The sequence below is a fragment of the Mesorhizobium sp. M0909 genome, from assembly GCF_040319515.1.
Lineage (GTDB): Bacteria > Pseudomonadota > Alphaproteobacteria > Rhizobiales > Rhizobiaceae > Mesorhizobium.
On sequence record NZ_JAMYOA010000004.1, the window covers coordinates 1 to 56,371 of the forward strand.

Sequence of the window (56,371 nt, forward strand, 5' to 3'; positions counted from 1 at the left end):
TTTTGTGTTTCCTCGCCTCGCCCAATTTGTCTCGTCCGTTCTACCCTGTGATTCCGGCCCCCACTTCATTTGTGTTTTTTTTAAAAATTTTGCCTATAAAAAGGGGGGGGCCCCTCCCCCCCCCCCCCACCAGGCTTGGGAGGCTTAGCGAGCTGCGGTCCAGCCCTTGTAATCCTTCAAATTGTCGGCCGTGATCAACTTCGGGTCGAGCAGTACCGTCGGCTCGGCCGGCTTCTTGCCGGCAAGCAGGTCAGCCGCCATCGTCAGCGACTGGCCGGCCATCACATAGGGATCCTGCGAGGCCGAGGCTTTGATCATCGACGTGCCGGAAGCGAGTTCCTTCTCGATATCGGGCGCGCCGTCGACCGCGGTGAAGATGAACTCCGAGCGGTTGAGCTGCTTGGCCGCAAGCTGGGCGCCGATCGCCGTCGGATCGTTGATGGCGAAGACCGCGTCGATCTTGTCGAAACGGGTCAGCAGCGACTGGAACACTTTCAGGCCGCCGTCACGCGAGCCTTCGGCGTTCTGGTCGTCGGAAAGGATCTTGATGTCGGGGTGTTTTGCCAGCACGTCCTTGCAGCCCTTGACCCGCTCCAGGATCGATGACGAGGCCGGGCCGTTGAGGATGACGTAGTCGCCCTTGCCGCCGGTATGATCGACCAGATACTGGCACGCCTCTTCGCCGGCCTTGACGTTGTTGGTCATCACGGTGACGTCGGCGCCCGGCGCCGAAACGTCGAAGGCGGCAACGACGATGCCGGCCGCCTGTGCCTTCTTGACCGCCGGCGCGATCGCCTTGGCATCGACTGCGTTGAGCATGATGACGTCCACACCGGCGGCGATGAAGGAATCGACCTGCGAAACCTGCTTGTTGAGGTCGTAGTCGGCCGATACCGAGGTCACCTGCACGTTCGGATTGATCTTCTTGGCCGCGTCCTCGATGCCCTTGATGGTGGCGACGAAGAACGGGTTGCCGAGCAGGCCGACCGAGATGCCGACCTTGTTCAGGTCCTTGGCCGATGCCGGCGCGATGACGGCGGCCGCAAAGGCTACGCCGCAGAGCAGTTTAGCGATGGTCTTCATTGTTTTATTTTCCTCCTGATGCCCCGCGCCTCTCACGGTGCGTTACACATGAAACCGGCTCGTTGGATGCCGGCGACTAAGGGCCATCACGTTCTTGCTCCTGCCTGGAGCCGGTAACGGTCGAGGGCGACCGCCACGATGATGACCAATCCCTTGATGATGTACTGCCAGATGTCCGAAACACCGGCGAGGATGAGCCCGTTGGACAGCACGGCGATGATCAGGCCGCCGATCAGCGTGCCCCAGATCGAGCCGACGCCGCCGACGAAACTGGTGCCGCCAAGGATGACCGCGGCAATGGCGTCGAGTTCGTAGGACTGGCCGAGCTGCAGCCCGTTGGCGGCATAGAGCCGGGCCGCCGACATAGCGCCGCCAAGCCCGGCCAGGAGGCCGGAAACGCCATAGACGAAGAGCAGCACCAGCGGCACCTTGATGCCGGTCAGCCTGGCGGCCTCGGCGTTACCGCCGACGGCGTAGATCCAGGTGCCGAGCACGGTGCGCTTGAGCACCAGCCAGGACAGCACCACGACCGCCAGCGCGATGATTACCAGCCACGGAATGCCGAACAGCGAACCGTTGCCGATGAAGTCGAACGGCAGGTCCGCGTTGAACACCGTAGTGTCCTGGCCAAGCAGGCGGGCGACGCCGCGCACGGCGGTCAGCGATCCCAGCGTGACGATGAAGGGCGGCAGCTTGATGTAGGCGATCAGCAGCCCGTTGATGACGCCGAAGCCGAGCCCGACGAGAATGGCCGCCGGCACGCCCAGCAGTCCCCAATCGGGCACCAGCGACACCATCACCGCCACCATCGCCGAGGCGGCAAGGATCGAGCCGACGGACAGGTCGATGCCGCCGGTCAGGATGACGAAGGTCATGCCGGCCGCCAGCACGATGTTGATCGACGATTGCTGCATGACGATCAGCAGATTGGTCTGGGTGAAAAAGCGCGGGTTGATGAACTGGAAGCCGACCGCCAGCAGAATCAGGATCGGCAGCATGCCGAGTGCGGCGATGGCGGTGCGCCATCTCGTACTTCTGCCGATCGCCCGGTCGTCCGCTTTCATCGTGTCGGCCACCTTGTCGGTCATCGCTGAGCCGCTCCCGTTGCAAGTTCCATGATCGCTTCCTGCCGCAGCGGCTCGCCCTCCGACGCCGTCACCTCGCCGGCAATGGTGCCGTCGCGCATCACCAGCACGCGGTCGGCGATGCCGATCACCTCCGGCAGTTCGCTGGAGATCATCAGGATGGCGATGCCTTTCTTGGCCAGGTTGTCGATCAGCCGGTAGATTTCCGACTTCGCCCCGACATCGACGCCGCGGGTCGGCTCGTCGAGGATGACGACCTGCGGCTCGGTTTCCAGCAGGCGGGCGAGCAGCACCTTCTGCTGGTTGCCGCCCGACAGCGAACCCGCATTGGCCTGCACCGAGCTGGTGCGGATGGAGAGGTCTGACACCGCCTTGGCGGCGCGCTTTTCGGCAGCCGCGAAGTCGCGCAGACCGCCGGCCTTCGCGTCCTTTGCCAGCACGCCCATGCTGATGTTGTCGGAGATCGACATGTCGAGAAACAGGCCAAGTTGCTTGCGGTCCTCGGTCAGGTAGGCGATGCCGGCATCGAGCGCCTCGCTCGGCGAACCGATGGATATCGGTTTGCCGCCGAGCTCCAGCGTGCCCGATATGTGCCTGTCGGCGCCGAAGATCAGCCGTGCCAGTTCGGTCCGGCCCGAGCCGACCAGGCCGGCCAGTGCCAGCACCTCGCCTTTGTGGAGGTCGAAGGAACAATTCTTTATGAGATTGCCGTCCGACATGCCGCGCACCGACAGCGCGACGGCGCGCTTGCTGTCCGGCGGGCGGTGATCCTTCTTGTAGAAGGTCGACAGATCGCGCCCGACCATCATCGATACCAGGCGCGAGGCGTTCAGGTCGGCGCGGTCGAGCGTGCCGACATAGCCGCTGTCGCGCAGCACGCTGACGCGGTCGGCGAGCTGGTAAACCTCTTCCATGCGGTGGCTGATGTAGATGATGGCGATGCCTTGCGACTTCAGCGTCGCGATCACCTCGAACAGCCGGTCGGTCTCACGCGAGGTCAGCGACGTGGTCGGCTCGTCCATGACGATGATGCGCGCATTGGTCGACAGCGCCCGGGCGATTTCCACCAGTTGGCGCTCGCCGAGCGACAGGCTGGTGACCGGGGTGCGCGCCGAAAAGGCCACACCGAGCCGCGCGATGATCTCGCTGGCGCGCCGGTTGCACTGCTCGCGGTCGACGATGCCGAACCGTCTTGGCTCGTTGCCGAGGAAGATGTTCTGCGCCACCGACAGATTGGGCGCCAGCGACAACTCCTGATAGATGACCGCAATGCCGGCGGCGCGCGCCTTGATCGGGTCGCCGGTGGCGGCAGGCATCCCGTCGATCAGGATTTCGCCGCCGGGGTCCGGCCGGTAGGCGCCGGACAGCACCTTCATCAGCGTCGACTTGCCGGCACCGTTCTCGCCCATCAACGCGTGCAGCTCGCCGGCGTGAACGGTCAGCGACACATCATGCAAGGCGCGGATCGCCCCGAACGTCTTCGAGATGTGGCGCATCTCCAGCACCGGCTGGCGCACCGTCTCGATCCGGGCGGCGGCGCTCATCGTGCACCTCCCGAGGCTGCCCTGGCCACGCCCCGGTCGGCGGCAAGGCCGCGCCAGTCGTTGCGGTAGCCGGCAAGGCCGCTGAAGCTTGCCGCGTGCACCGCCTCCGGCGCCTCGGTGGCAAACTCGCGTCCGACGCTTTCAAAGGCAAGTGCGGCGGCACCGGTGGCGCTGCCCTCCAGCGTTGCGCCCTGCAGGAAGGCCTGCCCGGGCCGCAATTGCGCCAGCAGCGCGGCAAGCAGCCCGCCATTGTTCAGGCCGCCATCGACGATCACCGTATTGTCCGAATGGATCAGCTCGAGACATAGATCGAGCATCAGCGCGACGTAGAGCAGCGCCACGGCCGCGCGTTCCTCGGCATTGGGCGTACGCCCGACCAGTTCGCCTCGGCGGTGCGGCATCGGGCCGCCGGGCGCGAAGCTCGGCAGCGCCATGATGCCGGCGTCGATCACCCGTTGTACCGATGACGGCGCGATTGCGCCCTGCCAGCCGGCGCTGATCGTGGCGAATTCGCGGCCGCCCATGAAGCGGATGGTCGGCACCGGGCCGCCGTCGACATCGACATTGACCAGCATGTCGCGCTCGCCATCGAGTGCATCGAGCGGACAGTCCGGATTGAGCACGACCACCCAGGTGCCGGTCGAGACCACGGTCACCGGCCCGAGCTGCTGTCGGCGGTAGGCATGGAGCGCAGCATTGCTGTCATGGACGCCGTTGTGGACGGCGACCGGCTTGGCGGCCCGGCTGAAGCGCTGCTCGCCGATCACCGCGCCGGCACGCTCGAAGGCGGGCATCTGGCCGCGCCAGCCCTCGGCATCGACCAGCGAGCTGAAATCGCGTTTGCGCGGCGCCCATAGATGCGAATGGCAGCCTAGATAGGAGACCTCCGACACCGGCCGGCCGCCAAATCGCCAGCTCCAATATTGGGGGTAGCCGAGGATCGACGTCGCTGTGGCGAAGGCACCGGGCTCCACCTCCTTCAGCCACAACATGTGGCGGCCGTAGTTGAAGCCAAGCGGCAGGCGCGGCGAAAAGGTCTCGGCAAAATCCGGAATGCGGCGGTCGATCTGCGCGGCGATTTCAGCTGGCGGTTCCTGCTCGTAATCGAGGATCGGATGCGTCAGCGCGGCTTCGTCGACCAACGCGAAGGTGCAGCCATGGCCGGATACCATCAGCCCTTCCACGCCATGCGTGTCGACGGCGTCATCAATGGCGCGAGCCGACCAGTCGTGCAGCGTTGCCTCGTCGAGCACGCTGAAGCCGCCTTTGCGGATCCAGCTCGGCTGGGTGCGGCGCTCGTCTAGGATCTGTCCGTCCTGGCCGAAGACGAACAGCTTCGAATTGGTCTTGCCGAAATCGAGGACCGCGATGTTCACTGGGCGCCTCCCGAGGAAGCGGCGATCCGCACCATGACGCCGGCATCTTCGAGCATGCGGGCATCTGTCTCGGACAGGCCGTCATCGGTGACCAGCGTGCCGATCCGCGACAGCGGCAGCGCCACATTGCGCGCGTGGATCGACAGTTTTCGGCTGTCGGCCAGCACGACGATCTGGTCGGCGCAGAGGCTGAGCTCGACGATCGAGCGGACCAGCAGCGGGTGTGATTCCAGAAGGCCTTCCTGGCCGATGCCTTGCGCGCCGAGAAAAAACTTCGAGGCGTAGAACGGCACCGTCTGCGTCAGCGAATGGATGATGCCCGGCTCGCGGTAAAGGTCGCCGCCGGCAACGGTCAGACTGCAATGGCCGTGATCGCTGAGATAGGCCGCGAGCGGCATCGAGTTGGTGTAAAGCCGGATATTGCGGTCGGCGAGCTTGACGCCGAGATGGAAGCAGGTCGAACCGCCATGCACGATGACCGCGTCGCCGTCGCGCACCATGGTGGCGGCGAGAGCGGCGATCTGCCGCTTGGCCTCGACGGCGAGGTCGCGGTTCTCGTCATAGGGCCTGGCATAGGCGACGCCGGCTTGCGAAGCGCCATCGAGCGCCGAGATGCCGCCATAGACCTTGCGCGCTTCGCCGGCCTCATCGATCTTGTCGATGTCGCGCCGCACCGTCGCCGCCGACACGCCAAGCCGCTCCTGCAGCTCGCGCACCGATGCGAAAGGCCGGTCCCGCAAAAGCTCGACGATCTGACGCTGGCGGCCGGAGTCGCTCAACCCTTACCTCCCAATGCGCTTGCCTCCCAAGCCATTGCACGGCATTGCCATTTTGCACGGCAATTGGTGCAACTTACTCAACGGCCCTCGGATTGCAAGTCTGATTTGACGCGATAACATCACTGTTGACGTAACTTACTCGCATCTGCGATACCAGCGTCGGTCTTCGTCCCGGCAACAGGGCGTCCAAAGCCGTGGCCACGCGGCCGGTTTGTGGAGGAATTTCGATGACGATCAGTGCGGATGCGCAGGAATTGGCAGCGCTGCGGTCGCTTTCCGCCGAGATCGGCAGCGACGCGCATCTGACCCAGGCCGCCGGCGGCAACACCTCGCTAAAAGCCGGTGACACGCTCTGGATCAAGGCCTCCGGCACCTGGCTGAAGGACGCGCTCACCGCCGACATCATGGTGCCGGTCAGCATCCCGCCATTGCTCGACGCCATCGAACGACGCGACCCGACCGCCGAACAGCCACAGGCCTTCACTGTCGGCGCCCTCAATCCGCGCGGCCTGCGCCCCTCGATCGAGACCACCGTACATGCGCTGATGCCGCAGCGCATCGTTCTGCATGTCCACTGCGTCGAGACCATTTCGCTGGCCGTACAGGCCGACTGCGAGGCCGAGGCCGCCAGGCGGCTCGACGGCCACCAATGGGCGTATGTTCCCTATCGCCGGCCGGGACTGCCGCTCGCCCAGGGCATCGCCGAGCGCCTTCGGCCAGGCGTGGATATCCTGATCCTCGGCAATCACGGCCTGGTCGTTGCAGCCGACACCGTCGCTGAGGCAGGCATGCTGCTGCGCCGCGTAACCCGGCTGTTGGCACGGCCGCCGCGCCAGGTGGCTGAGCCGGACACCGCGACATTGATGGTGCGCGCCGGCGACAGCGACTACAGATTGCCGGCGGATGTCGAGGCGCACGCGGTGGCGATCGACCCCGAAAGCTGCCACATGGCTTCGGGTGGCAGCCTCTACCCCGACCACGTCATCTTTCTCGGCGAAGGCTCGGTCGTGGCGAGACCGGGCGAGGATGTGAAGCGCGTCATCGAGCGCCGCGGCGCCGCACCCGTGGCGATCCTGTTTCCCGGCCTCGGCGTGTTGATGCGCGGCGACGCGGGCGCCGGTGCCGACGCCATGCAGCGCTGCCTCGCCGACGTGACAGCGCGGGTCGATGTCGCGGCGAAGCTGAATTATCTGACAGCGGCAGAGAATGACGAACTGATCAACTGGGACGCCGAAAAATATCGCCAGAAACTCAATGCCGGAGGCAGCTGACATGCCGCGTTCGTCTGGCCCGCTTGCCATCGGCATCGACATCGGTACATCCGGCGCGCGCGCCGTCGCCATGCGCCCGGACTTTTCCATTGCCGCGCATTCCGCTATTGCCCTCGAGCGATTTGGGCCGAACGGGCGCGACCCCGCCATCTGGTGGGAGGCCGTCGGCGCGACGTTGGCGGAACTGCTCAAATGTATCGATCGCGCGGCAGTGCGCTCGATCGCCGTCGACGGTACGTCGGGCACGCTGCTGCCGGTCGACGGCGCCGGGCGGCCGCTGGCAGAACCGCTGATGTACAACGACAAGGTCGCTGACGACACTATTCTGGGTGAAATAGCCGGCGCGGCACCGGCAACGAGCGCTGCACTTGGGGCGACCTCCGGTCTCGCCAAGGCGCTGTCTTTCCAGCACCTGCCCGGCGTCGCCGCTGTGCTGCACCAGGCCGACTGGATCGCCGGACAGTTCTCCGGCCGCTTCGATGGCAGCGACGAAAACAATGCATTGAAAACCGGCTACGATGTCGAAACCCGCCGCTGGCCGGACTGGATCGCGGCCACCGGAATGCGCATGGAATTGCTGCCTGGCGTCGTGCGGCCGGGCGATGTCACGGGTACGCTCACCGCCAGCGCCGCGAAAATGTTCGGCCTGCCGCGTGACGTGGTCGTGGTCGCCGGCACCACCGATGGCTGTGCGTCGTTCCTGGCAACCGGCGCGACGGCGGCGGGCGACGGCGTCACTGCACTCGGCTCATCGCTGACCATCAAGATTCTCTCCGACCGGCCGATCTCGGCGCCGCAATTCGGCATCTACAGCCATCGGCTGGGTGACACCTACCTGGCGGGCGGCGCCTCGAACTCCGGCGGCAAGGTTCTGGCCCAGCATTTCCCCGTCGCCCGCATTGTCGAACTCAGCAAAAAAATCGACCCGGCGACCGAGACCGGTCTCGACTATTACCCACTGCCAGCGCCGGGCGAACGCTTCCCCATAGCCGATCCGGCTTTGCCGCCGCGCCTCGAGCCGCGGCCCGCCGACGACGCCGATTATCTGAAAGCGATGCTCGAGGGTATTGCGGCGATCGAAGCGCTCGGCTATCGCCGGCTTGCCGAACTCGGTGCACCTCGGCTGACATCGGTCAGGAGCGTCGGCGGCGGAGCGGCCAATCCGGCCTGGACGGCAATCCGGCAGCGCAAGCTTGGCGTCGCTCTCGTGCCGGCTCTTTCGGAGGAGGCCGCCGCCGGCACGGCGCGGCTGGCGCTGATGGGCGCTAGCGCAGCGGGGCTTTTATGACGGCCAAGGCAATTCAACACCTCGACGGCATCGCCGCGCTGGCCGAGCGCTATCAGGTATTCCTGCTCGACCAATTTGGTGTGCTGCACGACGGCACCAGCGCCTATCCAGGCGCTGTCGAGGCCTTGTCGGCACTCAAGCACGCCGGCAAGACCATCGTGCTGATCTCGAATTCCGGCAAGCGGGCGCAACCCAATGAGCGCCGCCTGCTGAAGCTCGGCTTCGAACCGGGAAGCTGGGATCACTTTGTCTCCTCCGGCGAGGTGGCGTGGCGCTCCTTCCATCAAATGGCGGCATCCGGAGCCCTGCGCCCGCAGACAAAATGCCTGCTGATCCGCCGCGACAATGACCGTTCGGCTGTCGACGGCCTGCCCTTCGTCCTGGCCAAGGACGGCGACGATGCAGAACTGGTGCTGATTTCCGCCAGCGAGGGCGATCGCTACGACCTCGACCATTATCGCCGGCTTCTTGGTCCGGCGGCCGCGCGCCGGGTGCCATGCTTCTGCACCAATCCCGACAAGATCATGCTGACTGCCGTCGGCCCTCGCTTCGGCGCCGGCCGGCTCGCCGATCTCTATGAGAGCCTCGGCGGCAGCGTGGCGCGCATCGGCAAGCCCAATCCGCAGATATTCGAGGCAGCGCTGGCACTGGCGGGTCACCCGGAGCGCGACAGCGTGGTCTGCGTCGGCGACAGCGTCGAGCACGACATCGCCGGCGGCAACGGCGTCGGCGTCGCGACGACGCTGGTCCTGTCGGGCATATTGGCGGGGGCTCCAGACCTGGACGACGTTTTCGCCGCGCTCAACGCCCGTCCCGACTACATCGCGGATAGCTTCAGGTTTCGTTGAGTTGTTAAGGCGAGACAAAGCTAATCGAGGTTGAAACGCCCGATCACCGGCACGTGGTCCGAGGGCCGTTCCCAGCCGCGTGCCAGCCGCAGGATTTCGTAGCCGGCAAAATGCGGCACCAGGTTGGGCGACGACCAGATATGGTCGAGGCGGCGGCCACGATTTGAGGCCTGCCAATCCTGGGCGCGATAGCTCCACCAGGTGTAGAGTTTCTCCTCATAGGGCACATTGAGCCGCATCAGGTCGACCCAGTCGCCGGAGAGCCGCATCGCCTCGAAATTTTCCGTCTCGACCGGCGTATGGCTGACGACATTGAGGAGCTGCTTGTGCGACCAGACATCGTGCTCGAGCGGCGCGATGTTGAGGTCGCCGACCAGGATCGAGCCGGAATGCTCGTCATGCTCGGCCCGCACGGCGTTCATCTCGGCAACGAAATCGAGCTTGTGCTTGAACTTTCGGTTGACGGCCGGGTCGGGCTCATCGCCGCCGGCCGGAACGTAGAAATTGTGCAGCAGGATCGTTTTGCCGCCGGCCTTGACGGTGACCGACAGATGCCGGCTGTCGTCGATCTCGCAGAAGCGGCGCTTTTCGACCACCTCGATCGGACGGCGCGCTATGGTCGCAACGCCGTGATAGCCCTTCTGGCCATGGAAGGCGATGTGCTCGTAGCCGAGCTTGCGGAACGCCTTCTCCGGAAACAATTCGTCCGGAACCTTGGTTTCCTGCAGGCAGAGCACGTCCGGCGCCTGCTCGACCAGCAGGCGCTCGACGATCGGCATGCGCAGCCGAACGGAGTTGATGTTCCAGGTACCGACGGAAAACGGCATGTGGGGTTCCGGACAACGCAAGATCCGCCGGATGGCTCCGACGGAAGTCAATCGCGGAAACTACTGCCAGCCGCGCACCGCAAAAACAAGCCGCCCGCACCAACGCGCAAAAGCCATCCCGCAGCAGTAGAAAGTTACCGCGTCTTGGTGTTCAGCTCGCGGTTCGCCGTATAATCGATGGCGAAGGTGTCGGGGGCGAAGCTGACGCCCTCCTTGGTGTTGAAGATCATCACCGTTGTGTCCTTGCCTTGCGCATCGGTGATGGTCCACTGCCGCAATTCATAGGATTTCGGATCGAACATCATGGTGATCTTCGAATTGCCGAACACTGATTTGTCGGCAAGCTGGATAGTGGTGAGATCGTTTTCTTCCTTGACGCTTCTGACGCGTCCGCCCGAGAGATCGATCTTGTCGTCGAGCAGCAGCTTCAGCGGCGTCTTCGACAGCGGGTAGAGGTCGGAGGTCCGCAGTTTCTTGTTGAGGATGACCACCGACTTGCCGTCGGAAATCACCCTGAAATTCGAGGCGCCGTCATAATTGAAGCGGATCTTGCCCGGCCGTTCCAAAAAGAACTTGCCGCCGGTCTGCTCGCCCTTGGGCCCGAACTGCACGAACTCGCCGCTCATCGATTTGACCGAGGAGAAATGATCGGCGATCTTCTGCGCCGTCGCCGGAACCGCTGCTTGCGCCGACGCCAGCAGCTGGAAGCCGGGCACGACATTGGCGGCCGCCGCACCGGCCAGGACCAGACCGAGGCCGAGCACCTGCCGGCGGGTTGGGGCGAAATCCCTTTTTGGGGCGAGAGTTGCGTTTTTCATGCCGGTCACCATCATCTGATTGCTTGCTCGTTATATTGGTCTGGCCCCCCAGTTGGGCTTAAGTTTGGCGGGCCGCACGGCGCTCATCGTTGCAACGCGCCAAAAGGTTCAAAGTTGCCGGCGCGGATGCGCTCTAGAACTTGTCGTCCTCCGTCGGCACCAGGATTTCGCGTTTTCCGGCATGGTTGGCCGGGCCGACAATGCCTTCCTTCTCCATCTTCTCGATGATCGAGGCGGCGCGGTTGTAGCCGATGCCGAGCCGGCGCTGGATGTAGCTGGTCGAGGCCTTGCCGTCGCGCAGCACCACCGCAACCGCCTGGTCGTAGGGATCGTCGGAATCCTCGAAATTACCGCCGTCGCCGCCGCCACTGCCTTTGCCCGTCGGCTCGTCGTCATCCTTGTCGTCGTCCTCGGTGATGGCGTCGAGATATTCCGGCACGCCCTGCAGCTTCAGATGCGCGACGATCTTCTCCACCTCGTCGTCGGAGACGAAGGGACCGTGCACGCGCTGGATGCGGCCGCCGCCGGCCATATAGAGCATATCGCCCATGCCGAGCAGCTGTTCGGCGCCCTGCTCGCCCAGGATGGTGCGGCTGTCGATCTTCGATGTCACCTGGAACGAGATGCGGGTCGGGAAATTCGCCTTGATGGTGCCGGTGATGACGTCGACCGACGGCCGCTGCGTTGCCATAATGACATGGATGCCGGCGGCGCGCGCCATCTGCGCCAGGCGCTGCACCGCGCCTTCGATGTCCTTGCCGGCGACCATCATCAAATCGGCCATCTCGTCGATGATGACGACGATGTAGGGCATCGGCTCGAGGTCGAGGTTCTCCGTCTCGTAGATCGCTTCGCCGGTCTGGCGGTCGAAGCCGGTCTGCACGGTGCGGGAAATCCTTTCGCCCTTTTTCTCGGCCTGCTGCACGCGCGCGTTGAAACCGTCGATGTTGCGAACGCCGACCTTCGACATCTTGCGGTAGCGGTCCTCCATCTCGCGCACGGTCCATTTCAGCGCCACCACCGCCTTCTTCGGATCGGTGACCACCGGCGTCAGAAGATGCGGGATGCCGTCATAGACCGAGAGTTCCAGCATCTTTGGATCGATCATGATCAACCGGCAGTCCTGCGGCGTCAGCCGGTAGAGCAGCGACAGGATCATGGTATTGATGGCGACGGACTTGCCCGAGCCGGTGGTACCGGCAACCAGCACGTGCGGCATTTTGGCGATATCGACGATCACCGCCTCGCCATTGATGGTCTTGCCCAGCGCCAGCGCCAACTTGGCCTTGGTGGTCTCGAAATCGCGGCTGGCCATGATCTCGCGCAAATAGACGGTCTCGCGCCTGGCGTTCGGCAATTCGATGCCGATGGCATTGCGGCCCGGCACCACGGCGACACGGCAGGCGATGGCGCTCATCGAGCGGGCGATGTCGTCGGACAGGCCGATGACCCTCGACGATTTGATGCCCGGCGCGGGTTCCAACTCGTAGAGCGTGACGACCGGACCCGGACGCACATGGATGATTTCGCCTTTGACGCCGAAATCCTCCAGCACGCCCTCGAGCAGGCGGGCGTTCTGCTCCAGCGCGTCCTTGGACAGGCTTGCGTCGCGCACCACGTTCTTCGGTTCCGACAGGAAATGCAGCGACGGCATCTCGAATTTCTCCGAGCCGATCAGCGACGTCTGCGCCTCGCGCTGGACGCGGGCGCCTGGTGCCGGCCGCGGCGCCGGCGCCTCGACGCGCGTCGCCGCGTCGGAGCGGAAGTTCTGCACCTTTGCCGTCGGCGCGGCGCGGCGCTGGCCGGCCGGCTCGGGCGCGAAATCCATGTCGTCATTGTCGTCGTTGTCGAAGACGTCGGCATCGTCGGGGTCGATCGAGGCACTGCGGTCGTTGACCATGGCGGCGAAGAATTCCGGCTCGACGCGGGCGCGCCCGCCCGGGCTCATCCGCGCCTCGGCGAACTCGGCCGATTCGACTCGTTCGGCCGCCCGCCGCCAGGCGCTGGGGCGCGGTTCCATCTCCGGTTCGAAATCGTCGCGCTCGCGCCGACGCGCGGCGCGGCGGCGCAGATAGGCCCGCAGCGACAGCCACCAGTGGGTGATGGCGCCAAGCGCCAATATGCCTTCGTCGCCCTCATCCTCGTCATTGTCGAAAAGCAGGTCGTCCTGCGGATCGGGCACGGCAGGCTGTTCGAGGACGGCAAAGCCGTTCTTGCGCGAAATCAGCGCCGAGCCATACAAGAATACCCACAGCGCCGGCGCTGCCAGGAGCAAGGCGAGCACGCTGGCGACGAGGCCGGTCGGATAGCCGCCGATGATGAGGCCCGGGATATTGAGCACCATATCGCCGAATACGCCGCCGAGGCCGGTCGGCAGCGGCCAGGTCTTGGGCGGCACCACGCAGCCGGCGATTGCCGCGCCAAGCAGCGAAAACCCGAACCAGGCGAGCGCCCGTTTCGGCAGCCTGTCGACGCCGCGCGCGGTAAACAGCAGAAACCCCCAGATCACCGCCGGCACCAGCGCCGCAACCGCGGCAAGTCCGAAGAACTGCATGGCGATGTCGGAAAATACGGCGCCCGCATACCCCATTGCATTGGTGACGACGTTGTCGGTGGCATGCGAAAAGCTCGGATCGGCGACGTTCCAGGTGGCAAGGGCGGCGACGCCGAAGCCAACCAGAGCAAACAGGCCGGCACCGACCAGCCGGCCGACCTGGCGCCTCGCGAACGCCCGGATGCCGTGCCCCGTATCGGCCAGCGCAAGCGGTGCTGAAGCCCCTGAACGCATGCTCTTCCTCGTCTGTCGTTGCCCGGCCGGGCGCGGACGCGCAACACGGCAGATTCGGCTGTCAGACTAGCGGCGGGAAGGTTAAGGGCGCATTAACCATGGGCAATCTGCGTCTCAGGGACGGGCGCAAGATGTCATGCCTGACGTCCCATTCGAACATGACGACCGCCACCACAGTTCGGAGCCGCCGCAGCCGATGTTTCACGCCGCCGGCGGATCGAGCACCTTGATCAAGCGACCGCGATCGAGCCATCACGGCCATCCGCGCGCAAAAAAGAGGCCCGGAAGGTTTCCGGGCCTCAAGGCGTGAGTGCTTTCGGGAGCGTCACGACGGGATCTTCCCGGCACCGGCAAAACGCCGATGCCGGCCAATGCCTTTACGCCACCACTTCGCCGTGCTGGCTGATGTCGAGGCCTTCGACCTCTTCCTGGGTGGAAGGACGCAGGCCGACCAGCGCCTTGACGATGTAGAGGATCACGAAGCTCGCGATCGCCGTCCACAGGATGGTGAAGACGATACCGTAGAGCTGCTTGCCGACGGAGGCGCCTGAGCCGAGGCTGTTGATCGCCGGATCGGCGAGCACGCCGGTCAGCAATGCGCCGATGATGCCGCCGATGCCGTGCACGCCGAATGCATCGAGCGAGTCGTCATAGCCGAACGCGTGCTTGAGCTTGACGGCCGAGACGTAGCACAGCACGCCGGCGACGATGCCGACGATGAAGGCGCCGGTCGGATTGACGAAGCCGGAAGCCGGCGTCACCGCGACCAGGCCAGCGACGGCGCCCGAGATGATGCCGAGAACGCTCGGCTTCTTGGCGACGATCCATTCGGCGAACATCCAGGCGAGCGCCGCAGCGGCAGCGGCAACCTGGGTGTTCAGCATCGCGGCACCGGCAAGGCCGTCGGCGGCCAGTTCCGAACCGGCGTTGAAGCCGAACCAGCCGACCCACAGCAGCGAAGCACCGATTACGGAGTAGACCAGGTTGTGCGGCGCCATGTTGGTGGTGCCGTAGCCTTCACGCTTGCCGAGAACCAGCGCGCAGACCAGGCCGGCAACACCGGCATTGATGTGAACGACCGTGCCGCCGGCGAAATCGAGAACGCCGGCTGTGCCGAGGAAGCCGCCGCCCCACACCCAGTGCGCGATCGGGGCATAGACCACCAGCAGCCACGCCCCCATGAAGATGAGCAGCGCCGAGAACTTCATGCGTTCGGCGAAGGCGCCGGCAATCAGCGCCGGCGTGATGATGGCGAAGGTCATCTGGAACATCGAGAAGACGAACTCAGGGATGTTCGCCACGCCCGGCAGCCACAGCGACGAGGTGGTGATGCCGTTGTGGAAGAACTTGGAGAAGCCGCCGAGATAGGCATTCATGCCGCCGCCATCCGAGAAAGCCAGCGAATAGCCGAACATGAACCACAGCACCGTCACCAGGCAGGTGATGGCAAAGCTCTGCATGATCGTGGCGAGCACGTTCTTCTTGCGCACCATGCCGCCATAAAACAGCGCCAGGCCCGGTATGGTCATCATCAGCACCAGCGCCGTCGAGGTCAGCATCCAGGCGGTGTTGCCGGTGTCGAGCGCGGGCGCAGGGGCAGCCGGTGCTGCCGGTGCCGCTTCCTGCGCGAACGCAGCAACCGTGCCCAGTGCAGCGAGAGCGAGCGAGCCCAAAACGGCCGCGCGTCCCGTTATCTTCAAGGTGGAAGGAATATTCATTGAACTCTCCATTGGAATACGTATCCGCGGCTCAAAGCGCGTCGGTGTCTGTTTCGCCGGTGCGAATACGCACCGCCTGGTCGATGCCGAAAACGAAGATCTTGCCGTCGCCGATCTGGCCGGTCTTGGCCGCCGCGGTGATGGCTTCGACCGCCTTGTCGACCATGTCGACAGCGACCGCGACTTCGATCTTGATCTTCGGCAGGAAGCTGACCGCGTATTCCGCCCCGCGATAGATTTCCGTGTGCCCCTTCTGGCGTCCGTAGCCTTTTACTTCGGTGACGGTCAGGCCCTGGATGCCGACCGCGGTGAGCGCCTCGCGCACCTCGTCGAGCTTGAACGGCTTTATGATTGCCATCACGATCTTCATAAGGTTTCACCCTTTGCTGTTGCGGGTCCCCGCGTTTGCACGACTTCGCCGATCCCCATGAGAGCCGGAGAGTGCCCGCTAGGATTCAAGCTCCGTGCCAATTGCCGAAGCAGGGCGTTAAGCTGTTGTTAAACAACGAAATCGGGAAGGTTTGCCGACTGCCTGTTCACAGTCGCGGCAGTGCATATGATTAAAAAATAGGCAAATTTCGAAAAATGCCTACTCCGCAGGCGGTCGCTTCAGCCGGATGAGTCCTTCTTGGGCAACCGAGGCGATCAAGGTGCCGTCGCGGGCAAACAGCGAGCCGCGGGTAAAACCGCGCGATCCTTGCGTCGACGGGCTGTCTTGCGTGTACAGCATCCAGTCGTCGAGCGGGTGGCTGCGGTGGAACCACATGGCATGGTCGAGGCTGGCTGCCTGGATATCGCGATCGAAAATGGCGCGGCCATGGGCAAAGGTCGAGGTGTCGAGCAGAGTCATGTCGGAGAGGTAAGCGAGCACGGCCGCCTGCGTGGCGCGGTCGGCCGGCACCGGGCCGGTGGTGCGGATCCAGATGTTCTGCTTCGGCTCGAGCTTTTCCCGGCTGGTATAATGCTTCAGCATTACCGGCTTCATCTCGATCGGCCGGTCGCGCTCCCAATAGCGCTTGATGCCCTCGGGCACCGCTTCGCCGAACTTGCCCAGCAACTCGCGTTGCGACAGCAACGTGTCGGGCGCCGGCACGTCCTGAGGCATCGGCACCTGATGTTCCAGGCCGACCTCATCCTGCTGGAACGAGGCTTCCAGCGAAAAGATCGCCTGGCCGTGCTGGATCGCGACGACGCGGCGCGTGGTGAAGGAGCCGCCGTCGCGGATGCGGTCGACCTCGTAAATGATCGGCACCTTGGTGTCGCCCGGCCGCATGAAATAGCCATGCAGCGAGTGCACATGGCGCTCGGGCTCGACCGTTCGCTGCGCGGCGACCAGCGCCTGGGCGATGGTCTGGCCGCCGAAGATGCGCTGCCAGTCGAGCTTGGGGCTGCGACCACGATACAGGTTGTGTTCCAGCTGCTCGAGGTCGAGAATGCCGAGAAGCTCGTCCATGGCTGCCGTCATCTTGACCTCGCCGCAAAATTACCATGGCGGTTTCCGACAGGAGCAGCGGGCAGTCAAGGGCGGAAAGTCCGGCGACGGTCAGGCTGCGAAAGGAATTGCGATGGTGGACAGCAAGAATTCGCTCGACGTTCTTGTCGCCGGCGCCGGTTATGTCGGCCTGGCCGCCGCCGTATCGCTGAAGCAGGCGCGGCCGAGCCTTGCCGTTGCCGTCGTCGATGCAGCACCCGCCGGGGTCTGGCGGAAGGACGGCCGCGCCTCGGCGATTGCCGCCGCCGCGTGCCGCATGCTCGACCAGCTCGGCGTCTGGAACGAGATCGCGCCGGAGGCGCAGGCGATCACCGAAATGATCGTCACTGATTCGCGCACATCCGATCCGGTCCGCCCGGTGTTCCTCACTTTCGATGGCGAGGTCGCGCCCGGCGAACCCTTTGCGCACATGGTCGCCAACAAGGATTTGAACGGCGCCTTGCGCCGGCGCGCCGAACAACTCGGCATCGGCATCATCGAAGGCGTCGCCGTCAGCGCCTTCGACATCAACGGCGCCGGCATAACCGTGCATCTTGCCGACGGCGCGACGCTGAAGGCGCGGCTGCTGGTTGCCGCCGACGGCGTCAATTCGAAGCTGCGCGACATGGCCGGCATCAAGACGGTGAAATGGGAGTATGGCCAGTCCGGTATCGTCTGCACGGTGGCGCATGAGCGGCCGCACAACGGCCGCGCCGAAGAGCATTTCCTTCCCGCAGGCCCGTTTGCCACGCTGCCGCTCAAGCCGGGCAAGGACGGCACCAACCGCTCGTCGATCGTCTGGGTCGAACGGTCGCAGGATGCCGACAAGCTGGTCAGTGGCGACACCCTGGTCCTGGAATATGAGCTCGAGCAGCGCTTTGGCCTGAAACTCGGCGAAATCCATATCGCCGACAAGCCGCGTGCCTGGCCGCTTGGGCTGATCATTGCGCGCGCCTTCGTCGCGCCGCGCATCGCCTTGGCCGGCGACGCCGCCCACGGCATCCACCCGATCGCCGGCCAGGGTCTGAATCTCGGCTTCAAGGACGTGGCGGCGCTGGCCGAAGTGGTGGTCGAGGCCGACCGGCTCGGCCAGGACATCGGCGCGCTGGACGTGCTTGAGCGCTACCAGCAATGGCGGCGTTTCGACACGGTGCAGATGGGCATCACCACCGATGTGCTGAACCGGCTGTTTTCCAACGATTTCGGCCCGCTGCGCACTTTGCGCGACATCGGCCTCGGCCTTGTCGAGCGCATGCCGCGGCTGAAGGGGTTCTTCATCCGCCAGGCGTCGGGTCTGTCCGGCGACACGCCGAAACTGTTGAAGGGCGAGGCGATCTAGGCCCGGCAAGCGCGCGCGTTTTACTAGCGTTCGGTCAGTTGACCTCAAAGCCTAGCTTCTGGCGCAGCCGGAGCATGCGCTGGTCGGGAATCGGCAGGTTTTGTCCACCAGCTTCCGCCGCACGGCTGACCATTCGCAGCAGATCGTTCCTTTCAGCTGCGTCGAGCCGTTCGCGCAGGAACGGTGCCAGCTTGTCGATGACGACCGTGGCGTCGTCGATTTGCGATGCCGCCCATTTGGCGTAGATCACGGCTTCATCGGTCTGCTTTTTGTCGGCGATCTCCGAGATCACCGATCGAATGGCGGCTTCGCGTTGCGGCAGCACCGGACCATGCTCGGAAACAATCGCGGTGATCAGGGTCGCGGCGGCGACGACCGGATCGTCGATCGCCGTCAGCGGCGAGAGCGCCGCCTGCTTGCGCAGCTTCTTGCGGCGGATATTGCCCTAGACGCGGCCAACGACGTCGGCAACCTCACGCGCCGCGTCGTTCATGATCTTCAGCCGGTACCACCAGAACGCCGCTGCCCCCAGCAGGCCGATTGCAGCAATCAATATATGCATACCCCAAGATCCCCAATCTCGGGCGACGATAGGAGAAGTATTGCTTCGCTTCAACACGCAACAGTTGCATCGATCGAAGAAAACGAAAGCCTGCGCCAGTCATCGGCCGCCATCACTTTGCCAAGGATCTTATCGGGACACCCCTACGACCCCGGCACGTTGTAGATCGCCCGCACCTCGATCGTGCCGATTTCGGCTAGCGGAATGCCGCCGGCAATCTCCAGCGCCTCGTCGAGATCCCCGGCCTCGATCATGACGAAACCGAGCAGCTGCTCCTTGGTCTCGGCGAAGGGGCCGTCAGTGACCAGCCGCTTGCCCTGGCGCCGGCGCACGGTCTTCGATGTCTTCACCGATTGCAGCGCCTGCGCGATGATCAGGCGGCCGCTTTGCGCCACCGACCTGTCATAGGCCAGCGAATCGGCATCGAGCTTGGCCAGCCTCGCAGGCGTCATTGTGTAGAGATCTTTTTCTTCACCGTAGACCAGGCAAACGTATTTCATCTTTACCTCCATTCCTGGGTTGGACCGTAGGACGAGGCTACGGAAACATTGGCCGGGCCTTTGGCCGCTGCATAATCGAGAAAGGACACCGCAATGCAGATAATGGCAATCGCCGCAAGCAGCCGGCCGAAGCCGGAGGGCGGCAGGCGCGACCAGTCGGCTTGTTGTTCACCGGCCATGTGGCTGGTGCTTGTCCAGTGAGCAGAAAACAGATTGTTCATGTGGTCCTCCATCCGGCCACCAATTACATGGCCGCCCGCAGGACGGCCGGGACAGATGGAAGTCGACATTTTTGCACGCGTATTTTTTCGAATTTTTTTCGCTCGAACATGGTGTGTCACGCTGCCGCCGATACGAAAGCGTGGGTGGCCTTCGCTCCGGCGCGCGCTATAGTCGACCGGAAGCCGACTACGGGCTCAATCACGACAATCAAGGAGGAATTGATGGACCGCACCGCCAACGCCGTTTGGAAAGGCAGTTTCAAGGAAGGCAAAGGCACGCTCGATACCCAGAGCGGGACGCTGAAAGGCACGCCCTATTCTGCCAAGATGCGTTTCGAGGACGAGAGCGGCAAATCCGGCACCAACCCGGAAGAGCTGATCGCCGCCGCCCATGCCGGCTGCTTTGCCATGCAACTTGCGCATCTTCTTGCCGAGAACGGCACTCCGGCTACCGAGCTCGACGCCAAGGCCGTGGTGACACTGGTCCCCGGCACCGGCATCACCGGCAGCGCGATCACGCTGGTCGGCAAGGTACCGGGCATCGATGCCGCCAAATTCCAGGAACTAGCCGAAAAAGCCAAGGGCGGATGCCCGGTCTCGAAGGCGCTCGGCGCCATCAAGGTATCGCTCGACGCCAGACTCGGGTGACGGGCGAGGTTCGGGGCAATCGCTTCAGACAGATGGACCCAATTGTCTTGGACGCCAATTGTTGAAGCGGACGCTGGCCCTCATTGCCCTGCCGGGCATTTCTCCCCGTATAGTTACGGGGAGAAAGAAGCTGGCCGCAGCCGCGGCACCCTTCTTGCAACGCTAACTATTGGGCGAAACCATCGATGAGAGCGTCCTCTCCCCGTCACCATCCGGGGAGAGATCGCCGGTAGGGGCAGCGCTAGCCGATCGGCAACGAACATGTCACCTTGGGGGCGCTGTCCGCCAACGTCTCGAAAATCCTTATCGCCCATCGCCGGTCAGCGCATCCAGGCGGGCGCGCAATGCCGCGACCTCCTCCTCGAGGGCCTGTACGCGCGTCTCCAGATCCGAGGCCGGCGAGGACGATTGCAGGGGCGCTGCTGCAGTCGACAGCTGCACCGGCCCGCTGAGCAGATGGACATAGCGATCCTCGCGCTGGCCTGGGCCGCGATCGATCTGCTGCACCAGCGGCGGCCTTCGGCCGATCAGCAGATCGAGATTGCCGCGAAGCTCGTCGATCGACGGCAGCCGCGCCAGGCGCTCGCTTCGCGCCAGCAATTCATAGGCCGTCTGCGGGCCGCGCAGCAACAACAGGCCGAGCAGCGCGATCTGCGCCGAGGTCAGGGAAAAGCGCTGTGCCACGACATGCTCATAGCGCTCGACGCGCGACGCGAACACCTGCCTGACGAGGCCCTTCTGCTCGAGCTGGCCAAGCGCCCGTCTGACCTCGGCAAGCTCGACCGACATTACCGGCTCGCGCGCCGTTTTCTGGTTGGTCGCCGCATGTGCCGCATTGAGCGTCAGCGGATAGACGTCCGGCGTCAGTTCCTTCTTCTCGATCAGGCAGCCGAGGACGCGCGCTTCGACGGGGGAGAGGATGGGAAGGTCGGAGTCGGTCATTGGATCGGCTATCCTTCTGAGGCCGGAGGGACAGCACCCCCTCTGTCCTGCCGGACATCTCCCCCGCAAGGGGGGAGATCGGCAGCTTCAACGCTGTGCGTCCATTCTTGCAATGGTGGAGATTAGCGAAAGCCAAGATGACGGCCAATCTCCCCCCTTGCGGGGAGATGTCCGGCAGGATAGAGGGGGGCGCGAAGGATCGCTACGGACAACACGATCGGCAAAGCCGCCCGCCCCCTTATACCCGTCGCTCCACCATCATCTTCTTGATCTCGGCGATCGCCTTGGCCGGATTGAGCCCCTTGGGGCAGGTCTGGGCGCAGTTCATGATCGTGTGGCAGCGATAGAGCCGGAACGGGTCTTCGAGATTGTCGAGCCGCTCGCCCGTCGCCTCGTCCCTGGAATCGATCAGCCAGCGATAGGCCTGCAGCAGCGTCGCCGGGCCGAGATAGCGATCGCCGTTCCACCAGTAGCTCGGGCAGGAGGTCGAGCAGCAGGCGCACAATATGCACTCGTAGAGCCCGTCGAGCTTTTCGCGGTCCTCATGGCTTTGCAGCCATTCCTTGGCCGGCTCGGGCGACACCGTCTTCAGCCACGGCTCGATCGAGGCGTGTTGGGCGTAGAAATTGGTGAGGTCGGGCACCAGGTCCTTGACCACTTGCATGTGCGGCAGCGGATAGACCTTGACCGCGCCGGAAATGTCGTCGCAGCCCTTGGTGCAGGCGAGCGTGTTCGACCCGTCGATGTTCATGGCGCAGGACCCGCAAATGCCTTCGCGGCAGGAGCGGCGCAGCGTCAGCGTCGGGTCGATCTTGTTCTTGATCCAGAGCAGCGCGTCGAGCACCATCGGCCCGCAATCGTCCATGTCGACGAAATATGTATCCATGCGCGGGTTCTCGTCATCGTCCGGCGACCAGCGGTAGATGCGGTATTCGCGCAGATTGGTGGCACCCTCCGGCTTCGGCCAGGTTTTTCCGGCCATGATCTTCGAGTTTTTCGGAAGCGTCAGTTCGACCATTACCTCAGGTCCTTTCGGATGACGAGCTTCAGCCCGGACCAGATCTCGTTCACGGCGGCGACCTTGACGTCGACGAGGTCGAGCTTCAGCGCCTCGGCGCGGATAACGTCCTCGGTGACGTCGGTCGGCACTTTCGACGCCTTTTTCGGCCAAGACACCCAGACCATGCCGTCGCGCTTGATCGCCGCTTCGACATCGGCGAGACGGTCCTCGATCTCTGCACGCTGTCTGGTGAAGGCGTGAACGGCATCGTATTTCAATGCAGCATTTGAAATCTTCGACCAGTCGGCCAGCCGGTCGACATGGGCGAAATCGACGGCCTCGGCCAGATCGTCGAGTTCAGGCGGCAAGGCGATGAAGGCGGCAATCATCCCGTCCTTCAGGCCGAGCTTGGCCGGAAGGGGCGTGCCGGAATATCCTGCAACCGCCAGCGCCACCATCAATACACCCTGGCCTTCGGCGCAATCTTGGCCGGATTGATGCCGCCATCTGCCTCCTTGAGCAGCGTCTCGGTGTGCACCGGCCGGTAGCTGAGCGCCACCTCGCCGGCCTCGTTGAGCCGGGCCAGCGTATGCTTGCGCCAGTTGGCGTCGTCGCGGGCCGAAAAGTCCTCCCGCGCGTGCGCGCCGCGGCTTTCCTTGCGCGCCTCGGCGCCGTAGACGGTGGTGATGGCGTTGGCCATCAGATTTTCCAGCTCCAGCGTCTCGACCAGGTCGGAGTTCCAGATCATCGAGCGGTCAAACACCTTGACGTCCTTGAGCTCGCCCCAAAGCTGCGAAATGCGCCTGCAGCCGCTTTCCAGCGATTCCTGGGTGCGGAACACCGCCGCGTCCTCCTGCATCGCCTTCTGCATTTTTTCGCGCAAAACCGCTGTCGGCGTCGAGCCGTTGGCGTGACGCAGCCGGTCGAAGCGGTCCATGATCTTTTCGACGGCGGCCTCGTTGGGCGAAGGGATCGCCGATGTCCGGTCGATCACCTGGCCGGCCCGGATTGCCGCCGCACGGCCGAACACCACCAGGTCGATCAGCGAGTTCGAGCCCAGCCGGTTGGCGCCGTGCACCGAGGCGCAGCCGGCCTCGCCGACCGCCATCAGCCCGGGCGACACCTGGTCCGGGTTCAAGGCAGTAGGGTTGAGCACTTCGCCCCAGTAATTGGTCGGCACGCCGCCCATATTGTAATGGACCGTCGGCAGCACCGGGATCGGCTCCTTGGTCAGGTCGACGCCGGCAAAGATCTTTGCCGATTCCGAAATACCCGGGAGCCTCTCGTGCAGAACGGCCGGGTCGAGATGGTCGAGGTGCAGGAAGATATGATCCTTCTTCGGGCCGACGCCGCGGCCCTCCCTGATCTCCAGCGTCATACAGCGCGAGACCACGTCGCGCGAAGCCAGATCCTTGGCTGACGGCGCGTAGCGTTCCATGAAGCGCTCGCCCTCGGAATTGACGAGATAGCCGCCCTCACCGCGCGCGCCCTCGGTGATCAGGCAGCCGGCGCCGTAGATGCCCGTCGGGTGGAACTGCACGAATTCCATGTCCTGCAGCGGCAGCCCTGCGCGTGCGGCCATGCCGCCGCCATCGCCGGTGCAGGTATGCGCCGAGGTGGCCGAGAAATAAGCGCGGCCATAGCCGCCGGTCGCCAGCACCACCATTTTCGCCGAAAAGCGGTGGATGGTGCCGTCGTCGAGGTTCCAGGCGACGACGCCGGTGCAGGTGCCGTCCGGCTCCATGATCAGGTCGAGCGCGAAATACTCGATGAAGAACTGCGCATTGTGCTTCAGCGACTGGCCGTAGAGCGTGTGCAGCATGGCGTGGCCGGTGCGGTCGGCGGCCGCGCAGGTGCGCTGCACCGGCGGCCCCTCGCCGAAATTCATCATCATGCCGCCGAACGGCCGCTGGTAGATTTTCCCGTCCTCGGTGCGGCTGAAGGGAACGCCGTAATGCTCGAGCTCGTAGACTGCCGCCGGCGCTTCGCGCACCATGTATTCCTGCGCGTCGGTGTCGCCCAGCCAATCCGAGCCTTTGACGGTATCGAAGAGATGCCACTGCCAGTTGTCGGGACCCATATTGGCGAGCGAGGCGGCAATGCCGCCCTGCGCCGCAACCGTATGCGAGCGCGTCGGGAACACCTTGGTGATGCAGGCGGTGCGCAGGCCCTGCTCGGCCATGCCAAGCGTGGCCCGCAGGCCGGCGCCGCCGGCGCCGACGACCACGACGTCGAATTTGTGGTCGACATAGCTATAGGCGGAAGCCGTGTTGGCGTTCTTCGCGTCCTTGGCCAAAACTCAGCCTCCAAATGCCAGTTTAAGCAGGGCGAAGACCGAAGCGACGCCGACGACTACGGGAAAGAATGTGTTGAGGGCGAGCAGCGCCAGCCTGGCGCCTTCGCCATGCACATAGTCTTCGATGATTGCCTGCATGCCGAGCCGCATGTGGTAGAGCACCGACAGCAGCACCAGCGCCAGCACCAGTGCCACGAACGGATTGGCAAGTGCGGCGCGCACCTCGATATAGCTGGCGCCGTTGAGTGCGATCAGGAAGCCGACGAAGAACAGGACCAGCGGGATGTTGGAGATCGCCGTCAGCCGCTGGCGCCAGAAATGGCCGGTGCCCTCGCGGGCGGAACCGAGGCCGCGGACCTTGGCCAGCGGCGTGCGCATGTCGGTGTTTTTGCCGCTCATGTCAGGCTCCCCGCGCCATGTAGCCGGCGATCCAGATCAGCAGCGTCAGCGTGACCGAGCCGGCCAGCGTCGCCCAGGCGATCCTCGACGCGGTATGCTTTTCCAGCCCTGCCCCAGTGTCCCAGATCAGATGGCGCACACCGCCCAGCATGTGGTGCATCAGCGCCCAGCTGTAGCCCAACAGCACCAGCCGTCCCAGCCACGAGCCGAAGGCCCAGTTGACGGCATTGAAGGTCGCCTCCGAACTCGCCGCCGCCATCAGCCACAGCGCGACCAGCAGCGTGCCGAAATAGAGCGCCCCGCCGGTGATGCGGTGGACGATCGACATCGTCATGGTGATCGGCGGCCGATAGACGGTCAGGTGCGGCGAAAGCGGCCGTTCACGTCTGGCAAATTCGCGGGTGGCTGGTGATTTGCTCATGGCTCCCCCAGTTCGGCGTCTCTGGAGCCTCAGGTGGGAATGCGGCATTGCCGCTTCCGGTTGCGACTTCGGACAGCCGGTTTCTAATGCTCTTTTTGCACCGCGTCAAAGCCGGAAAACCGTTTCGAAAACGTAATTTAGTCTGATGAAAGCGGCGTTTTCAGCTTCAATCGATTAGGACTATCGCCTTGAGCCGGCACAATGTCGCTGCACTGCAAAATATGGCTGCCACAAAGGGGCGGATCAGCGCTTGCAGGCCAGCGGTGAGGCACCGCCCTTCATCACCAGCGCGTCACGCCCGTCGATCACGATTGCGTCATGCGCCTCGCCGTAACGGCTGGTCTGATTGGCCGGTGAGGCCGGCAGCTCGGCACTGGTGCCGTCCTGGCCGAGCACGCGCACCGACGTGCCAAGGTTCTCGATGGTCATCACGCTACCGTCGGCGCAGTTGTAAGTAGCAATGCGCGGCTGCGGTGCCGTCGGTTCGCTGGCGGCGGGAGCAAGCGACACGGAAGCGGCGGCCGTATTGCCAAGCTTGGGCGCGCTGGTCTGCGGCGCGCAGGCGGCGGCCGCCAGTAGCGGCGGAATGGCCAGCGCCACCGGAAACCTGCGGTGTAATCTCATGCTGCTTTCCCCCGCGCATCGAGCCCCCCGGATTTTCATGTTTTTTGAGTCGCGCCCGATGCCGGCGATCGTGGGAACAAGGCATGGCCGAATGATGGCCGGCGGGCGATCGGGTATTAACCATATTTTCCGAGACCTCGCCCCGACTGCGGTTGCCCTCTTAACAAAGGTTAATAAAAGGTTAATTTCTGATTCGAGGAGGCTTGCCTCTCAGCAATGGAGCAGCACGCCATGCATTCGAATTCAGCAGGATCGCGCCTTCCCTGGTTCCTATTGGCGGCGCTCGCCGTCGGCGTCGTCGCACCGGCATTCGCCGGGACGCGCCATCATGACCGCGTCTATGCCGATTCCTTCGGCAATCTGGTCATCGACAGCGCCGCCGGCTACAAGCGTATCCTCGTCGGTGAAGGCAAGCTGGCCAAGGAATTGTCCGACTACACCGGCGCCGGCCAGCCCGACGTGATCTACGAAAACGAATCGGACGATGTCCGCGGCGGCGACTGCTACAGGCCACCGGTTTTCGTCAAGGGCCGCAGCTATATGTACGGCCTCTCCGACGGCGAGATGCCGGAGCTCAGCCCCTGCCGCTGACGGCCACGCCGCCCTTGGTTGACGGCGCCGGCAGGGCAACAGCCGGCCCCACCGAGACACGCACGCAATCGCGGCCGCTGCCCTTCGCCTGATAGAGCGCTTTGTCGGCGCGCCGCAGCAGGTCGGAAAAGCTTTCGCCCGGACCAAGCTCGGCAACGCCGAAGCTGGCGCTGCAGCGGTGATTCGCGGGCAGGCAGTCGATCGGCGTGGCACCGAAGGCGCTGCGCGTGCCCTCGGCAAAGAGCCGGGCGGCGGCTAGATTGGTCCCCGGCAGAAAAATAGCGAATTCCTCGCCGCCGATGCGTCCGGCGACATGATGGTCGGCCGCGGCATCGCGGAGAAAACCGGCAAAGGCCTCGATGACCCGATCGCCCGACGCGTGGCCGTAAGTATCGTTGATGCGCTTGAAATGGTCGAGATCGGCAATGACCAGTGCCGCTGGAACGGCGCGCCGCATGGCGTCACGCAGTGCGATCTCGGCATGGCGCTCGAAGCCGCCACGGTTGAGCAGCCGCGAAAGCGTGTCGGTTTCCGATTTCGACGTCGCCTCGGCGAGCACGTCGCGGACCAGGATAGCCAATGTCATCAGCGCAAGCGCCAGGCCGAACACGGTGCCGACAGACTGCGACACCAACGCATAGCTGGTCTGCGCATAAGATTGCGGGTTGGCGCCCCAGCCCCCAAGCGCATGGGCGATGAAAGGTTTGCTGGCGAATTGCAAGGTGCTGGCCGCCAGGACAGCCATCAGCATATAGTCGAGCCGCTCGCGTCTTTGCCTGGACGACAAGACGATCGCCAGCCCGGTGAATTGCATGGCCGCATAGGGAAGCTGGTAGGCCGCCATTCGCACAAAGGATTGGCGTGGCAGGTCCTGCACGAAGTAGACCGCGAGGGTGGCGAAGACCAGGAAGAGCAGCATCGGCGGCCAAGGCGGCGAAACGCGGTATTTATGGGCAAGCCCGCCATTGAAGGCGATGGTAGCAGCAAGGAAAGCGGCAAAGGCGGTAACAACTACGGGGCGCGCATTGTCGAAGGCAGGAATGCTGAACTCGATCGCGAAATAAGCCATGCCGAGCACATAGCCCAACGCTAGCCAGCGCGCCGACACCCGGCCGGCGTCATAGACCGCGATCGTCATGAAGGCCGCCGCCAGCAGCCCGGCAACGAACAGGTTGATCAGCAGGATGAAATTGGCGCTGCCCATGGCGTTTTGGCACTCCCCCCGGAACAGCAGATCACCAACGCGCGAAAAAGACGTTAATTCGAAGCCGCCGCTGATGCTCAGCCAGCACTGGTCCGATTGGGAAGGACGACCGTTTCAGGCCGCTGATAGGACAGGCACACGCTGTCGCGGCCATTCCTCTTGGCTTTGTAGAGCGCTTCGTCGGCGCGGCGCATCAGCGGGTCCAGCCCTTCGTCGCTGGTGCGGGCGGCCACGCCGAAGCTCGCGGTCACTCTTGTCTCGGGCGGAAGCCCGTCGATTCGGCCCGCCGAATAGAGCGTGCGAATGGTTTCGGCATACAGTCTTGCCGCGCCAAGGTCGCTGAGCGGCAGCAGCACGGCGAACTCTTCGCCGCCGACGCGGCCGGCAACGCCGCGCGAACCTGCAGCCGACAGAAGCTTGGCGGCGAAATCGACGATGACGCGATCGCCGGCCGCGTGGCCATGCTGATCGTTGAGTGCCTTGAAATGATCGAGATCGGCCAGCACCAGCGTAACCGGCAATCGCGCCGTGGCACAGTGCTGCAGCACCAGCGTGGCGCGCTCCTCGAAGCCGCGGCGGTTGAGCAGGCCCGACAGCGGGTCTGTCAGGGTTTCGGTCTTCAGGGCCTTCGTCACATCGAGCGCGGCGGCGCCGAACAGGCAAAGTGCGATAAGCAGCGACAGCAATGCATGCGACAGCAGCGCCGTCGTCCAATAGGACGAGGTGTAAAGCCCTTCATAGCTGGTGAACGGCCCATGCGCGATGACGACGGCAAGGGTCCGCGCCAGGAAGTTCATGCCGGAAAGCAGCGACAGCACGAACAGGACCATTTCTGTCGGGCCGTTGTTGCGCACCGCGCGCAACTCGGCGGCAACAACCAGGCTGATGCCGCCGAAGCTGAAATTGATGGCAAGGATGCGCCAGGTGAGATCCGGCCGGGCAAAAAGAAACCACGAGAACGCGGCCAGTCCGCCGCAGGCCAGAATGCCGACCGCCGTGTAAGGCACGCGCCGCCCATAGCGCGCAATGACCGCGCCGGCGAGACAGCAAGTGGCAAAGGTGAAGCACAGGATCGAGATGAGCTTGGTGGGCGCCATACCGACAGGCAGCGTGAAATACTGGAGCAGGAAGCCTGCGGCCGAGGCCGAGTAGCCCGCCGCCAGTACGGCCAGATAGGGACGGTGACGCTGATAGAACCACAGCACGAGAAATGCAGTGCCGAGTGTGAGGGCGATGCCTGGATTGAGCAGCGCTATGAGCAGGCCGGTGTCCAAGCGCTGTAATTTCCCCTCGCTTCCCTCAGGAGACGTTAGAGCGGAAGCCCAAACAAGCGGTTAAGCGAAAGCGAATATACGACAGGTGCGTCGACGCAGCCGCTGGGCGGAACCGCGAACGGCGAGCGGCGTTTCACGACGGCAACCAGGAGACGCTCCGATGGCCGACACGATCATGCTGACCGATCACGATGCAATTCGCTCATGGGCGGCGGCGCGCGCCGGCTTTCCGGCGATCGTCGACGTGTCGCCCGAAGCCGGAACGCAGCCCATGCTGAGGCTGGTCTTCGGCCAGCATGCCTATCAGGACCAGGATGAGCCCGAACGTCCGGTCAATGCCGGCGGCTATGAACTGGTCGAATGGGATGAATGGTTCAAACTCTTCGATGAGCGCCAACTGGCGCTGGTCGTTGCAAAGGACCAACCCGGCCGACGTGAGGGATTTCACGAATTCGTCAGGCGGCCCGGCTGAAGAATGCCCGAACCGCATTGCGGCTCGGGCATTCTCATATCCGACAGGGCGCGCCCTGCGCTATTTCCACTCGCGGATGTCGACGAAATGGCCGGCAATTGCCGCCGCCGCCGCCATTGCCGGCGACACCAGATGGGTGCGGCCCTTGAAGCCTTGACGCCCTTCGAAATTGCGGTTCGAGGTTGAGGCGCAGCGCTCATGCGGCTTCAGCCGGTCGTCGTTCATGGCAAGGCACATCGAGCAGCCCGGCTCGCGCCAGTCGAAGCCGGCCGCGACAAAGATCTTGTCGAGGCCTTCGGCCTCGGCCTGTTCCTTGACCAGGCCGGAGCCCGGCACGATCATCGCGCTGACCCGCGGGTTGACCTTCTTGCCTTCGATCACCTTGGCGGCGGCGCGCAGATCCTCGATGCGGCCATTGGTGCATGAGCCGATGAAGACGCGGTCAAGTTCGATATCCGTGATCTTGGTGCCCGGTGTCAGGCCCATATAGTCGAGTGCACGCTGCTTGGACGTGCGCTTGTTCTCATCGGTGATGTCGTCCGGGTTCGGCACGATGCCTTGCACCGAGACAACGTCTTCGGGCGAGGAGCCCCAGGAGACGATCGGCGGCAGCTTTGCCGCGTCGAGCACGACGACCTTGTCGAAATGCGCGCCTTCGTCGGACTGCAGCGTCTTCCAATAGGCGAGCGCGGCATCCCAGGCTTCGCCCTTGGGGGCGCGCGGCTTGTCCTTGACATAGGCGAAGGTGGTCTCGTCCGGCGCGATCAGGCCGGCGCGCGCGCCGGCTTCGATCGACATGTTGCAGATCGTCATGCGGCCTTCCATCGACAGCGCACGGATTGCCTCGCCGGCATATTCGATGACATAGCCGGTGCCGCCGGCTGTGCCGATCTCGCCGATGATGGCGAGGATTATGTCCTTGGCGGTGACGCCTTCCGGCAGTGCGCCGTCGACGCGCACCAGCATGTTCTTGGCCTTGCGCTGGATCAGCGTCTGCGTCGCCAGCACATGCTCGACTTCCGAGGTGCCGATGCCGTGCGCCAGCGCCCCGAACGCGCCATGCGTCGAGGTATGGCTGTCGCCGCAGACGATGGTCATGCCGGGCAGCGTGAAGCCCTGCTCGGGACCGATGATGTGGACGATGCCCTGGCGGATATCCTTCTCGGAATAATATTCGATACCGAAATCCTTGGCGTTTTTGGCCAGCGCTTCGACCTGGATGCGGCTTTCCTCGTTCTTGATGCCGAACTTTCGCTCCGGCGAGGTCGACACGTTGTGGTCGACGACAGCCAGCGTCTTTTCCGGATGCCGAACCTTGCGGGCGGTCATGCGCAGGCCTTCGAAGGCCTGCGGGCTGGTGACTTCGTGGACGAGGTGGCGGTCGATATAGAGCAGGCAGGTGCCGTCGTCCTGGCGGTCGACGACATGGTCGTCGAAAATCTTGTCGTAGAGGGTGCGCGGTGCGCTCATGTGCGTAAATCCGTCGATTTAAAAAGGGAAAAGGACGCCGGTCGGCCCGGCGAAACAGCCTGGCGAGTCCGCCCTAGCGAAGTCGGCTGGTCAGCGCCCCGCAGACGCGCGCGGAAAATCGCGACGGCAGGCGTTTCCTGTCCTGCAGCACGAAACCTTTATAGGCCGGGTCGCCAAAAAGCTCTTCCATGGCGCTGCTCATATCAATGTTTTGGCTTTTCAGCAATCGCGTCTGCCTTCGCAGGCGCTTCACAGCACCTCGAACACAAACGTCTTCACCAGCGCGTCGGGCTCGGCGATCGCGTAGCAGCGGAACCATGGGCTCTCCTCGACCGGCCGCCATTTTCTCGCCTGCTCCAGTTCGCCAAACACGGCCTTGAACCCGCTGCTTTCAAACACCTGGTCACGGACCGTAAAGATGGCGTGGCCGCCCTTCCGGGTGATGCGCACCAGCTCATGCAGGCCCGACGCCGGCGCGTGGCTGATGGTGAACACGCCGGTCGAGAAAAAGGCGCGGAAATATCCGTCCGGCCAGGGCAATGGCCCGCCGAGCATCGCCTGTTTCAGCTCGCTGTAGGCCTGCCGGCTGCCGGCGACTTTCAGCATGTCCTGCGACAGGTCGAGCCCGGCAATGTCGTGGTAGCCGAGCGCCTTGAGCGACGGCCCCGACAGGCCGGTGCCGCAGCCGGCGTCGAGCAGCGGCCCTTCGCCCGGCGGCACGTAGCGCGCCACCCAGGCGGTGATCAGGAACGGCAGGAGATAGCCGAGCGCCGCGGTTTCGCCGTCATAGGTCGCGGCCCATTGCGCATAGGCCTTGGCGAGCGCCTCAGGCGTGTCGGCCGTGTAGACCGCTTCAAGCGCCGCATTGGCCTTGTCGATGATCATGGGTCCTCCCCGGTCGCGTCCGCTCGATGATAGCGCCGTTTTCGCCTGCCTTCTATTCCCCGTGCTGGTGGCGCAGCCGCTTCTCCAGCGCCCGCATGGCCAGCGACAGGCCGACGGTCAGGATGAGATAGATATAGGCGACGATCGAATAGGTTTCGAAGAAGCGGAACGAGCCGGCGGCGTAGATCTTGCCCATCTGGGTGATGTCAGCGACGCCGAGCACCGAGACCAGCGAGGAATCCTTGACCATGGCGACGAAATCATTGCCGAGCGGCGGCAGGATGGTGCGGATCGCCTGCGGAAAGACGACCAGCCGGAAGCGCTGCGTGCGCGTCAGCCCAAGCGCCTTCGCCGCCTCGATCTGGCCCTTCTCGACCGCCTGGATGCCGGCGCGGAACACCTCCGAGATGAAGGCGGAATAGCCGATGGTCAGCGCCATGACGGCGCGCCATAAAAGCGAGACGTCGCGTACCAGCAGTTCACCGAAGAGGCCGGCGCTTTGCAGCGGCGCCGTCAGCGCGTTCCACGCCGCGACGAAGGCCGGCGCGCCGGCAAAGGCGATCCAGAACAACAGCACCAGCATCGGTACGCCGCGGATGATCTCGACGTAGAAGCGGGCGATCTGGCTGAGCCAGCGTGAGCCCGACAGGCCCATCAGCGCGACGCCGAGCCCGATCGCGCAAGCCAGCGCGAAGGCGACCACGGTGACGAAGATGGTGACGCCGATGCCCTTGGCGACGGTTACGAAGACCTGGGCATAGAGGTCGCTGGCAACGATGAAGACGGCGGCGGCCAAGGCGATCGCCACAGCCACGGCAAGCCACCACGGGAAGTCGGATTTGGCCGAGGCGAGAGGCGGCGACGGCATCAAGCGGTACCGGTGACAGACCGATGCGAAATCCGATCTCCCCCCTTGCGGGGGAGATGGCCGGTAGGCCAGAGGGGGGTGTACGAGCGCAGAGTCAGCGCGAGTTCCCGCGCACAATCGTCATGAAATGCGCGCAACAAGCGGGCCTACTGCCCCATCTTGTAGTCGAGGAACCACTTCTTGTTGAGCGCGTCGAGCGTGCCGTCGGCCTTGAGCGCGGCGATCGCCGCGTTGACCGGCTTCACCAGGTCGGAGCCCTTGGGGAAGATGAAGCCGAAATCCTCGGTGCCGAGCGGCCCGCCGATCAGCTTCAGCCCGCCATTGGACGCATCGACATAGCCCTTGCCGGCAGTGCCGTCGGTGAGCACGACATCGACGTCGCCGGCCTTCAGCGCCTGCACCGTCGCGCCGAATGTCTCGAACAGCTTTATGCGCGGGTTCTGCTCATTGCCGTCGAGCACGCTGTAGACGGCGGTGTAGAACGGCGTGGTGCCGGCCTGCGCACCGATCAGCCCGTCCTTGAAGGCAGCGAACGTCTTGGCATCGGTGAAGCGTTTCTCGTCGCCGCGCACCAGCATGAACTGTTCCGAGCGCATATAGGGATCGGAGAAATCGACCTTCTGCTTGCGGTCGTCCTTGATGGTGATGCCGGTCATGCCGATGTTGTATTGGTTGTCGGAAACCGCCTGGATCATCGCGTCCCACGAGGTGTTCTGATACTCGACCTTGAAGTTCAGCCGTTTGGCGATCTCGTTCATCGCGTCATATTCCCAACCGATCTGCTTACCGGTCTTGGCATCGATAAACTGCAGCGGCGGATAGGCGTTTTCGGTCACCACCACCACTTTCCTGCCGCCAAGATCGGGCAGCGCCTGCGCCAGGGCCGCGATGGGCACGAGAAGGCAAGCCAGCAGGCCGGCCAGCAGCAGTTTCGATTTGGTCATAACACGCTCCCCAAGAACTGAACCGCCTCGATCGACCGAGGCATGCAGGAAATCCGGCGCCGACTTTAGCTTTCCGCAGGCGCCTTGCAAGCCGCTCCGATACGCCGCTCGGCACGAAAATGAGTTTCCGATGAGGACCGGCAAATCGAATCCACCTCGCACAACAAAAAGGCGGCCGAAGCCGCCTTTCCGAAACCATGGGTTTTGACGACGCCTTATTCGGCGGCAGCTGCTTCCGCAGCCTTGGCGGCCTCGTCGGCGGCCTTCTTCTCGGCGGCGTCCTGCGCGGCCTTCTCGGCGGCCAGCGCCTGCGCGGCGGCCACCTTCTCGGCCTCGATGCGCGCCTTCTCGGCGTTCAGCGCATCGCGCTCTTCATCGTTGAGCTTGCGGGCGCGCACGCCGGTGTTTTCCGAAATACGGGCCGACTTGCCGCGACGGTCACGCAGATAGTACAGCTTGGCGCGACGCACCTTGCCACGGCGCACGATCTCGACGCCCTCGACCATCGGCGAATAGACCGGGAACACCCGCTCCACGCCTTCGCCGTAGGAGATCTTGCGGACGGTGAAATTTTCCTGGAAGCCGGCACCGGCGCGGGCGATGACGACGCCCTCATAGGCCTGGACCCGGGTGCGGGTGCCTTCGGTCACGCGAACCTGAACGCGCACGGTATCGCCGGGCTGGAATTCGGGGAGCTTGCGCTTGGCTTCGATCTTGGCGGCCTGCTCGGCCTCGAGCTGACGGAGGATGTCCATCTCAGTAATCCACTTCTTGTTCTTCCGACAGTCAGAGCGTCCGACACTCGCCTTGCAGTCGCATCGACCGCTCGGCTATGCCCTTCGTTCGAGAACTTCTGTTCGAGAACATCGGGCAGGGGCGACTACACCGTCACTGTTGACGGGTCCGGGAGAATTTTCTTCCGGTTCGGCGCGCACATACAGCTATTTCGGCGCTTTGTCACGCCTTCGCTGGCTCTTTTTTGGCGCTGCTTCTTTTTGGCTGGCGCCGCTGTGGCAATCCCGTGATCCCTTGTGGTCCAGGGGGTTGCGCCCGCGCGTCAAGCTTTCTAAGCCGGAAGATAAGCATTTTTCCTCCAGCGACGACACCCCTCATGCCAATCTTGGACGCGGTCCTGCTCTTTCTCGCCGGCTTTCTATCAGGCGCGGTCAACGCCGTTGCCGGCGGCGGCACGTTCATAACCTTTGGCGCCATGACCCTGGCCGGCCTGCCGCCGATCGTCGCCAATGCGACATCGTCGGTGACGCAATTTCCTGGCTATATCACCTCGACGCTGGCCTATTGGCACGACATCAAGCATTTCTGGCGCGGCGCACTGCTGCTCAGCCTCATTTCGGCTCTCGGTGCGCTGTCTGGCGCGCTCATCCTTTTAGGGCTCGACAACCCGTCGTTCCGCGCCTTGGTGCCGTGGCTGCTGCTGGCTGCAACGGCGTTGTTCGCTGCCGGACCATGGCTGAAGCCGGCGCCCAAGCCGGAGCATGAAGCCGCCGTGGGTTCGCTGGTCGGGTCGCTGGCGCAGTTCGCCACCGCCGTCTATGGCGGCTTCTTCGGCGCCGGCATGGGCGTCATGATGCTGGCGACGCTCGGTCTCACCCAGTCCGGCGACTATCACCGGCTGAACGCGCTGAAGAACATGCTGGCCGTGGTCATCGCTGCGGTCGCCATCCTGGTCTTCGTCTCTGGCGGCGTCATCGCCTGGCTGCAGGCGATCATCATGATCCCGGGTGGCGCGCTCGGCGGCTATGCCGGCGTCTGGATCGCCAGGCGCGTGCCGCAGAACGCGGTGCGCGGCTTCGTCATTGCCGTCGGCCTGTTCCTGGCCTTCTACTATTTCGATAAGGGCTGAGCGGCTAAAAGATCCGGCCGTCGCTCCTTCGTCAGCCTCTCCGCTTCGGCCCGCCGCCACGCCGCGATCTTGCTGTGATTGCCCGAAATCAACACTTCGGGAATCGGCCGGCCCTCGAATTCCTGCGGCCGCGTATAATGCGGATGTTCGAGCAGGCCGTTTTCAAAGCTCTCTTCCTCGCCCGATACCGCATTGCCCATCACGCCGGGCAGCAGGCGCACCACGGCGTCGAGCAGCACGAGTGCCGCCGGCTCGCCGCCGGACAGGATGAAATCGCCGATCGAGACTTCCTCGAGGCCTCGCGATTCGATGACCCGCTGGTCGACGCCTTCGAAGCGGCCGCAGACGATCACCGCACCCGGCCCGGCGGCGAGCTCACGCACACGGCGCTGTGTCAGCGGCTTGCCGCGAGGGCTCATCAGCAGGCGCGGACGTGGATCGCCTGCCGGCGAGGCATGGTCGATAGCGCTGGCCAGCACGTCTGCCCGCATCACCATGCCGGCGCCGCCGCCGGCCGGCGTGTCGTCCACGGTCCGGTGACGATCGCGGGCAAAGTCGCGGATCTGGATCGCTTCGAGCGACCAAATGCCGGTGTCGAGCGCGCGGCCGGCCAGCGACAGGCCAAGCGCGCCGGGAAACATCTCGGGATAGAGCGTCAGCACCGAAGCAGAAAAACTCACCGATTGCCTCCGGCGTCCCTCGGCCCGCGCGGCCGGCCCTTGGGGTCGAAGCTGTCGCGCTCGGCAGATTCTCCGTCCTCGTCCTCGACCAACCCTGCCGCAGCCGGATCGATGCGGACAAAGCCGCCGGCGATCGACACTTCCGGAACAGCGGCCTGCGTGAACGGGATAAGCACGCCTTTGCGCCCCGCCAGCGTCACGTCGAGAATGTCGCCGCCGCCAAAATTATGCACGGCGACGACCTTGCCGATAATGGCACCGGTGTCGTCCTTGACCTCCAGCCCGACGAGATCGGTGTGGTAGAATTCGTCCTCTTCGCCCTCATCAGGCAACACCGAACGGTCGACGAACAATTCGGTGCCGGCAAGCGCCTCGGCGGCATTGCGATCGTTGACGCCTTTGAAGCGCACCACCACGACGGTGTTGGCAGGCCTGATGTCGACGATCTGGAAGGCGCGGCCATCCCTGGCGTAGAGCGGACCGTAATCGGCCAGCGCCAGCGGGTCGCCGGTAAAGCTCTTGACGCGCAATTCGCCCTTGATGCCGTGCGCGGCACCGATTACGGCCATCTGGACGGGGTTTTGCGGTTTGCTCATCTGCGGAAAATCCTTTGCCTTGCTCTAACCCCAGCCCATCGTCATTTCAATGATGCCGCTCTTCACCGCTTCCTAACCCGCATGCCGGAAGATGGCGGGGAACTGGAAGAGCGCAATGCAGGAATTCCTCATACCGGCAAAACCCGATCTTCAGGCGGCGCGCGAGGCCTGGCTGAAGATGCTGGCGCGCGAACGCCGGCTGTCGCCCGAAACCGTCGAGGCCTATGAGCGCGACACGCGCCAGTTCCTGCATTTCCTGACCGGCCATTGCGGCGGCTCGCCTGGTATTTCAGTCATCGCCGATCTGCGCCCAGCCGATCTGCGCGGCTTTCTCGCTGCCCGGCGTGCCGAGGGCGCCGGCGCCCGCACGCTCGGGCGCGGGCTGGCCGGCATCCGCTCGCTGCTGCGTTTCCTGGAACGGCGCGGCCTCGCCAATGCGGCAGGTGCGGCAGCCTTGCGCGCGCCGCGGCAGCCGAAATCGCTCCCCAAGCCGCTGACCGCAAGCGATGCAAAACACGTCGTCTCGGTGGAAGGCCAACTGGCGGAGGAGCCGTGGATTGCCGCGCGCAACGCCGCCGTGCTGACTCTGCTCTATGGGTCCGGCTTGCGGATCTCCGAGGCGCTCGGCCTGTCGGGCGCCGATCTGTCCTCACCTGGTGAGACCGTGCTGCGCGTCACCGGCAAGGGCGGCAAGACCCGGCTGGTGCCCGTGCTGCCGGTGGCGCTGCGGGCGATTGCCGAATACCGTCGCCTCTGTCCCTGGCATCTCGATCCCAAGGGCCTGCTGTTTCGCGGTGCCCGCGGCGGCCCGCTCAACCCGGCGATCGTCCAGCGCGACATGGCCAAGCTGCGCTCGGCGCTCAACCTGCCCGACACGGCGACGCCGCATGCGCTGCGCCATTCCTTCGCCACGCATCTGCTTGGGCGCGGCGGCGACCTGCGCACCATCCAGGAGTTGCTCGGCCACGCCAGCCTGTCGACAACCCAGATATACACCGGCGTCGACACCGCGAGGCTGCTCGAGATTTACGAAGCAGCTCATCCTCGTGCGTGATGGACGCTCGGAATCGGTGACGATCTCGCAACAATTTTGATGCGCTGATTAACCGTTTTGCCGCTTTTTGCGCCTACAAGCGCAGCATGAAACGCCTCATCGCCATCGCCGACCGCGCGACCCAAGTGTCGCTGAAGCTGCTCGTCGCGCTCAACGCCCTGTTTTTCCTCTCCTTCCTCATCATCACGCTACTCGCCGTGGGCAAGGCACGCGCCGAGGCCCCGGTCTGCGTCGGTACCGATATGCTGAGCGCGCTGCAAAAGAACGACCCGGCTAGCTACCGCAAGATCGAGGCGGACGCGGCAGCAACACCGAACGGCAAGGGCTTGCTGTGGAAGCTGGAAAAATCGGGCGAAAAACCGTCCTTCCTGTTCGGCACCATGCACCTTACCGACCCGCGCGTCACCACGCTGCCACCCGCCGCGCAGAAGGCATTCGATGCAGCTGGCACCGTCATCATCGAAACCACCGAAGTGCTCGATAAGCAGAAGATGATGGCAGCATTGCTGAAAGAGCCGGATCTGATGATGTTCACCGACAAGACGACGCTTTCGTCGCTGCTGTCGCCGGAGGACGCGGCGGTGGTCGACAAGGCGCTCGACGCGCGTGGCATCCCGCCAGCGACCGTCGCCAAGATGAAACCTTGGTTGCTGTCGGCGATGGTGGCGCTACCAGCATGCGAAGTCGCCCGCCAGGCTGGCGGCGCGCCGGTGCTCGACGTCAAGCTTGCCAAGGACGCCGAGGCTGCGGGCAAATCAGTCGAGGGGCTCGAGACAATCGCCGACCAGCTGCGCGCCATGGCTTCGCTGCCGATCGCCTTTCACCTGAAGGGGCTCGTCGATACGCTGAAGCTTGGCGACAAGGTGAACGACGTCAACGAAACCATGATCGTGCTTTACCGCCGTGGCGACACTGGCATGTACGTACCGCTGTTTCGGGCTGTCGTCCCCGAACAGGTCGACGACCAATCGGGTTACGCCGAATTCGAGCAGACCATGATCACCAGCCGCAACAGGGTGATGGTTGATCGTGCAGCGCCGATCCTCGCCCACGGCAATGTCTTCATGGCGGTCGGCGCCATGCACCTTCCCGGAGCGCAAGGCTTGGTCGAGGGTTTCCGCAAGACCGGCTATACTGTGACTGCCGTCAACTGAACAACACGGCGGAGTTGCACACCGAATCATCGCCACGCCTGGGTCAACCCCTACTCGCGGCGCGACGGCGGACCGGCAGCGCTTCGTGTCAAGAAACTGAAAAAGGTTCGCTTTGGCTCGACCGAACCCATTTTGCGGTGGAAATGCATGCCTGCAAGCGATTCCGGATCAGAATTGCCCTGTTTTCGGCGTTTTCAACGCCTAATGTGAAACCGATTCAACGATTGTACGTTGATGGCTATTACTTGATGTTTTTCATCCACGGAGGACACTTTTATGGCGAACACACCCAATCCGAACGACCCATTCACCTCGCCGGGCTCCGCGCGGCCAAGCGGCGGCGGCAGCGGCTGGCTGATTGCCCTGGTCGTCGTTATCCTGGCAATTGTCGCCTATTATGTTTTTGGAAGACGTAGCGAGGCACCTGCGCCTGCCGAACCGCCCGCAGCCAGCACACCAGCTCCGGCCCCAGCGCCCGCCGAGCCGATGAAACCAGCCGAACCGGCTCCTGCGCCAGCTCCGGCAACACCGGCTCCGGCTCCCGCTCCGGCAGAGCCTGCACCCGCTCCGGCCCCTGCGCCAGCCCCGGCCCCGGCCCCGGCCCCGGCACCAGCACCTGCCCCGGCTCAGTGATCAAACTGCTGATTTGATATATGAACGGCCCGCTGAAAAAGCGGGCCGTTTTGTTTTTGGGAGCAGCCGTCGAGGGCTTTGGACGTTTCAGCCAATCTCTAAGGTTTGCGATTCACCGCGTTTGCTCAGATATGGATCGGCTTGAAGAACGTCGCCAATGCCGCCTCCTTTACCGCTTCCGACATTGTCGGATGGGCGTGACAGGTGCGGGCCAGGTCTTCCGACGAGCCGCCAAATTCCATCAGCACGGCCGCCTCGTGGATCATCTCGCCGGCGCCGAAGCCGACGATGTGGACGCCGAGCACACGGTCGCTGGCCTTGTCGGCCAGGATTTTCACAAAGCCGTCGGTGTGCAGCATGGCGCGCGCCCGTCCATTGGCGCTGAAGGGGAATTTTCCGGCCTTGTAGTCGATGCCGGCCTTCTTCAATTCTTCTTCGGTCTTGCCGACCGAGGCGATTTCCGGCGTGGTGTAGACGACGCTCGGAATCACGTCATAGTTCACATGCCCGGCCTGGCCGGCGATGGTTTCGGCCACCGCCACGCCCTCGTCCTCGGCCTTGTGTGCAAGCATCGGCCCGGCGATGACATCGCCGATGGCATAGATGCCAGGCACGTTGGTCCTGAGATGGCCGTCGGTCTTGACCCGGCCGCGCTCATCAACGTCGACGCCGGTCTCCTTCAGCCCGAGAGCGTCCGAATAGGCCCGTCGTCCCGTCGCAATCAGCACCGCGTCCGCCTCGATCGTCTCGGCTGCTCCGCCCTTGACCGGCTCGAAGGTAACCGTCACCCCCTTCCTGGCCTTGGCGACGCCGGTCACCTTGGCGCCCAGCCTGAACTCAAAGCCCTGCTTCGACAGCAGGCGCTGGAACTGCTTGGAGACCTCGCCATCCATGCCGCCCAGGATGGTGTCGAGGAACTCGACCACGGTCACCTTGGCGCCGAGCCGCGCCCATACCGAGCCGAGCTCCAGACCGATGACACCACCGCCGACCACCACCAGATGGCCCGGCACCTTGTCCAGCGACAGCGCGCCGGTCGACGAGACGATCACCTTCTCATCGAAATCGACCTCGACGCCGGGAATGCCGGCGACGTCGGAGCCTGTGGCGATGACGATGTTCTTGGTCTCGATCTCCTCGACCTTGCCGTCATCGGAGGTCACCGACACCTTGCCGGCCGCAACTACCTTGCCGGTGCCACGAAAACTGTCGATCTTGTTTTTCTTGAACAGGAAGGCGACGCCATTGACGTTGGCGGTCACCGTCGCATCCTTGTGTGCCATCATCTTCCCAAGGTTGAGCTTGGGCGCGCCGATCTCGACGCCGAGCGCCTCGAAGGAATGGCCGGCCTCGGCAAACATCTCGGTCGCATGCAGCAGCGCCTTTGACGGGATGCAGCCGATATTGAGGCAGGTGCCGCCGAAGGTCGGGTTCTTTTCGACCACCGCCGTCTTCAGACCGAGCTGTGCCGCCTTGATGGCGCAGACATAGCCGCCTGGTCCCGATCCGATGATAACGACATCATAGGCCATGATACTGTCCCTTTTACTTTAGCGGCCGCCGCCGATTTCCAGATTGGCGCCTGTTGTGTAGGACGCCTCGTCCGACAGCAGCCACAGAATTGCGGCTGCGACTTCCTCGGCGGTTCCGACGCGCTGCATGGGCACCACCTTGCGCATTCTCTCGGCGCGATCCGGCTGACCGCCGGAGGCATGAATTTCGGTGTCGATGATGCCCGGGCTGACCGCGTTGACACGAATGCCTTCGCCGGCCACTTCGCGGGCAAGCCCGATGGTGAAGGAATCGATCGCGCCCTTCGAGGCGGCGTAGTCGACATATTGACCCGGCCCGCCAAGCCTTGCCGCGATCGAAGACACATTGGCGATGGCGCCACCCTTGCCGCCATGCCTGGTCGACATCCGCTTCACCGCCTCGCGGGCGCAAAGCATCGGCGCGATCACATTGATGCGCATCATGCGCTCCAGCCTTGCAGCGCTAAGCTCGTCGACGCGCGCGCTCTGGTCGACCACGCCGGCATTGTTGACGAGCGCGTCGAGCCGACCGAAACGGGCGTCGAGAGCCTCGAACATGGCCAATACGTCCGTCTCGTTGCCGACATCGGCCTTGACTGTGAAGGCTTCTCCGCCAGCAGCCTCGATGTCGGCGACCACCGTTTCGGCGGCTTTTGCATTCGACGCGTAATTGACCGCAATGCGATAGCCGGCCTTGGCAGCAAGCCTGCATGTAGCGGCGCCAATGCCGCGGCTGCCGCCGGTCACCAGCAGGATCTTTCCGCTCGCGCTCATTCCTGACATCCCTTCAGGGCAAAGACGTCCCAGGGCACCCTGGAAAAGCCGTTGGCGCCATAGGCAGCCGACATCTGCAACGACGCTCCCAAGTCAGGCAAGATCAGCTTCTTCGGCGCATCCTTTGCTTCGCCCGGCAGCAACGCGATGTTGCCCTGGTCGTCGGCAGTGTAGATGACGCCCTCCCACACGGTGCAGGCGGCGAGCTCGTCGCCGGTGACGTCGCCGGCCGGGCATTTGTACATCAGCGAGCCGTGCGGCCGCGCCACGCCCTCCGTCCACATGACGATGCCGTCGAGCACGACGCCGTTGTCGAGCACCATCTTGAAGGTATTGGTGACGGTAGCCGACTCCATGGTCGGCCTGAAATCGATCTCGGCGGCGTTCTCAGGATCGCCATAGACGGCCAGTTCGAGCGGGCAGGCGGCGAGGGCCGCGGAGACCGTCTGCACGCCGAGTGCGCAGATTGTGACAAACAAACCGGACCGGAAACGACACGAACTCATCCGGCGGCGCAGATCCATGCTCCGGCCCACGTCGGCCGCGCCCTAGAGGTCGAGCACCAGCCGCTCAGGATCCTCCAGGCTTTCCTTGACCCGCACCAGGAAGGTCACCGCTTCCTTGCCGTCGACGATGCGGTGGTCGTAGGACAGCGCCAGATACATCATCGGCCGGATGACGATCTGGCCGCCGACCACCACCGGCCGCTCCTGGATCTTGTGCATACCCAGAATGCCGGACTGCGGCGCATTGAGGATCGGCGTCGACATCAGCGACCCGTAAACGCCACCGTTGGAAATCGTGAACGTGCCGCCTTGCATATCGGCGACGGAGAGCTTGCCGTCGCGCGCCGCAAGCCCCAGCCTGCCGATGTCCTTCTCGATTTCGGCGATGGACATCTGGTCAGCATTGCGCACAACCGGCACGACAAGGCCTTTCTCTGTACCGACGGCAACGCCGATATGAGCGTAGTTCTTGAAGATGATGTCGGTGCCGTCGATCTCGGCATTGACCGACGGGATCTCCTTCAGCGCATGGGTGACGGCCTTGGTGAAAAAGCCCATGAAGCCGAGCTTCACGCCGTGCTTCTTCTCGAACACGTCCTTGTATTTGCTCCTCAGCGCCATCACCGCGCTCATGTCGACCTCGTTGAAGGTGGTCAGCATGGCGGCGGTCGATTGCGCTTCCTTGAGGCGGCGCGCAATGGTCTGGCGCAGCTTGGTCATGCGCACACGCTCCTCGCGCGACGCATCGTCGGCAGGGGACGGCGCGCGCGCGGCTACGGGTGCCGGTACAGGCGCGGCCTTGGGCATTTCTGCCGGCTGCGACGGCGCGCCCCTGGCGATAAGGTCGAGCACGTCGCCTTTCAGCACCTGGCCGCGCTTGCCCGAGCCCGACACCTGGTCGACCGCGAGATTGTGCTCGGCCAGCAGCTTTGCCGCCGACGGCGCCGGCGGCATGGTGCGCGTCTCGATCGCGCCGGCGTCGCCGGCAATCTTGGCCGTCTCGGCCGCAGCCTGCTTGACGCTCGAGGCCGCAGTCGGAGCCGAGGCCTGCGACACCGCCTCCTGCTTCGTTGCCGGAGCGGCGGCGGCATTGGCTGCCGCGCCGGCGCCTGCCGAAATCGTGCCGAGCAGTGCGCCGACGCCGACCGTCTCGCCTTCCTTGACGGCGATCTCGGCGAGCGTGCCCGCGGCGGCGGCCGGCACTTCCACCGTCACCTTGTCGGTTTCGAGCTCGACGAGCGGCTCATCGGCGGCGATCGCGTCGCCGACCTTCTTGAACCACTTGCCGATGGTCGCCTCGGTGACTGACTCACCAAGTGTCGGAACGCGGATTTCGGTTGCCATTGTGCCTGTCCGTTTCTTTCGGTTCTGTTCTATTCACCAAGCGCGTCGTCGAGCAAGGCGGCAAGCTGGGCGAGATGCTTCGACATCAATCCGGTCGCCGGCGAGGCGGCGGCCGGCCGGCCGGTATAGCGCACCCGCTGATGCTTGGCGTCGATATGCGCCAGCACCCATTCGAGATACGGGTCGATGAACGACCAGGCGCCCATGTTCTTGGGCTCCTCCTGGCACCACACCATCTCGGCATTACGGAAGCGCGACAGTTCGGTGATCAGCGCCTTGGCCGGGAACGGATAGAGCTGCTCGACGCGCAGCAAATAGATGTCGTTGATGCCGCGCTTCTCGCGCTCTTCGTAGAGGTCGTAATAGACCTTGCCGGAACAGAGCACGACACGGCGGATTTTCGAATCCTTGGTGAGCTTGATGGCCTGGCCTGACAGCAGCTGCGCGTCGTCCCACAACAGCCGGTGAAAGGCGCTTTCGCCCGACATTTCCGGCAGCGTCGACACCGCCCGCTTGTGGCGCAGCAGCGACTTCGGCGTCATTAGGATCAGCGGCTTACGGAAGTCCCGCTTCAATTGCCGGCGCAAGATGTGGAAGTAATTGGCCGGCGTCGTGACGTTGGCGACCTGCATGTTGTCTTCGGCGCAAAGCTGCAGGAAGCGCTCGAGCCGGGCCGACGAATGCTCGGGCCCCTGGCCTTCATAGCCATGCGGCAGCAGGCAGACGAGGCCCGACATTCTGAGCCATTTGCGCTCGCCCGACGAGATGAACTGGTCGAACACCACCTGGGCGCCGTTGGCGAAGTCGCCGAACTGCGCTTCCCACAGCGTCAGCGCCTTCGGCTCGGCCAGCGAGTAGCCATATTCGAAGCCGAGCACGGCCTCTTCCGACAGCATCGAGTTGATGACCTCGAAGCCGGCCTGCGCCGCCGACAGATTGTTGAGCGGGATATAGCGTGTCTCGTCGCGCTGGTCGTAGAGCACGGAATGGCGCTGCGAGAAGGTGCCGCGCTCAGAATCTTGTCCGGACAGCCGGATCGGATTGCCGTCGAGCAGGATGGCGCCGAAGGCCAGCGCCTCGGCCGTCGACCAGTCGATGCCTTCGCCGGACTCGATCGCCTGGCGGCGATTGTCGAGGAAGCGGATGATCGTCTTGTGCGCCTCGAAATCCTTCGGCACCTCGGTCAGTTTCTTGCCGATCTCCTTCAGCGTCTTGACCGGCACGGCGGTCTTGCCGCGCCGCTGCTCGTCCTGGTTGTCGGCCGAGCGCAGGCCGGACCATGCGCCGTCCAGCCAATCGGCCTTGTTCGGCTTGTAATGTTGGCCGACTTCGAATTCCTGCTCGAGATGCGCTCGCCAATCGGCCTTCATCTTTTCGAACTCGGCCTGGGTGATGTGGCCTTCGGAAATCAGCCGGTCGGCATAGATCTGCACCGTCGTCTTCTGGTTGCGGATCTTGCGATACATGATCGGCTGGGTGAAGGCGGGCTCGTCGCCCTCATTGTGGCCGAAGCGGCGGTAGCAGAACATGTCCACCACGACAGGCTTGTGGAACTTCATGCGGAATTCGATCGCCACCTTGGTCGCATGGACCACGGCTTCCGGATCGTCGCCGTTGACGTGGAAGATCGGCGCCTCGATCATCTTGGCCACGTCGGACGGATAGGGCGAGGAGCGCGAAAAGCGCGGGTTGGTGGTGAAGCCGATCTGGTTGTTGATGATGAAATGCAGCGTGCCGGCGACGCGGTGGCCGCGCAGGCCGGACAGGCCGAGGATTTCGGCAATCACGCCCTGGCCGGCAAAGGCGGCGTCGCCATGCAGCAGCAACGGCAGCACCTTGGCACGCTCTTCCAGCGGCACGATCTCCTCGCGGCTGCGGCCGAACAGATAGTCCTGTTTGGCGCGCGCCTTGCCCATCACCACCGGATCGACGATTTCCAGATGCGAGGGATTGGCGGTCAGCGACAGATGCACCTTGTTGCCGTCGAACTCGCGATCCGACGAGGCACCGAGATGGTACTTCACGTCGCCCGAGCCTTCGACCTCGTCGGGCGCGGCCGAGCCGCCCTTGAACTCGTGGAAAATGGCGCGGTGCGGCTTGGCCATCACCTGCGACAGCACGTTCAGCCGGCCGCGATGCGCCATGCCGAGCACGATCTCTTTCATGCCGAGCTGGCCGCCGCGCTTGATGATCTGCTCCAGCGCCGGGATCAGCGACTCGCCGCCATCGAGGCCAAAGCGCTTGGTGCCCTTGTATTTGACGTCGATGAACTGCTCGAAGCCTTCGGCCTCGACCAGCTTCTGCAGGATCGCCTTCTTGCCGGCGGCGGTGAAGGAGATCTCCTTGTCGGTGCCCTCGATGCGCGCCTGGATCCAGGCCTTCTCCTCGGGATCGGAAATATGCATGAATTCGACGCCGAGCGTCGAGCAATAGGTCCGGGTCAGGATATCGAGCATCTGCCGGATGGTGCCGAATTCCAGCCCGAGCACATTGTCGAGGAAGATCGGCCGGTCGTAGTCGGCTTCGGTGAAGCCGTAATTCTCCGGCGACAGCTCGTTATAATCCTCCAGCGGCTTGGCAATGCCAAGCGGATCGAGATTGGCGTGCAGGTGGCCGCGCATGCGGAAGGCGCGGATCATCATGATGGCGCGGACGGAATCGCGCGTCGCCTGATGCACGTCGGCGTCGGAAAGCGCTGCGCCGTTGCCGGCTGCCCTGTCCTTGACCTTCTTTTCGATGTGCTTTTCGACCAGGCCCCAATTGCCGTCCAGCGCCGAGACCAGCTCGCCATTGGCCTGCATCGGCCAGGAGGGCTTGGCCCAAGAGGCCCCCTTGGCGTTCCTGCGCACGTCGCCGGCGTCATCCTTCAGCGCCGCGAAGAAATCCTGCCATTCGGGATCGACCGAAGCAGGATCGTCCTCATAGGCGGCATAAAGCGCGTCGATATAACCGGCATTGCCGCCATAGAGGAAAGAGGTAAGCGAAAACTGGTCGTTGGCCTGATCTTGTCTTGCCATTTTTGTCCGCGGAGCCGCGCTCCGTCTCCTTTTCAGAGCGAATAGAGAGTAGCGAATAGCGAGTAGGGATTTTCCCTGGTTCGCGCCGTTACTCTGTTCTTACCTATTCGCTATTCACTACTCGCTACTCACTAACCTTTGATCGCCTCGACCAGCGTCGTGCCGAGCCGGGCCGGCGATGGCGAAACCTTGATGCCGGCCGATTCCATCGCCGCGATCTTGTCTTCCGCACCGCCCTTGCCACCGGAGATGACCGCGCCCGCATGACCCATGGTGCGGCCGGCCGGCGCGGTGCGCCCGGCGATAAAGCCGGCCATCGGCTTGCTGCGGCCGCGCTTTGCCTCGTCCTTGAGGAACTGCGCGGCGTCTTCCTCGGCCGAACCGCCGATCTCACCGATCATGATGATCGACTTGGTCTCGTCGTCGGCGAGGAACATCTCCAGCACGTCGATGAACTCCGTGCCTTTGACCGGATCGCCGCCGATGCCGACGGCGGTGGTCTGGCCGAGGCCGACATTGGTGGTCTGGAACACCGCCTCATAGGTAAGCGTTCCCGAGCGCGAAACAACGCCGACCGAGCCCTTGCGGAAGATGTTGCCGGGCATGATGCCGATCTTGCATTCGTCGGGCGTCAGCACACCGGGGCAGTTCGGCCCGATCAGCCGCGATGTCGAGCGGTCGAGCCTTGCCTTTACCTTGATCATGTCCATCACTGGTATGCCCTCGGTGATGCAGACGATCAGCGGGATCTCGGCCTCGATCGCTTCCAGGATCGCTTCGGCAGCACCCGCCGGCGGCACGTAGACGACGGAGGCATTGGCACCGGTCCTGGCCTTGCCTTCGGCAACGGTGGAGAAGATCGGCAGCGTCTCGCCCTTGGCGCCGGTCCAGGTCTCGCCGCCCTTCTTGGGGTGGATGCCGCCGACCATCTTTGTGCCGTGATAGGCGAGCGCCTGTTCGGTGTGGAACGTGCCGGTCTTGCCGGTCAGGCCCTGCACCAGCACCTTGGTGTTCTTGTCGACGAGAATGGACATGATGGTCCTTTTTAAAAACCGTTGATCGGGGAAGGCCGCGCGCTCATGGTCACAACCGCTTCAGGTCGGCGACGGTGAGGTCGCTTTTGGCGTTGCCGGTGTTGAGCGTCGTCGCCGGCTCGAACATCAGCACGACAGGTTCCTCGCTCAGCGAGCGCGGCCGGTGCTCGACGGCGCGCGGCACGACGATGAACTCGCCGCTGCCAAGTTCCACCGTGCCGTCGCGGAAATCGATGGCAATGCGGCCGCGCAGCACGAGGAACGCTTCATCCTCATTGTCATGCGCGTGCCAGTCGAAGACGTCGCCGAACTTGGCGATCTTGACCTGGCTGTCATTCACGTCGCCGGCAATGTGCGGATCGAACGCCTTCTTGATCTTCGCATCGGCCGCTTCGACGAGGTTTATCTTATGCGGAGGCACAGACTCAGCCCTTCACCGCCGCGACAATCTTCTTGGCTGCGTCATCGAGGTCATCGGCCGACACCACGTTCAGTCCGCTGTCGTTGATGATCTTCTTGCCGAGCTCGGCATTGGTGCCTTCCAGCCGCACCACAAGCGGCACTTGCAGGCCGACCTCCTTGACCGCGGCGATGACGCCCTCGGCGATGATGTCGCACTTCATGATGCCGCCGAAGATGTTGATCAGGATGCCTTTGACCGCCGGATCCTTGGTGATGATCTTGAACGCCGCCGTCACCTTTTCTTTCGACGCGCCGCCGCCGACATCGAGGAAGTTGGCGGGCTCGGCGCCGTAGAGCTTGATGATGTCCATCGTCGCCATGGCAAGGCCGGCGCCGTTGACCATGCAGCCGATATTGCCGTCGAGCGCGACATAGGCGAGGTCGTATTTCGACGCCTCGATCTCCTTCTCGTCCTCTTCGGTGGTGTCGCGCAATTCGAGCACGTCCGGGTGACGGAACAGCGCATTGTTGTCGAACGACACTTTTGCGTCGAGCACGCGCAGCCGGCCGCTCTTCATGACGATCAGCGGGTTGACCTCGAGCAGGCTCATGTCCTTCTCGACAAACGCCTTGTAGAGGATCGGAAACAGCCTGCCACCATCCTTGGCGGCGTCGCCGTCGAGCCTCAGTGCGGCGTTGAGCTTCTTCACATCGTCGGCCGTCACGCCCTTTTCCGGGTCGATGGCGACGGTAATGATCTTTTCCGGCGTGTCGTGGGCGACCGCCTCGATGTCCATGCCGCCCTCGGTCGAGACGACGAAGGCGACGCGCCCGACCGAGCGGTCGACCAGGATCGACAGATAGAGCTCGCGCTCGATGTCGGCGCCGTCCTCGATATAGAGCCGGTTGACCTGCTTGCCGGCCGGGCCGGTCTGCTTGGTGACCAGCGTGTGGCCGAGCATCTCCTTGGCGTTGGCGACGACCTCGGCCACCGACTTCGCCAGCCTGACGCCGCCCTTGGCATCGGGCCCGAGCTCCTTGAACTTGCCCTTGCCGCGGCCGCCGGCATGGATCTGGCTTTTGACCACATAGAGTGGGCCGGGCAGCGCCTTGGCGGCAGCTTCCGCCTCGCTCGCCTTGAACACCGGCACGCCCTCGGCCACCGGTGCGCCAAAGCCTTTCAGCAGCGCCTTGCCCTGATACTCATGGATGTTCATGCGCTATGTCTCCAGCTTGCTTGGCGGGCTTGGTTACCGGCTTACTTGGCCGCGAGATGTGGAGCGATCTTGACGCAGGCGTCGCACAGGCCCTGCACCGCCGCGACCGAATTTTCGAACATCTTCTGCTCGTTCTTTGTGAGCTCGATCTCGATGGTCCGCTCGACGCCGCCGGCGCCGATCACCACGGGAACGCCGACATAGGTGTTCTTGACGCCATATTGGCCGGAGAGGTACGCCGCACAGGGCAGCACCCGCTTCTTGTCCTTGAGATAGGCTTCGGCCATGGCGATGGCCGAGGCGGCCGGCGCATAAAAGGCAGAGCCGGTCTTGAGCAGGCCGACGATCTCGGCGCCGCCGTCGCGGGTGCGCTGCACGATCTGGTCGAGCCGCTCCTTCGAGGTCCAGCCCATCTTGATGAGGTCGGGCAGCGGGATGCCGGCAACCGTCGAATAGCGGATCATCGGCACCATGGAATCGCCATGGCCGCCGAGCACGAAGGCGGTGACGTCCTCGACCGAGACCTTGAATTCCTCGGCCAGGAAATAACGGAAGCGCGAACTGTCGAGCACGCCGGCCATGCCGACGACATGGCTCTTGGGCAGGCCGGAAAACTTCTGCAGCGCCCAGACCATGGCGTCGAGCGGGTTGGTGATGCAGATGACGAAGGCTTTCGGCGCGTATTTCTTGAGGCCGGCGCCGACCTGCTCCATCACCTTCAGATTGATGCCCAGAAGATCGTCGCGGCTCATGCCGGGCTTGCGCGGCACGCCGGCGGTGACGATGCAGACGTCGGCGCCCTCGATACCGGCATAGTCGTTGACGCCGGTCAGCCTGGAGTCGAACCCATCGACCGGCGACGACTGCGCGATGTCCAGCCCCTTGCCTTGCGGGATGCCTTCGGCGATATCGAACAGCACGACGTCGCCGAGATCCTTGAGGCCGACCATGTGGGCGAGGGTGCCGCCGATCATGCCCGAGCCGATGAGCGCTATCTTGTTGCGTGCCATGTCAGGATGTTTTCCCTTTGACTATGACGGCGCCCAAATCCTTGACGATTTGATGACGGCGTCGGAGGAAGAGGCCGGAATGCTGCGGAACCGCGAAATTCGCCGCACGCAATAGCCCCGGCCGCACAAAAATTCAAACGATTATTTTGCAGTGAATAATTTCAATCGGTTAGAAACAATGGGACTTACGTAAACGTCAAAATTCTGAAGCCGGCTAGAGGAATTCTACACAATGGCACTGGAAATCAGAAGGCTGTTTCCTGGCGATGACGCCCTTGTGATGCGGGTTGCCGACGAAGTCTTCGACGAGCCGGTCAGGCCGGATCGGCTCTCCGCCTATCTTGCGGAGCCCGGTCATTTCATGGTCGTGGCCGTCGCCGACGGCATCGTCGTTGGCCAATGCGCAGCCGTCATCCACCGCCACCCGGACAAGGTGAGCGAACTCTACATAGACGAGGTCGGCGTGGCGCCGGCCTTTCAACGCCAGGGCATTGCGACGAGGATGCTCGACGCCATGTTCGCACTCGGTTGCGAGCATGGCTGTGAGGAGGCGTGGGTCGGCACCGAGCCGGACAATGTTGCTGCTCGCGCACTTTACGAGTCGCGAAAAGAGCCGCGTGGGCCGGCGGAGGGGTTCGTCATGTATATTTATCGGTTATAGGCGCCGGCGGCAGGGGCCTCTTCTGTACTATCCCTCACGCCTGAGCCTGCCGTGCCTCGGTCGATGATCCCCGCGCCCTCTGCCTCTCCGCCCAGTTCTCCAGCCAGTCGTGGCTCTGCATCTCGATCAGCCGCGATGCGGTGCGCTCGAACTCGAAGACTTCGTTGCCGCGCTTGGCCGTATAGAGCTGCGCCGGCGGTGCCGCGGCGCTCATCACCAGCCGTACATGATGATCGTAAAGCGTATCGACCAGCAGGATGAAGCGCTTGGCTTCGTTGCGCTTGCCTTCGCCGAGCACCGGCACCCGGTCGATGACGATGGTCGAGAAACGGCGGGCAATGGCAAGATAGTCGCGGGCCCCGAGCGGCCTCTCGCAGAGATCGGCGAACGAAAACCGCGCCGCCTCGCCGGCAGTACGCGGCACCACGACGTGTCGGCCCTTAACCGTCAGTATCGTCTCGGCCGTCGGCCTGCCATGCGTCATCACCACCCACAGCTCGTCGAGCGCATGGTCGGCGGCGGCATCGGCCGGGGTGATGTAGACCGGCATGCGGCTGAGCTTGTCTAGGCGGTAATCCTTGTGGGCGTCCAGCGCCAGCACGTGCGCGTGGCGCTCCAGGATAGCGACAAACGGCAAAAACAACTGACGGTTCAGGCCGTCGCGGTAGAGATCCTGCGGCGCGACATTGGAGGTGGCGACCAGCACCACGCCATTGGCAAACAACGCCGAAAACAACCTGGACAGGATCATCGCATCGGCGATATCGGTGACCGAAAACTCGTCGAAGCACAGCACCCAGGCTTCCTCGGCAAGCGCGCGCGCCACCGGCGGGATCGGGTCGTCCTCTTTGACCGTACCCTCTTTACGCGCCTGCCGGTGATTCTGGATGCGGTCCTGCACGTCGGCCATGAAATCGTTGAAATGTACGCGGCGCTTGCGCCGCACCGGCAGCAGCTCGAAGAACATGTCCATCAGCATGGTCTTGCCGCGGCCGACGCCGCCATGGATATAGAGGCCCTTGACCGCCTCGTGCCCCTCGCGCTTGCGGGCGAACAACCACCCCAGCGCGCTTGATTTATGCGCCAGCCGCTTTGCCGATATCTCGTCGATCAGTCGGTCGAGCGCAGCGGCGATCCGCTCCTGCGCCGGATCGCGCCCGATGGCGCCCGTCTCGACCAGATGGTCGTAGCGCTGCTTGACGGTCGCATGGGTCTGGAGGCCGTCACGCAGATGCATCGGTCACGTCGTTCCGGAGCAATTCCAAGAAAAGTGTGTTGCGGTTTTCTGTCCGGAATTGCGTAAAAAACAAAAGAGAGCAATTCCAGGAAAAGTGTGTGGCGGTTTTCTGCCCGGAATTGCGTAACAATGGGGGCCGTTCTCTTACCTTGTAAGCGAGATCGGCAGGCCGTTGGAAGTCTGGCCGTCGAATTTCTCGCCGCCCGAGGAATAAAGCCGTGCCAGCGTGCCGCCATTCTCGTCATAGAGCGTCAGTTGCTTGCCGGCGACGTTCCAGGATTTGATGCCGTCGATCGGCGCCGGGCAATGCAGCGGTCCGGCGCGGTAGCCCGACCCGAATTTGGTCTGCGGCGTCGCCACCTGACAGCTCTGGCCGGACACGCTTGCTTTCCACACACCAGCGACGCTAGAGGCGGTCAGGTCGGCCGCACCGGCCGGCGCCGTCCCGTCGGGCGGCAGCGAGGCGACCTGCGTGTTCTGCGGCGCAGTCGGAAATTTCGACGGGTCGGCGGCGCCGGGTGTCGCCGGTGGCGGCAACTGGTTTGCAGTCACCTTGCCGGCGGGCGCAGCTTCCAGCGGCGCCGGCTGCTGCTCGTCCATCGATGAGAACCGCGAGGTCGAACAGCCGCTCGCAACGAGCGCGGCCAGCGATACGGCCAGCAGGCCGGTTTTCGAAAATTTCATTCTTCAACCTCCGTCGGATCGAGCTGGGGAAGCCGTCCGCGCAATGTCCCCCTCACCAAGATGGAGAAGGTGGCGAAATTTCAACCCGATATGGTTAAAATACGGTTTGCGCCGCTAATGTTGCAAATTTGTCGCAAAATGCACATTGCCTGAATTGCGTCGCGCCTTGGCCTTTGGCCGGCACCTCCGGTTGATGCGATACGGCGCGCTGGCGTCAAATCCTTGGCGTTTCCTTGGCGTTCACCTCAATGCTTGTGCGGGCCGGCTCCGGCATTATCTCTTGGCGATCAGCAAGCTGCAGGGAGCCGATTTCTTGGCCGCGAGAAAGAGAGCCGCCAACCGCTATTACAGCGGGCCGCCCAGCGATCATTTCGACGGCACCTTGTTCTTCAATCCCGGCGGACGGCCGCCGGGTCGCTTTGCCGATCTGTTGAAGTGGCAACTGAGCCGCGAGCGCTCGAAATGGCCGACGGCGGATCCGAGCCCGTTTCCGCCGGCAAGACCGGTCGAGCGCATCGATGGTTCTGCGCTGCGCCTCACCATGGTCGGTCATTCCTCGCTGCTCGTCCAGACAGCAGGCCTGAACATCCTGACCGATCCGGTCTGGTCGCGGCGTGTCTCGCCGCTCTCCTTCGCCGGGCCGAAACGCGTCAATCCGCCCGGCATCGCCTTTTCGCATTTGCCGCCGATCGACCTCGTGCTGGTCAGCCACAACCATTACGACCATCTCGACCTCGCCACGCTGAAGCGCCTGAAGGCAAGACACGATCCGCTGCTGCTGACGCCGCTCGGCAACGACACAATCATCGGCGCTGCCGTGCCCGGTATGCGGCTTTCCCCGCATGACTGGGGCGACCGGGTCGATATCGGCGATAGCGTCGCCGTCCATGTCGAGCCGGTGCATCACTGGTCGGCCCGCGGTACCCGCGACCGGCGCATGGCGCTGTGGGCGGGTTTCGTCGTCGAGACGCCCGACGCAAAGATCTATTTCGCCGGTGACACCGGCTTCCACGGCGGCATCAATTACCGGCTGATGGCGCAAAAGCACGGCGGCTTCCGCCTCGCCATCCTGCCGATCGGCGCCTACGAGCCGCGCTGGTTCATGGCGCCTCATCACCAGGATCCGGAAGAGGCGGTGCAAGGCATGCTTTTGTGCAACGCCGCCTATGCCGCCGGCTGTCACTGGGGCACGTTCCGGCTCACCAACGAGCCGATCGAGGAGCCGCCCAGAAAGCTCGGCGAAGCGCTCGATGCTGCCGGCCTGCCGCGGCAACGTTTTCGCGCCTTGCGGCCGGGGGAAGTCTGGGACGTACCGGAGGTTTAGCGCGGCGGAACCTGAGGCATCACATAGACGTTTGTAGGTTGTTCAAACCTGTCGGTTGCGAGGTGCCTCTTATGATCAGGTGGATTATCATTCTTTTGATTATCGCGGCCGCGGCGAGCCTGCTCGGCATGCCGGTACTGGCCGGAGCCGCCGCCACCGGCGCGCGCATCCTCATCGGCATCGTGCTGATCATCTTCCTGCTGATCGTGCTTGGCGTTTTCGCGGTGACGTGAGAATCACGCCGCGCTGGTAATTTCTGCCGCTATCCGCCATATAGGCGCCAAACCGGCAAGAGACCTTTCGATCGATGGCAAGCGCGGCCCCTTTCGCCAAGATGAACGGCATCGGCAACGAAATCATCGTTGCCGATATGCGTGGCCGTGCCGATCGCGTGGCGTCTGCGGCAGCCGTCGCGCTCAATGCCGACACGTCGACCCGGTTCGACCAGATCATGGCGATCCACGACGCCAGGACGCCGGGCACCGCCTTTTTCATCGATATCTTGAATTCCGACGGGACCAGCGCGCAAGCTTGCGGCAACGGCATGCGCTGTGTCGTCCAGGCGCTCGCCGCCGAGACCGGCCAGAAGACATTTGCCTTTGAAACAGTCGCCGGCATCCTAAACGCCGAGGAACATGCCGACGGAATGATCTCGGTCGACATGGGCAGGCCGCGCTTTGGCTGGCAGGACATCCCGCTGGCCGAGGAATTCCGCGACACCCGCATGATCGAGCTGCAGATCGGCCCGATCGATGCCCCGGTGCTGCATTCGCCGTCGGTCGTCTCGATGGGCAATCCGCACGCTATCTTCTGGGTCGACCGCGACGTCTGGTCCTACGAGCTCGAGCGCTTCGGCCCGCTGCTCGAAAACCACCCGATCTTCCCCGAGCGCGCCAACATCACCATCGCGCAGGTGACTTCGCCGGAGACCATGATCATCCGCACCTGGGAGCGCGGCGCCGGCCTGACCAGGGCCTGCGGCTCGGCCGCTTGCGCCGCCGTGGTCGCCGCGGCCCGCACCCGGCGCACCGGCCGCAGCGTCACACTGATAACGCCCGGCGGCGGCTCGCTGCATGTTCTGTGGCGCGACGACGACCACGTCATCCTCACGGGTGCCGCCGAATGGGAATTTTCCGGCAGCTTCGATCCGGCGACCGGGGCGTGGGCGCGCGACACCGAAAGCGCCGCCTGATGGCTCCTCTTGGCAACAAGGGCATCGAGGTCGTCACCTTCGGTTGCCGGCTGAACACCTATGAATCCGAGGTGATGCGGCGTGAAGCCGAAAGTGCGGGCCTCGGCGGCCTCGAAGGCGGCGCCATCATCTTCAACACCTGCGCCGTCACCGGCGAGGCTGTACGCCAAGCCAAGCAGTCGATCAGAAAAGCCCGCCGTGAGAACCCGGCCGCCCGCATCATCGTCACCGGCTGCGCCGCGCAGACCGGCCCGCAGGATTTCGTCGCCATGGACGAGGTCGACCTCGTCCTCGGCAATGAGGAAAAGCTGAAGGCGCATTCCTATCGCGCGCTGCCGGATTTCGGCGTCAACGACACCGAAAAGGCGCGCGTCAACGATATTTTTTCGGTACGCGAGACGGCCGCCCACATGGTCGACGCCATCGAGGGCCGGGCACGCGCTTTGGTCCAGGTGCAGAACGGCTGCGACCACCGCTGCACCTTCTGCATCATTCCCTACGGTCGCGGCAATTCGCGCTCCGTGCCGATGGGCGCCGTGGTCGAGCAGGTCAAGCGACTCGTCGGCAATGGTTATGCCGAGATCGTGCTGACCGGCGTCGACATGACCAGTTTCGGCGCCGACCTGCCTGGCGCACCGAAGCTCGGCAAATTGGTCAAGACCATCCTGAAGCAGGCGCCCGACATGAAGCGCCTGCGGCTTTCCTCCATCGATTCGATTGAGGCCGACGACGATCTGCTGGACGCCATCGCCACCGAGCCCAGGCTGATGCCGCATCTGCATCTGTCGCTGCAATCGGGTGACGACATGATCCTGAAGCGGATGAAGCGCCGGCACAGCCGCGACCAGTCGATCCGCTTTTGCGAGGATGTGCGCAAACTGCGCCCCGGTATCGTTTTCG

Annotated in this window: 56 protein-coding genes (1 of these 56 cut by a window edge); 15 read left to right on the forward strand and 41 right to left on the reverse strand. The window is 64.0% G+C overall.

The window, feature by feature from the left end:
- Positions 1–144: 144 nt before the first annotated feature.
- The 5 genes from NKH83_RS06690 to NKH83_RS06710 all read right to left on the reverse strand — a co-directional run bounded on the left by NKH83_RS06690 (position 145) and on the right by NKH83_RS06710 (position 5,867).
- Entirely contained in the window at positions 145–1,083 is a 939-nt protein-coding gene (locus tag NKH83_RS06690) for an ABC transporter substrate-binding protein (protein ID WP_254817805.1), read from the reverse strand.
- Positions 1,084–1,169: 86 nt separating this feature from the next.
- Positions 1,170–2,147, reverse strand: a complete 978-nt coding sequence (locus NKH83_RS06695) for an ABC transporter permease subunit (RefSeq protein ID WP_502894194.1) — start codon at positions 2,145–2,147, stop codon at positions 1,170–1,172.
- Positions 2,148–2,167: 20 nt separating this feature from the next.
- Complete coding sequence (locus tag NKH83_RS06700; protein ID WP_352802768.1) at positions 2,168–3,712, reverse strand: sugar ABC transporter ATP-binding protein; 1,545 nt, start codon at positions 3,710–3,712, stop codon at positions 2,168–2,170.
- Positions 3,709–5,088, reverse strand: a complete 1,380-nt coding sequence (locus NKH83_RS06705) for an FGGY-family carbohydrate kinase (RefSeq protein WP_352802771.1) — start codon at positions 5,086–5,088, stop codon at positions 3,709–3,711. The genes NKH83_RS06700 and NKH83_RS06705 overlap by 4 nt, the downstream gene beginning before the upstream one ends.
- The gene (locus NKH83_RS06710) at positions 5,085–5,867 is read right to left on the reverse strand and encodes a DeoR/GlpR family DNA-binding transcription regulator (protein ID WP_352802774.1); all 783 of its coding nucleotides are present in this window, start codon (positions 5,865–5,867) and stop codon (positions 5,085–5,087) included. Before NKH83_RS06710 ends, NKH83_RS06705 begins: the two co-directional genes overlap by 4 nt.
- Before the next feature lie 227 nt (positions 5,868–6,094).
- On the opposite strand from NKH83_RS06710, the gene NKH83_RS06715 reads away from it, so the two are divergent.
- The 3 genes from NKH83_RS06715 to NKH83_RS06725 are packed head-to-tail and all read left to right on the forward strand — an operon-like array spanning position 6,095 to position 9,274.
- Positions 6,095–7,138, forward strand: a complete 1,044-nt coding sequence (locus NKH83_RS06715; RefSeq protein ID WP_352802778.1) for a class II aldolase/adducin family protein — start codon at positions 6,095–6,097, stop codon at positions 7,136–7,138.
- 1 nt (position 7,139) lies between these two features.
- On the forward strand, positions 7,140–8,426 hold the full coding sequence (locus NKH83_RS06720; protein WP_352802780.1) for an FGGY-family carbohydrate kinase: 1,287 nt from the start codon (positions 7,140–7,142) through the stop codon (positions 8,424–8,426).
- Positions 8,423–9,274: a TIGR01459 family HAD-type hydrolase gene (locus tag NKH83_RS06725; RefSeq protein ID WP_352802783.1), complete on the forward strand. Its 852-nt coding sequence runs from the start codon at positions 8,423–8,425 to the stop codon at positions 9,272–9,274. The genes NKH83_RS06720 and NKH83_RS06725 overlap by 4 nt, the downstream gene beginning before the upstream one ends.
- A gap of 20 nt (positions 9,275–9,294) precedes the next feature.
- On the opposite strand, the gene NKH83_RS06730 is transcribed toward NKH83_RS06725, so the two are convergent.
- The 6 genes from NKH83_RS06730 to tesB all read right to left on the reverse strand — a co-directional run bounded on the left by NKH83_RS06730 (position 9,295) and on the right by tesB (position 16,890).
- Positions 9,295–10,101: an exodeoxyribonuclease III gene (locus tag NKH83_RS06730; protein WP_352802786.1), complete on the reverse strand. Its 807-nt coding sequence runs from the start codon at positions 10,099–10,101 to the stop codon at positions 9,295–9,297.
- Between the two features lie 134 nt (positions 10,102–10,235).
- Positions 10,236–10,919 carry an outer membrane lipoprotein carrier protein LolA gene (locus NKH83_RS06735; RefSeq protein ID WP_254817814.1) on the reverse strand — a complete coding sequence of 228 codons (684 nt, stop codon included), beginning with the start codon at positions 10,917–10,919 and terminating at the stop codon, positions 10,236–10,238.
- Positions 10,920–11,052: 133 nt separating this feature from the next.
- Positions 11,053–13,707, reverse strand: a complete 2,655-nt coding sequence (locus tag NKH83_RS06740) for an FtsK/SpoIIIE family DNA translocase (protein ID WP_352802789.1) — start codon at positions 13,705–13,707, stop codon at positions 11,053–11,055.
- A 377-nt stretch (positions 13,708–14,084) separates the two neighbouring features.
- Positions 14,085–15,407: an ammonium transporter gene (locus NKH83_RS06745; protein ID WP_254818068.1), complete on the reverse strand. Its 1,323-nt coding sequence runs from the start codon at positions 15,405–15,407 to the stop codon at positions 14,085–14,087.
- Positions 15,408–15,456: 49 nt separating this feature from the next.
- Entirely contained in the window at positions 15,457–15,795 is a 339-nt protein-coding gene (locus NKH83_RS06750) for a P-II family nitrogen regulator (protein WP_023679755.1), read from the reverse strand.
- Positions 15,796–16,014: 219 nt separating this feature from the next.
- Complete coding sequence (tesB, locus tag NKH83_RS06755; RefSeq protein WP_352691683.1) at positions 16,015–16,890, reverse strand: acyl-CoA thioesterase II; 876 nt, start codon at positions 16,888–16,890, stop codon at positions 16,015–16,017.
- A 100-nt stretch (positions 16,891–16,990) separates the two neighbouring features.
- Between tesB and NKH83_RS06760 the strand changes: the two genes are divergently transcribed.
- A complete protein-coding gene (locus tag NKH83_RS06760) occupies positions 16,991–18,235 on the forward strand; it encodes a ubiquinone biosynthesis hydroxylase (protein ID WP_352701420.1) in 1,245 nt (414 codons plus the stop codon).
- Positions 18,236–18,269: 34 nt separating this feature from the next.
- Here the strand turns inward: NKH83_RS06760 and NKH83_RS06765 are convergent, their stop codons facing one another.
- The 3 genes from NKH83_RS06765 to NKH83_RS06775 all read right to left on the reverse strand — a co-directional run bounded on the left by NKH83_RS06765 (position 18,270) and on the right by NKH83_RS06775 (position 19,518).
- Positions 18,270–18,560 (reverse strand): hypothetical protein, encoded by a 291-nt coding sequence (locus tag NKH83_RS06765; RefSeq protein WP_352802792.1) that lies wholly within the window; start codon positions 18,558–18,560, stop codon positions 18,270–18,272.
- A 380-nt stretch (positions 18,561–18,940) separates the two neighbouring features.
- Entirely contained in the window at positions 18,941–19,297 is a 357-nt protein-coding gene (locus NKH83_RS06770; protein WP_352802795.1) for a YciI family protein, read from the reverse strand.
- A 2-nt stretch (positions 19,298–19,299) separates the two neighbouring features.
- Positions 19,300–19,518: a hypothetical protein gene (locus NKH83_RS06775; protein ID WP_352802797.1), complete on the reverse strand. Its 219-nt coding sequence runs from the start codon at positions 19,516–19,518 to the stop codon at positions 19,300–19,302.
- Positions 19,519–19,740: 222 nt separating this feature from the next.
- Between NKH83_RS06775 and NKH83_RS06780 the strand changes: the two genes are divergently transcribed.
- A complete protein-coding gene (locus tag NKH83_RS06780; RefSeq protein WP_254817821.1) occupies positions 19,741–20,166 on the forward strand; it encodes an OsmC family protein in 426 nt (141 codons plus the stop codon).
- A 303-nt stretch (positions 20,167–20,469) separates the two neighbouring features.
- On the opposite strand, the gene NKH83_RS06785 is transcribed toward NKH83_RS06780, so the two are convergent.
- From NKH83_RS06785 to NKH83_RS06815, 7 genes are all read right to left on the reverse strand, one after another.
- A complete protein-coding gene (locus NKH83_RS06785; protein WP_352802800.1) occupies positions 20,470–21,108 on the reverse strand; it encodes a YceH family protein in 639 nt (212 codons plus the stop codon).
- 238 nt (positions 21,109–21,346) lie between these two features.
- On the reverse strand, positions 21,347–22,126 hold the full coding sequence (locus NKH83_RS06790) for a succinate dehydrogenase iron-sulfur subunit (protein ID WP_352802133.1): 780 nt from the start codon (positions 22,124–22,126) through the stop codon (positions 21,347–21,349).
- Complete coding sequence (locus tag NKH83_RS06795; protein ID WP_352479734.1) at positions 22,126–22,563, reverse strand: DUF3052 family protein; 438 nt, start codon at positions 22,561–22,563, stop codon at positions 22,126–22,128. The genes NKH83_RS06790 and NKH83_RS06795 overlap by 1 nt, the downstream gene beginning before the upstream one ends.
- A 2-nt stretch (positions 22,564–22,565) precedes the next feature.
- Positions 22,566–24,404, reverse strand: a complete 1,839-nt coding sequence (gene sdhA, locus NKH83_RS06800; protein ID WP_254817824.1) for a succinate dehydrogenase flavoprotein subunit — start codon at positions 24,402–24,404, stop codon at positions 22,566–22,568.
- A gap of 3 nt (positions 24,405–24,407) precedes the next feature.
- Complete coding sequence (sdhD, locus tag NKH83_RS06805; protein WP_352508952.1) at positions 24,408–24,803, reverse strand: succinate dehydrogenase, hydrophobic membrane anchor protein; 396 nt, start codon at positions 24,801–24,803, stop codon at positions 24,408–24,410.
- A gap of 1 nt (position 24,804) precedes the next feature.
- Positions 24,805–25,224 carry a succinate dehydrogenase, cytochrome b556 subunit gene (gene sdhC / locus NKH83_RS06810; protein ID WP_352802804.1) on the reverse strand — a complete coding sequence of 140 codons (420 nt, stop codon included), beginning with the start codon at positions 25,222–25,224 and terminating at the stop codon, positions 24,805–24,807.
- 243 nt (positions 25,225–25,467) lie between these two features.
- Entirely contained in the window at positions 25,468–25,848 is a 381-nt protein-coding gene (locus tag NKH83_RS06815) for a hypothetical protein (RefSeq protein WP_352802807.1), read from the reverse strand.
- Positions 25,849–26,079: 231 nt separating this feature from the next.
- Here NKH83_RS06815 and NKH83_RS06820 point away from each other — a divergent pair, with 231 nt between their 5' ends.
- Entirely contained in the window at positions 26,080–26,439 is a 360-nt protein-coding gene (locus NKH83_RS06820) for a hypothetical protein (protein WP_352802810.1), read from the forward strand.
- On the opposite strand, the gene NKH83_RS06825 is transcribed toward NKH83_RS06820, so the two are convergent.
- Both NKH83_RS06825 and NKH83_RS06830 read right to left on the reverse strand, forming a co-directional pair.
- Positions 26,423–27,643, reverse strand: coding sequence for a GGDEF domain-containing protein (locus tag NKH83_RS06825; RefSeq protein ID WP_352802812.1), 1,221 nt, complete (start codon positions 27,641–27,643; stop codon positions 26,423–26,425). The two genes, NKH83_RS06820 and NKH83_RS06825, sit on opposite strands and share 17 nt — an antisense overlap.
- A 77-nt stretch (positions 27,644–27,720) precedes the next feature.
- Entirely contained in the window at positions 27,721–28,917 is a 1,197-nt protein-coding gene (locus NKH83_RS06830; RefSeq protein ID WP_352802144.1) for a GGDEF domain-containing protein, read from the reverse strand.
- Between the two features lie 160 nt (positions 28,918–29,077).
- Here NKH83_RS06830 and NKH83_RS06835 point away from each other — a divergent pair, with 160 nt between their 5' ends.
- A complete protein-coding gene (locus NKH83_RS06835) occupies positions 29,078–29,389 on the forward strand; it encodes a hypothetical protein (RefSeq protein ID WP_352508957.1) in 312 nt (103 codons plus the stop codon).
- A gap of 60 nt (positions 29,390–29,449) precedes the next feature.
- On the opposite strand, the gene leuC is transcribed toward NKH83_RS06835, so the two are convergent.
- The 5 genes from leuC to rplS form a co-directional block, all read right to left on the reverse strand.
- On the reverse strand, positions 29,450–30,859 hold the full coding sequence (gene leuC, locus NKH83_RS06840) for a 3-isopropylmalate dehydratase large subunit (RefSeq protein ID WP_352802145.1): 1,410 nt from the start codon (positions 30,857–30,859) through the stop codon (positions 29,450–29,452).
- A gap of 249 nt (positions 30,860–31,108) precedes the next feature.
- Positions 31,109–31,744: a class I SAM-dependent DNA methyltransferase gene (locus NKH83_RS06845; RefSeq protein WP_352802816.1), complete on the reverse strand. Its 636-nt coding sequence runs from the start codon at positions 31,742–31,744 to the stop codon at positions 31,109–31,111.
- 52 nt (positions 31,745–31,796) lie between these two features.
- Positions 31,797–32,612 carry an amino acid ABC transporter permease gene (locus NKH83_RS06850; protein WP_352479648.1) on the reverse strand — a complete coding sequence of 272 codons (816 nt, stop codon included), beginning with the start codon at positions 32,610–32,612 and terminating at the stop codon, positions 31,797–31,799.
- 146 nt (positions 32,613–32,758) lie between these two features.
- Complete coding sequence (locus NKH83_RS06855; protein ID WP_254817834.1) at positions 32,759–33,556, reverse strand: transporter substrate-binding domain-containing protein; 798 nt, start codon at positions 33,554–33,556, stop codon at positions 32,759–32,761.
- 215 nt (positions 33,557–33,771) lie between these two features.
- Entirely contained in the window at positions 33,772–34,311 is a 540-nt protein-coding gene (rplS, locus tag NKH83_RS06860; protein ID WP_254817835.1) for a 50S ribosomal protein L19, read from the reverse strand.
- 356 nt (positions 34,312–34,667) lie between these two features.
- Between rplS and NKH83_RS06865 the strand changes: the two genes are divergently transcribed.
- On the forward strand, positions 34,668–35,420 hold the full coding sequence (locus tag NKH83_RS06865; protein ID WP_023679781.1) for a sulfite exporter TauE/SafE family protein: 753 nt from the start codon (positions 34,668–34,670) through the stop codon (positions 35,418–35,420).
- On the opposite strand, the gene trmD is transcribed toward NKH83_RS06865, so the two are convergent.
- Positions 35,402–36,100, reverse strand: coding sequence for a tRNA (guanosine(37)-N1)-methyltransferase TrmD (gene trmD / locus NKH83_RS06870; RefSeq protein WP_352802819.1), 699 nt, complete (start codon positions 36,098–36,100; stop codon positions 35,402–35,404). The two genes, NKH83_RS06865 and trmD, sit on opposite strands and share 19 nt — an antisense overlap.
- A complete protein-coding gene (rimM, locus tag NKH83_RS06875; RefSeq protein WP_352802821.1) occupies positions 36,097–36,696 on the reverse strand; it encodes a ribosome maturation factor RimM in 600 nt (199 codons plus the stop codon). The genes trmD and rimM overlap by 4 nt, the downstream gene beginning before the upstream one ends.
- Before the next feature lie 115 nt (positions 36,697–36,811).
- Between rimM and NKH83_RS06880 the strand changes: the two genes are divergently transcribed.
- Together NKH83_RS06880 and NKH83_RS06885 are read left to right on the forward strand one after the other, a co-directional pair.
- On the forward strand, positions 36,812–37,750 hold the full coding sequence (locus tag NKH83_RS06880; protein WP_352802823.1) for a tyrosine recombinase XerC: 939 nt from the start codon (positions 36,812–36,814) through the stop codon (positions 37,748–37,750).
- An 86-nt stretch (positions 37,751–37,836) separates the two neighbouring features.
- A complete protein-coding gene (locus NKH83_RS06885; protein ID WP_352479652.1) occupies positions 37,837–38,904 on the forward strand; it encodes a TraB/GumN family protein in 1,068 nt (355 codons plus the stop codon).
- A gap of 758 nt (positions 38,905–39,662) precedes the next feature.
- On the opposite strand, the gene lpdA is transcribed toward NKH83_RS06885, so the two are convergent.
- From lpdA to mdh, 9 genes are all read right to left on the reverse strand, one after another.
- Complete coding sequence (lpdA, locus tag NKH83_RS06890) at positions 39,663–41,069, reverse strand: dihydrolipoyl dehydrogenase (protein WP_352479653.1); 1,407 nt, start codon at positions 41,067–41,069, stop codon at positions 39,663–39,665.
- A gap of 18 nt (positions 41,070–41,087) precedes the next feature.
- Positions 41,088–41,843, reverse strand: coding sequence for an SDR family oxidoreductase (locus tag NKH83_RS06895; RefSeq protein WP_352479654.1), 756 nt, complete (start codon positions 41,841–41,843; stop codon positions 41,088–41,090).
- A complete protein-coding gene (locus NKH83_RS06900) occupies positions 41,840–42,295 on the reverse strand; it encodes a hypothetical protein (protein ID WP_502895552.1) in 456 nt (151 codons plus the stop codon). Before NKH83_RS06900 ends, NKH83_RS06895 begins: the two co-directional genes overlap by 4 nt.
- 96 nt (positions 42,296–42,391) lie before the next feature.
- Positions 42,392–43,693 (reverse strand): 2-oxoglutarate dehydrogenase complex dihydrolipoyllysine-residue succinyltransferase, encoded by a 1,302-nt coding sequence (gene odhB, locus NKH83_RS06905; RefSeq protein WP_352479656.1) that lies wholly within the window; start codon positions 43,691–43,693, stop codon positions 42,392–42,394.
- 29 nt (positions 43,694–43,722) lie between these two features.
- On the reverse strand, positions 43,723–46,710 hold the full coding sequence (locus tag NKH83_RS06910) for a 2-oxoglutarate dehydrogenase E1 component (protein WP_352479657.1): 2,988 nt from the start codon (positions 46,708–46,710) through the stop codon (positions 43,723–43,725).
- A gap of 131 nt (positions 46,711–46,841) precedes the next feature.
- Entirely contained in the window at positions 46,842–47,744 is a 903-nt protein-coding gene (gene sucD / locus NKH83_RS06915) for a succinate--CoA ligase subunit alpha (RefSeq protein WP_352479658.1), read from the reverse strand.
- A 49-nt stretch (positions 47,745–47,793) separates the two neighbouring features.
- Positions 47,794–48,165 (reverse strand): cupin domain-containing protein, encoded by a 372-nt coding sequence (locus NKH83_RS06920; RefSeq protein WP_352470808.1) that lies wholly within the window; start codon positions 48,163–48,165, stop codon positions 47,794–47,796.
- A gap of 4 nt (positions 48,166–48,169) precedes the next feature.
- A complete protein-coding gene (gene sucC / locus NKH83_RS06925; protein ID WP_352479659.1) occupies positions 48,170–49,363 on the reverse strand; it encodes an ADP-forming succinate--CoA ligase subunit beta in 1,194 nt (397 codons plus the stop codon).
- A gap of 41 nt (positions 49,364–49,404) precedes the next feature.
- Complete coding sequence (gene mdh / locus NKH83_RS06930) at positions 49,405–50,373, reverse strand: malate dehydrogenase (RefSeq protein WP_352479660.1); 969 nt, start codon at positions 50,371–50,373, stop codon at positions 49,405–49,407.
- 232 nt (positions 50,374–50,605) lie between these two features.
- Here mdh and NKH83_RS06935 point away from each other — a divergent pair, with 232 nt between their 5' ends.
- Positions 50,606–51,034 (forward strand): GNAT family N-acetyltransferase, encoded by a 429-nt coding sequence (locus tag NKH83_RS06935; RefSeq protein ID WP_352479661.1) that lies wholly within the window; start codon positions 50,606–50,608, stop codon positions 51,032–51,034.
- A 34-nt stretch (positions 51,035–51,068) separates the two neighbouring features.
- Here NKH83_RS06935 and zapE read toward each other — a convergent pair whose 3' ends face one another.
- Complete coding sequence (gene zapE, locus NKH83_RS06940) at positions 51,069–52,271, reverse strand: cell division protein ZapE (RefSeq protein ID WP_352479662.1); 1,203 nt, start codon at positions 52,269–52,271, stop codon at positions 51,069–51,071.
- Positions 52,272–52,415: 144 nt separating this feature from the next.
- Complete coding sequence (locus NKH83_RS06945) at positions 52,416–52,955, reverse strand: protease inhibitor Inh/omp19 family protein (protein WP_352479663.1); 540 nt, start codon at positions 52,953–52,955, stop codon at positions 52,416–52,418.
- A gap of 313 nt (positions 52,956–53,268) precedes the next feature.
- Here NKH83_RS06945 and NKH83_RS06950 point away from each other — a divergent pair, with 313 nt between their 5' ends.
- From NKH83_RS06950 to mtaB, 4 genes are all read left to right on the forward strand, one after another.
- Positions 53,269–54,279 (forward strand): MBL fold metallo-hydrolase, encoded by a 1,011-nt coding sequence (locus tag NKH83_RS06950; protein ID WP_352802827.1) that lies wholly within the window; start codon positions 53,269–53,271, stop codon positions 54,277–54,279.
- Positions 54,280–54,350: 71 nt separating this feature from the next.
- Positions 54,351–54,512: a DUF1328 domain-containing protein gene (locus tag NKH83_RS06955; protein ID WP_352479665.1), complete on the forward strand. Its 162-nt coding sequence runs from the start codon at positions 54,351–54,353 to the stop codon at positions 54,510–54,512.
- Positions 54,513–54,586: 74 nt separating this feature from the next.
- Positions 54,587–55,471, forward strand: coding sequence for a diaminopimelate epimerase (gene dapF, locus NKH83_RS06960; protein WP_352479666.1), 885 nt, complete (start codon positions 54,587–54,589; stop codon positions 55,469–55,471).
- On the forward strand, positions 55,471–56,371 hold the 5' portion of the coding sequence (gene mtaB, locus NKH83_RS06965; protein WP_352802832.1) for a tRNA (N(6)-L-threonylcarbamoyladenosine(37)-C(2))-methylthiotransferase MtaB. 401 nt of this gene lie beyond the right edge of the window; only the first 901 of its 1,302 coding nucleotides appear in the window; its start codon is at positions 55,471–55,473; its stop codon lies beyond the right edge, outside the window. Before dapF ends, mtaB begins: the two co-directional genes overlap by 1 nt.

Coding starts and splice junctions, on each gene's coding strand:
- lpdA (WP_352479653.1), bottom strand. CDS start 41,069: ATGGCCTATGATGTCGTTATCATCGGATCGGGACCAGGCGGCTATGTC.
- NKH83_RS06955 (WP_352479665.1), top strand. CDS start 54,351: ATGATCAGGTGGATTATCATTCTTTTGATTATCGCGGCCGCGGCGAGC.
- NKH83_RS06855 (WP_254817834.1), bottom strand. CDS start 33,556: ATGACCAAATCGAAACTGCTGCTGGCCGGCCTGCTGGCTTGCCTTCTC.
- NKH83_RS06895 (WP_352479654.1), bottom strand. CDS start 41,843: ATGAGCGCGAGCGGAAAGATCCTGCTGGTGACCGGCGGCAGCCGCGGC.
- NKH83_RS06695 (WP_502894194.1), bottom strand. CDS start 2,147: ATGAAAGCGGACGACCGGGCGATCGGCAGAAGTACGAGATGGCGCACC.
- mdh (WP_352479660.1), bottom strand. CDS start 50,373: ATGGCACGCAACAAGATAGCGCTCATCGGCTCGGGCATGATCGGCGGC.
- NKH83_RS06850 (WP_352479648.1), bottom strand. CDS start 32,612: ATGCCGTCGCCGCCTCTCGCCTCGGCCAAATCCGACTTCCCGTGGTGG.
- NKH83_RS06730 (WP_352802786.1), bottom strand. CDS start 10,101: ATGCCGTTTTCCGTCGGTACCTGGAACATCAACTCCGTTCGGCTGCGC.
- NKH83_RS06845 (WP_352802816.1), bottom strand. CDS start 31,744: ATGATCATCGACAAGGCCAATGCGGCGCTTGAAGCGGTCTACACGGCC.
- NKH83_RS06735 (WP_254817814.1), bottom strand. CDS start 10,919: ATGAAAAACGCAACTCTCGCCCCAAAAAGGGATTTCGCCCCAACCCGC.
- NKH83_RS06690 (WP_254817805.1), bottom strand. CDS start 1,083: ATGAAGACCATCGCTAAACTGCTCTGCGGCGTAGCCTTTGCGGCCGCC.
- sucD (WP_352479658.1), bottom strand. CDS start 47,744: ATGTCCATTCTCGTCGACAAGAACACCAAGGTGCTGGTGCAGGGCCTG.
- NKH83_RS06770 (WP_352802795.1), bottom strand. CDS start 19,297: ATGAAATACGTTTGCCTGGTCTACGGTGAAGAAAAAGATCTCTACACA.
- NKH83_RS06780 (WP_254817821.1), top strand. CDS start 19,741: ATGGACCGCACCGCCAACGCCGTTTGGAAAGGCAGTTTCAAGGAAGGC.
- NKH83_RS06945 (WP_352479663.1), bottom strand. CDS start 52,955: ATGAAATTTTCGAAAACCGGCCTGCTGGCCGTATCGCTGGCCGCGCTC.
- NKH83_RS06790 (WP_352802133.1), bottom strand. CDS start 22,126: ATGGTCGAACTGACGCTTCCGAAAAACTCGAAGATCATGGCCGGAAAA.
- dapF (WP_352479666.1), top strand. CDS start 54,587: ATGGCAAGCGCGGCCCCTTTCGCCAAGATGAACGGCATCGGCAACGAA.
- NKH83_RS06715 (WP_352802778.1), top strand. CDS start 6,095: ATGACGATCAGTGCGGATGCGCAGGAATTGGCAGCGCTGCGGTCGCTT.
- NKH83_RS06760 (WP_352701420.1), top strand. CDS start 16,991: ATGGTGGACAGCAAGAATTCGCTCGACGTTCTTGTCGCCGGCGCCGGT.
- odhB (WP_352479656.1), bottom strand. CDS start 43,693: ATGGCAACCGAAATCCGCGTTCCGACACTTGGTGAGTCAGTCACCGAG.
- sucC (WP_352479659.1), bottom strand. CDS start 49,363: ATGAACATCCATGAGTATCAGGGCAAGGCGCTGCTGAAAGGCTTTGGC.
- NKH83_RS06935 (WP_352479661.1), top strand. CDS start 50,606: ATGGCACTGGAAATCAGAAGGCTGTTTCCTGGCGATGACGCCCTTGTG.
- NKH83_RS06725 (WP_352802783.1), top strand. CDS start 8,423: ATGACGGCCAAGGCAATTCAACACCTCGACGGCATCGCCGCGCTGGCC.
- NKH83_RS06880 (WP_352802823.1), top strand. CDS start 36,812: ATGCAGGAATTCCTCATACCGGCAAAACCCGATCTTCAGGCGGCGCGC.
- NKH83_RS06910 (WP_352479657.1), bottom strand. CDS start 46,710: ATGGCAAGACAAGATCAGGCCAACGACCAGTTTTCGCTTACCTCTTTC.
- NKH83_RS06720 (WP_352802780.1), top strand. CDS start 7,140: ATGCCGCGTTCGTCTGGCCCGCTTGCCATCGGCATCGACATCGGTACA.
- sdhD (WP_352508952.1), bottom strand. CDS start 24,803: ATGAGCGGCAAAAACACCGACATGCGCACGCCGCTGGCCAAGGTCCGC.
- NKH83_RS06785 (WP_352802800.1), bottom strand. CDS start 21,108: ATGACCGACTCCGACCTTCCCATCCTCTCCCCCGTCGAAGCGCGCGTC.
- rplS (WP_254817835.1), bottom strand. CDS start 34,311: ATGGACATCCTCCGTCAGCTCGAGGCCGAGCAGGCCGCCAAGATCGAA.
- NKH83_RS06750 (WP_023679755.1), bottom strand. CDS start 15,795: ATGAAGATCGTGATGGCAATCATAAAGCCGTTCAAGCTCGACGAGGTG.
- leuC (WP_352802145.1), bottom strand. CDS start 30,859: ATGAGCGCACCGCGCACCCTCTACGACAAGATTTTCGACGACCATGTC.
- NKH83_RS06740 (WP_352802789.1), bottom strand. CDS start 13,707: ATGCGTTCAGGGGCTTCAGCACCGCTTGCGCTGGCCGATACGGGGCAC.
- tesB (WP_352691683.1), bottom strand. CDS start 16,890: ATGACGGCAGCCATGGACGAGCTTCTCGGCATTCTCGACCTCGAGCAG.
- NKH83_RS06835 (WP_352508957.1), top strand. CDS start 29,078: ATGGCCGACACGATCATGCTGACCGATCACGATGCAATTCGCTCATGG.
- NKH83_RS06815 (WP_352802807.1), bottom strand. CDS start 25,848: ATGAGATTACACCGCAGGTTTCCGGTGGCGCTGGCCATTCCGCCGCTA.
- NKH83_RS06865 (WP_023679781.1), top strand. CDS start 34,668: ATGCCAATCTTGGACGCGGTCCTGCTCTTTCTCGCCGGCTTTCTATCA.
- sdhC (WP_352802804.1), bottom strand. CDS start 25,224: ATGAGCAAATCACCAGCCACCCGCGAATTTGCCAGACGTGAACGGCCG.
- NKH83_RS06825 (WP_352802812.1), bottom strand. CDS start 27,643: ATGGGCAGCGCCAATTTCATCCTGCTGATCAACCTGTTCGTTGCCGGG.
- NKH83_RS06775 (WP_352802797.1), bottom strand. CDS start 19,518: ATGAACAATCTGTTTTCTGCTCACTGGACAAGCACCAGCCACATGGCC.
- NKH83_RS06820 (WP_352802810.1), top strand. CDS start 26,080: ATGCATTCGAATTCAGCAGGATCGCGCCTTCCCTGGTTCCTATTGGCG.
- rimM (WP_352802821.1), bottom strand. CDS start 36,696: ATGAGCAAACCGCAAAACCCCGTCCAGATGGCCGTAATCGGTGCCGCG.
- zapE (WP_352479662.1), bottom strand. CDS start 52,271: ATGCATCTGCGTGACGGCCTCCAGACCCATGCGACCGTCAAGCAGCGC.
- NKH83_RS06885 (WP_352479652.1), top strand. CDS start 37,837: ATGAAACGCCTCATCGCCATCGCCGACCGCGCGACCCAAGTGTCGCTG.
- NKH83_RS06700 (WP_352802768.1), bottom strand. CDS start 3,712: ATGAGCGCCGCCGCCCGGATCGAGACGGTGCGCCAGCCGGTGCTGGAG.